The sequence below is a fragment of the Pseudonocardia alaniniphila genome (assembly GCF_022524485.1).
GTDB lineage: Bacteria > Actinomycetota > Actinomycetes > Mycobacteriales > Pseudonocardiaceae > Pseudonocardia > Pseudonocardia alaniniphila.
This window is the reverse complement of record NZ_JAKXMK010000008.1, coordinates 57,672-115,342: the sequence shown is the minus strand read 5'-3', so window position 1 is coordinate 115,342 and position 57,671 is coordinate 57,672. Positions and strand designations below refer to the sequence as shown.

General features: G+C 70.7%; 39 protein-coding genes (2 of these 39 cut by a window edge). 23 read left to right on the top strand and 16 right to left on the bottom strand.

The window, feature by feature from the left end; genetic code table 11:
• Positions 1–134: the beginning of a sensor histidine kinase gene (locus tag MMF94_RS10430; protein WP_241036134.1), read on the bottom strand. It extends 1,153 nt beyond the left edge of the window; 134 of the gene's 1,287 nt are visible here — the first part of the coding sequence; it begins with the start codon at positions 132–134; its stop codon lies beyond the left edge, outside the window.
• Entirely contained in the window at positions 131–805 is a 675-nt protein-coding gene (locus MMF94_RS10425) for a response regulator transcription factor (RefSeq protein ID WP_241036133.1), read from the bottom strand. Before MMF94_RS10425 ends, MMF94_RS10430 begins: the two co-directional genes overlap by 4 nt.
• Before the next feature lie 121 nt (positions 806–926).
• On the opposite strand from MMF94_RS10425, the gene MMF94_RS10420 reads away from it, so the two are divergent.
• Positions 927–1,292 carry a hypothetical protein gene (locus MMF94_RS10420; RefSeq protein ID WP_241036132.1) on the top strand — a complete coding sequence of 122 codons (366 nt, stop codon included), beginning with the start codon at positions 927–929 and terminating at the stop codon, positions 1,290–1,292.
• 46 nt (positions 1,293–1,338) lie between these two features.
• Here MMF94_RS10420 and MMF94_RS10415 read toward each other — a convergent pair whose 3' ends face one another.
• Positions 1,339–2,520 carry a coiled-coil domain-containing protein gene (locus MMF94_RS10415; protein ID WP_241036131.1) on the bottom strand — a complete coding sequence of 394 codons (1,182 nt, stop codon included), beginning with the start codon at positions 2,518–2,520 and terminating at the stop codon, positions 1,339–1,341.
• Positions 2,521–3,222: 702 nt separating this feature from the next.
• Here MMF94_RS10415 and MMF94_RS10410 point away from each other — a divergent pair.
• A complete protein-coding gene (locus MMF94_RS10410; protein WP_241036130.1) occupies positions 3,223–3,981 on the top strand; it encodes a M23 family metallopeptidase in 759 nt (252 codons plus the stop codon).
• Between the two features lie 3 nt (positions 3,982–3,984).
• Here the strand turns inward: MMF94_RS10410 and sthA are convergent, their stop codons facing one another.
• The gene (gene sthA / locus MMF94_RS10405) at positions 3,985–5,394 is read right to left on the bottom strand and encodes a Si-specific NAD(P)(+) transhydrogenase (RefSeq protein WP_241036129.1); all 1,410 of its coding nucleotides are present in this window, start codon (positions 5,392–5,394) and stop codon (positions 3,985–3,987) included.
• Positions 5,395–5,650: 256 nt separating this feature from the next.
• Here sthA and MMF94_RS10400 point away from each other — a divergent pair, with 256 nt between their 5' ends.
• Positions 5,651–6,721 (top strand): DUF4192 domain-containing protein, encoded by a 1,071-nt coding sequence (locus tag MMF94_RS10400; protein ID WP_241036128.1) that lies wholly within the window; start codon positions 5,651–5,653, stop codon positions 6,719–6,721.
• Between the two features lie 17 nt (positions 6,722–6,738).
• On the opposite strand, the gene galE is transcribed toward MMF94_RS10400, so the two are convergent.
• Positions 6,739–7,701: a UDP-glucose 4-epimerase GalE gene (galE, locus tag MMF94_RS10395; protein ID WP_241036127.1), complete on the bottom strand. Its 963-nt coding sequence runs from the start codon at positions 7,699–7,701 to the stop codon at positions 6,739–6,741.
• Between the two features lie 126 nt (positions 7,702–7,827).
• Positions 7,828–8,547, bottom strand: a complete 720-nt coding sequence (locus MMF94_RS10390; RefSeq protein WP_241036126.1) for an iron-dependent transcriptional repressor DtxR — start codon at positions 8,545–8,547, stop codon at positions 7,828–7,830.
• Positions 8,548–8,765: 218 nt separating this feature from the next.
• Between MMF94_RS10390 and MMF94_RS10385 the strand changes: the two genes are divergently transcribed.
• Both MMF94_RS10385 and MMF94_RS10380 read left to right on the top strand, forming a co-directional pair.
• Positions 8,766–9,935 (top strand): acetoin utilization protein AcuC, encoded by a 1,170-nt coding sequence (locus MMF94_RS10385; protein WP_241036125.1) that lies wholly within the window; start codon positions 8,766–8,768, stop codon positions 9,933–9,935.
• Positions 9,928–12,654 (top strand): bifunctional acetate--CoA ligase family protein/GNAT family N-acetyltransferase, encoded by a 2,727-nt coding sequence (locus MMF94_RS10380; RefSeq protein ID WP_241036124.1) that lies wholly within the window; start codon positions 9,928–9,930, stop codon positions 12,652–12,654. Before MMF94_RS10385 ends, MMF94_RS10380 begins: the two co-directional genes overlap by 8 nt.
• 34 nt (positions 12,655–12,688) lie before the next feature.
• On the opposite strand, the gene MMF94_RS10375 is transcribed toward MMF94_RS10380, so the two are convergent.
• Entirely contained in the window at positions 12,689–14,338 is a 1,650-nt protein-coding gene (locus MMF94_RS10375) for a fumarate hydratase (RefSeq protein ID WP_241036123.1), read from the bottom strand.
• A 201-nt stretch (positions 14,339–14,539) separates the two neighbouring features.
• Here MMF94_RS10375 and MMF94_RS10370 point away from each other — a divergent pair, with 201 nt between their 5' ends.
• The 4 genes from MMF94_RS10370 to MMF94_RS10355 all read left to right on the top strand — a co-directional run bounded on the left by MMF94_RS10370 (position 14,540) and on the right by MMF94_RS10355 (position 19,870).
• Complete coding sequence (locus MMF94_RS10370) at positions 14,540–16,915, top strand: xanthine dehydrogenase family protein molybdopterin-binding subunit (RefSeq protein ID WP_241036122.1); 2,376 nt, start codon at positions 14,540–14,542, stop codon at positions 16,913–16,915.
• A 116-nt stretch (positions 16,916–17,031) separates the two neighbouring features.
• Positions 17,032–18,201, top strand: coding sequence for a serine hydrolase domain-containing protein (locus tag MMF94_RS10365; protein WP_241036121.1), 1,170 nt, complete (start codon positions 17,032–17,034; stop codon positions 18,199–18,201).
• A 101-nt stretch (positions 18,202–18,302) separates the two neighbouring features.
• Complete coding sequence (locus MMF94_RS10360) at positions 18,303–19,133, top strand: fumarylacetoacetate hydrolase family protein (protein WP_241036120.1); 831 nt, start codon at positions 18,303–18,305, stop codon at positions 19,131–19,133.
• Positions 19,130–19,870, top strand: coding sequence for a maleylpyruvate isomerase family mycothiol-dependent enzyme (locus MMF94_RS10355; protein WP_241036119.1), 741 nt, complete (start codon positions 19,130–19,132; stop codon positions 19,868–19,870). The genes MMF94_RS10360 and MMF94_RS10355 overlap by 4 nt, the downstream gene beginning before the upstream one ends.
• An 87-nt stretch (positions 19,871–19,957) precedes the next feature.
• On the opposite strand, the gene MMF94_RS10350 is transcribed toward MMF94_RS10355, so the two are convergent.
• Entirely contained in the window at positions 19,958–20,521 is a 564-nt protein-coding gene (locus MMF94_RS10350) for a nitroreductase family protein (protein ID WP_241036118.1), read from the bottom strand.
• Positions 20,522–20,604: 83 nt separating this feature from the next.
• Here MMF94_RS10350 and MMF94_RS10345 point away from each other — a divergent pair, with 83 nt between their 5' ends.
• On the top strand, positions 20,605–21,705 hold the full coding sequence (locus MMF94_RS10345) for a glutamate-cysteine ligase family protein (RefSeq protein WP_241036117.1): 1,101 nt from the start codon (positions 20,605–20,607) through the stop codon (positions 21,703–21,705).
• A 292-nt stretch (positions 21,706–21,997) separates the two neighbouring features.
• Here MMF94_RS10345 and panB read toward each other — a convergent pair whose 3' ends face one another.
• On the bottom strand, positions 21,998–22,894 hold the full coding sequence (gene panB / locus MMF94_RS10340; RefSeq protein ID WP_241036116.1) for a 3-methyl-2-oxobutanoate hydroxymethyltransferase: 897 nt from the start codon (positions 22,892–22,894) through the stop codon (positions 21,998–22,000).
• 184 nt (positions 22,895–23,078) lie between these two features.
• On the opposite strand from panB, the gene MMF94_RS10335 reads away from it, so the two are divergent.
• The 6 genes from MMF94_RS10335 to MMF94_RS10310 all read left to right on the top strand — a co-directional run bounded on the left by MMF94_RS10335 (position 23,079) and on the right by MMF94_RS10310 (position 33,867).
• A complete protein-coding gene (locus MMF94_RS10335) occupies positions 23,079–24,653 on the top strand; it encodes an alpha/beta hydrolase (RefSeq protein ID WP_241036115.1) in 1,575 nt (524 codons plus the stop codon).
• Between the two features lie 225 nt (positions 24,654–24,878).
• Positions 24,879–27,845, top strand: coding sequence for a BTAD domain-containing putative transcriptional regulator (locus MMF94_RS10330; protein WP_241036114.1), 2,967 nt, complete (start codon positions 24,879–24,881; stop codon positions 27,843–27,845).
• An 11-nt stretch (positions 27,846–27,856) separates the two neighbouring features.
• Positions 27,857–29,200 carry a type I glutamate--ammonia ligase gene (glnA, locus tag MMF94_RS10325; RefSeq protein WP_241036113.1) on the top strand — a complete coding sequence of 448 codons (1,344 nt, stop codon included), beginning with the start codon at positions 27,857–27,859 and terminating at the stop codon, positions 29,198–29,200.
• 49 nt (positions 29,201–29,249) lie between these two features.
• A complete protein-coding gene (locus tag MMF94_RS10320) occupies positions 29,250–30,089 on the top strand; it encodes a GNAT family N-acetyltransferase (protein ID WP_241036112.1) in 840 nt (279 codons plus the stop codon).
• Positions 30,090–30,171: 82 nt separating this feature from the next.
• Positions 30,172–33,171 (top strand): bifunctional [glutamine synthetase] adenylyltransferase/[glutamine synthetase]-adenylyl-L-tyrosine phosphorylase, encoded by a 3,000-nt coding sequence (locus MMF94_RS10315; protein ID WP_241036111.1) that lies wholly within the window; start codon positions 30,172–30,174, stop codon positions 33,169–33,171.
• 60 nt (positions 33,172–33,231) lie between these two features.
• Entirely contained in the window at positions 33,232–33,867 is a 636-nt protein-coding gene (locus MMF94_RS10310) for a LysE family translocator (protein WP_241036110.1), read from the top strand.
• A 60-nt stretch (positions 33,868–33,927) separates the two neighbouring features.
• Here MMF94_RS10310 and MMF94_RS10305 read toward each other — a convergent pair whose 3' ends face one another.
• The gene (locus MMF94_RS10305; protein WP_241036109.1) at positions 33,928–34,833 is read right to left on the bottom strand and encodes a helix-turn-helix domain-containing protein; all 906 of its coding nucleotides are present in this window, start codon (positions 34,831–34,833) and stop codon (positions 33,928–33,930) included.
• A gap of 93 nt (positions 34,834–34,926) precedes the next feature.
• On the opposite strand from MMF94_RS10305, the gene MMF94_RS10300 reads away from it, so the two are divergent.
• From MMF94_RS10300 to MMF94_RS10285, 4 genes are read left to right on the top strand one after another with little or no spacing between them, the layout of a single operon-like run.
• A complete protein-coding gene (locus tag MMF94_RS10300; RefSeq protein ID WP_241036108.1) occupies positions 34,927–35,640 on the top strand; it encodes a M50 family metallopeptidase in 714 nt (237 codons plus the stop codon).
• A 20-nt stretch (positions 35,641–35,660) separates the two neighbouring features.
• Positions 35,661–36,080, top strand: coding sequence for a nitroreductase family deazaflavin-dependent oxidoreductase (locus tag MMF94_RS10295; protein ID WP_241036107.1), 420 nt, complete (start codon positions 35,661–35,663; stop codon positions 36,078–36,080).
• Positions 36,081–36,120: 40 nt separating this feature from the next.
• Positions 36,121–36,558, top strand: a complete 438-nt coding sequence (locus tag MMF94_RS10290) for a GlcG/HbpS family heme-binding protein (RefSeq protein WP_241036106.1) — start codon at positions 36,121–36,123, stop codon at positions 36,556–36,558.
• A gap of 29 nt (positions 36,559–36,587) precedes the next feature.
• A complete protein-coding gene (locus MMF94_RS10285; protein ID WP_241036105.1) occupies positions 36,588–37,517 on the top strand; it encodes an EamA family transporter in 930 nt (309 codons plus the stop codon).
• A gap of 3 nt (positions 37,518–37,520) precedes the next feature.
• On the opposite strand, the gene MMF94_RS10280 is transcribed toward MMF94_RS10285, so the two are convergent.
• Positions 37,521–37,997: a DnaJ family domain-containing protein gene (locus tag MMF94_RS10280; RefSeq protein ID WP_241036104.1), complete on the bottom strand. Its 477-nt coding sequence runs from the start codon at positions 37,995–37,997 to the stop codon at positions 37,521–37,523.
• A gap of 613 nt (positions 37,998–38,610) precedes the next feature.
• On the opposite strand from MMF94_RS10280, the gene MMF94_RS10275 reads away from it, so the two are divergent.
• The 3 genes from MMF94_RS10275 (at position 38,611) to trxA (ending at position 52,440) form a co-directional block, all read left to right on the top strand.
• Positions 38,611–45,003, top strand: a complete 6,393-nt coding sequence (locus MMF94_RS10275; RefSeq protein ID WP_241036103.1) for an eCIS core domain-containing protein — start codon at positions 38,611–38,613, stop codon at positions 45,001–45,003.
• A 466-nt stretch (positions 45,004–45,469) separates the two neighbouring features.
• On the top strand, positions 45,470–51,871 hold the full coding sequence (locus MMF94_RS10270; RefSeq protein WP_241036102.1) for an eCIS core domain-containing protein: 6,402 nt from the start codon (positions 45,470–45,472) through the stop codon (positions 51,869–51,871).
• Between the two features lie 122 nt (positions 51,872–51,993).
• Complete coding sequence (gene trxA / locus MMF94_RS10265) at positions 51,994–52,440, top strand: thioredoxin (protein WP_241036101.1); 447 nt, start codon at positions 51,994–51,996, stop codon at positions 52,438–52,440.
• Positions 52,441–52,449: 9 nt separating this feature from the next.
• On the opposite strand, the gene MMF94_RS10260 is transcribed toward trxA, so the two are convergent.
• The 5 genes in view from MMF94_RS10260 to MMF94_RS10240 are tightly spaced (at most 31 nt apart) and all read right to left on the bottom strand, a layout consistent with a single transcriptional unit that may run on beyond the window.
• A complete protein-coding gene (locus tag MMF94_RS10260) occupies positions 52,450–53,559 on the bottom strand; it encodes an NADase-type glycan-binding domain-containing protein (RefSeq protein WP_241036100.1) in 1,110 nt (369 codons plus the stop codon).
• Entirely contained in the window at positions 53,556–54,119 is a 564-nt protein-coding gene (locus MMF94_RS10255) for a phage tail protein (protein WP_241036099.1), read from the bottom strand. Before MMF94_RS10255 ends, MMF94_RS10260 begins: the two co-directional genes overlap by 4 nt.
• Complete coding sequence (locus MMF94_RS10250; RefSeq protein WP_241036098.1) at positions 54,116–56,068, bottom strand: putative baseplate assembly protein; 1,953 nt, start codon at positions 56,066–56,068, stop codon at positions 54,116–54,118. Before MMF94_RS10250 ends, MMF94_RS10255 begins: the two co-directional genes overlap by 4 nt.
• On the bottom strand, positions 56,068–56,478 hold the full coding sequence (locus tag MMF94_RS10245; protein ID WP_241036097.1) for a GPW/gp25 family protein: 411 nt from the start codon (positions 56,476–56,478) through the stop codon (positions 56,068–56,070). The genes MMF94_RS10250 and MMF94_RS10245 overlap by 1 nt, the downstream gene beginning before the upstream one ends.
• Before the next feature lie 31 nt (positions 56,479–56,509).
• Positions 56,510–57,671, bottom strand: the 3' portion of a protein-coding gene (locus tag MMF94_RS10240; RefSeq protein WP_241036096.1) for a VgrG-related protein. It continues 707 nt past the right edge of the window; the window shows 1,162 of its 1,869 coding nt (coding positions 708–1,869); its start codon lies off the right edge, out of view — the gene reads right to left on this strand; it ends in the stop codon at positions 56,510–56,512.

Here is a 57,671-nt window from a genome sequence, read left to right as displayed (position 1 = left end):
CTGTCCTGCAAGCTTCCGCGGAGCACGCTCACCAGCGCCACCGACACGACGCCGAGGGCGACGGCGACGATGGCGGTGGCAGCGAGAGTCGCCCGCAGGCGCACGGACAGCCGTGACGTGAACCGGCCGCTCACCCGGACGCCTCGAGCCGGTACCCGGCGCCTCGGACCGTGACGAGGGAGGTGCGCTCGAACGGCCTGTCGATCTTGCGACGGAGGGCGCTGATGTACACCTCGACGATGTTCGGGTCGCCGTCGAACGCGAAGTCCCAGGCCTGCGCGAGCAACTCTCGCTTGGAGACCACCTCGCCCGCTCTCCGGGCGAGGGTGTGCAGCACGGCGAACTCCTTCGGGGTCAGCGCGATCTCGACGCGCCCCCGCCGGCAGCGCAGCCCTGCCGGATCGAGGGTCAGGTCACCCACCGTGATCGACACCGGCCGGACGGGCCCGCCGCGGCGCACCAGCGCGCGCAGCCGGGCCAGCAGCACGACGTAGGAGAACGGCTTCGACAGGTAGTCGTCCGCACCGGTGTCGAGCGCCTCGGCCTCGTCGTGCACGCCGTCCTTCGCAGTGAGCATGAGGATCGGCGTCCAGATGTCGGCGGCGCGCAGCTTGCCGCACACGGTGTAGCCGTTCATCCGGGGAAGCATGACGTCGAGCACGATCACGTCGTACTCGTTCTCGCCGGCCATCCAGAGCCCGTCGGGGCCGTCGTGGGCGACGTCGACGGCGAAGCCTTCTTCGGCGAGACCGCCCGCGAGCACGTCGGTCAGTCGTTTCTCGTCCTCAACCAGGAGCAGGCGCACGCCCGTCAGTCTGGCCAGGGCGCCTGAGGTCAACCTGAAGACGTGTTCAGCGATGTTCAGTCCGGTTTCAGCAGTCCGGCGCGAGCCTGTGCTCGTTCGATCGACCGAGAGGAGAGCACCTGTGCGCATCCGTACGATCGCCGGTTCCGTGCTGGCAGCTGCGGGCCTGATGACCGTCCTGACCGGGGCTGCCAGTGCGAGCACACCCGACCCGGGTGAGCCGTCGGGGGAAGCAGTCGTCGTCACGTGCGAGGACGGCAACGCCACGTTCCGCCCGCTCACGGATGAGGAGCGGGCGAAGCTGAAGGCGGTGCGGGAAGGGGAGCGGGACGGCAAGGTCCGCTTCCACCGTGGTTCGCCCCCCGATGGGGACCATGCCGTTCCACACGGGAAGAAGATCAAGGTGATCTACACCGGCTCCGGGCCGGTGCCCGCGGAGAAGGCGCGACTCGCGTGTGGCGCGTCGGCTGAGCATCGGGACGAGTAGCACGTGCCGGCGGGCCCGTGCCGGTCTCGGGGGTCGGCACGGGCCGTCAGCGCCGTGGCGGAGTGCTCCGCGCCCGGGTGACCACCTCCTTGACCCGATCCCGGACGCCGCGCAGCTCCGTCAGGTAGAGCCAGTAGTCGGGGTGCGCGCCGGTGAGCCGCTCCTGGGCGTTCGCGAGTCGCACCGACTGCGCGTCGAGCACGGGGCCGAACTCGGCGACGAGCCCGCGGTCCACCACGAGCCGCTGGGCGTCGCGCACCACGAACCGGGCGTCGGCGGCCTGCTGCCCGGGATCGGCCCGGACACCGCGCAGCAGGGAGAGCCGATCCGTGACGAGGTCGTGGTGCTCCTCGGCACGTCCGAGCGCCGAACGGGCCGCCGCGATCTGGTCCGCGGCCTCGTCCCAGTCGCCGGCCTCGGCCAGTCGCCGGGTCTGCGTGATCGCCCGGTCGGCCTCGGCGATCGCTTCGTGGGCGAGCGCCTCGGCTCCGGTGAGGTCGCGGGAGCAGGGATCGGAGAACTCCCGGCGCAGGGCCGAGAGCGCGGGCTGGATGCGGTCGGTCTTGGTGGCCGCGGCCGACCGGCGGGTGGCGATGCTGCGGAGCGCGGTCCGGACGGCCTCGGCGGTGCCAGGGGCCTCGGCGGCGAGCGTCGCCGCCGACCGCGCCAGCTCGAGGGTGTGCTCGGCGACCTGCAGGCGTTCGCGCAGGTGGGCGCCGGGGCGCTCGAGCCGTCCGGCGGTCCGCTCGGCCTCGGCGAGCCGTTCCGCCGCACGGCGGGACCGGGTGCCGGCCGCCTCCGCCCGCTCCACGGCGGTGCGTGCCTCGATCAGCGCCGTGCGTGCCTGCTGGATCCTGCGGGGCACGCTGCTGCGCGTGTACGCCGCCTCGTCGAGCGGACGCGAGTGCGAGTCGCGAAACCGGCGGATCGTCTCGCGGGCCCGTTCGATCTCCCGCAGCGCCCGCTCGTCGGCTGCGCGGGCGACCGCGGCCGCGTGAGTACCGGTCGCCGACAGGTAGGCCTCCGTGGCTGCGTCCCCCATGGCCGCGACCTCGCGCCAGGCCTCCGCGAGTCCCGGCGCGATCTCGAGCTCCTCGGCGTCCCGCACCGCCTCGGCGACGGCCCGCTGCTCGTCGTCGAGCGCGAGGAAGGCCTGTGTCGCGGCGTTGCGCGCGGCCACCGCGCGTTCGTCGGCGGGCTCGTCCCTGGGGTCGGACCTGCGGAACAACGTGCTCCCCTCGCGCGCACCGGGCTGGTCGAACCGTACCCGGACAGGCGCTTTGCGTGTCCTGTCCCGATACGCATCGTGAAGCGCTCTTTGTTCGTGGATGACCAACACTCTGAAAGCTTTGCCGACCCTTGACGCTCGGAGACTCACGTGCTCTCGATCACGACGCGGCCCGTGTGCGGTGTTGATCGTGCGGCGACCGGCAACCCCGACTGCTCCGTTCGCTGGTACCGCTCCCGCCGTGTCCGCTCTGTGGTTACGACGGAGCGCCGACCGGCGGAGGACCGGGGCCGATTCTGCGCCGAACGGAGCCCTTCGAACGGCGTGTCGCGGCCGACATGCCTATTCCGCCACTCGTCGCCCGGTGCTGCTCAGCGACCTCAGTTCCGGTGCCGCGTGGGTCAAAGGCGGGTCATCGGCGTTTAACGTTTCCCCCGGATCGATCACGACCTGGTCACAGACCGGACACGGACCGCAACCCCGAGCGGTTCGCCCCGCACCCCCGAGCGGGACGTCCGGCCGGGTCGCTCAGATCCGGAAGGAATGGTTGTGGCACGGCACCGCTCCCCCTCGGGCCGGCGCGCACACCTTGGGCCCCCGCTGTCGCTCGCCATGGCGACAGCGGGGGCCGGTGGCGCACACCGGTCGACCCCAGCCCGGCAACTCACCCCCTCACTCTCGATTCGACTCGCCGCGACGGTCGTGGCAGGCGGCGCAGTCGCCGCCACAGGCCAGCATGTGCTCGCCACCGCTCTCCCCGCGGTCGCCGACGGCGCGAGCGCACTGAGCCTCGGTATCAACGGGCTCGTCGGCCCCGACATGGATTTCCGCGTGGCAGCGGACGCCGCCCCGCTGGTGGCTGATCCTCCCCCCGCCGCCGCAGTCGCGGGGGTCGATCCCGCACCCGTCATCGCCGATGCGGCCTCGCTCGTGAAGGTGGCCGACCTACAGCGCTCCGTCACCGACGCAGCCGCCCGTACCGCCGATCAGGCCGCGGCCAAGGCCGAGCAGGCCAAGGCGGAGGCCGCCCGCGCCGAGCAGGCCAAGAAGGCGGCGGCTCCCGTGGCGGACCTGGGCCGCGCGATCCAGATGGTCACCGGACGGGTCACGTCCGGCTTCGGGCTCCGCGCCGGCACGACACACCAGGGCCTGGACATCGCCGCCCCCATCGGCACCCCCATCCGCGTCCCGATCGCAGGCACCGTGATCAGTTCAGGGCCCGCCACCGGTTTCGGGCTCTGGGTGCGGGTCCGGCACGCCGACGGCACGATCACCGTCTACGGGCACATCAACCGCTCGCTCGTGAAGGTCGGCCAGAAGGTGGCGGCCGGCCAACAGATCGCCGAGGTCGGCAACCGCGGCCAGTCGACCGGACCGCACCTGCACATCGAGGTCATCACCCCGGCCGGCAAGAAGATCAACCCGCGCCCGTGGCTCGACCAGCACGGCATCCTCTACTAGCGGTTACTGGTCTCCGAACACGCTGAGCGCACGCATCTTGTTCGTGACGTCCAGCGCCGCCACCTTGTACGCCTCGGACAGCGTCGGGTAGTTCAGCACCGTGTCGACGAGGTAGTCGACGGTGCCGCCGCAGCCCATGATGGCCTGACCGATGTGTACGAGGTCGGTGGCGTTGGTGCCGAACACGTGCACGCCGAGCAGCTTGTGGTCCTCGGTGGAGACCAGAAGCTTGAGCATCCCGTAGGAGTCACCGACGATCGCCCCGCGTGCGAGCTCGCGGTAGCGCGACATCCCCACCTCGTACGGCACTGCCGACGACGTCAGCTCCGCCTCGGTCTTCCCGCAGTAGGAGATCTCGGGAACCGTGTAGATGCCGATGGGCTGCAGCTGCTGCAGCTCTCGCACCGGCTCCCCGAAGGCGTGGTTGGCGGCGAGGCGTCCCTGGTCCATGCTCGTGGCCGCGAGCGCGGGGAAGCCGATCACGTCGCCCACGGCGAAGATGTGGGGCACCGCGGTGCGGTACTGCCCGTCCACCGTGATCCGCCCGCGCTTGTCGGCGGCCAGGCCCGCCTTCTCCAGGGCGAGCTCGTCGGTGACGCCCTGGCGGCCTGCCGAGTACATCACCATGTCCGCGGCGATCCGCTTGCCGCTCGCGAGGCTCGTGACCGTGCCCTTCGGGGTGATCTCGACCTTCTCGACCTCCTCCCCGAACCGGAACGTGACGGCCTGGTCGCGCAGGTGGAACTTGAGCGACTCGACGACCTCGGGATCGCAGAAGTCGAGCATCGAGGGACGCCTCTCCACGACGGTGACGCGCGTGCCGAGTGCGGCGAACATCGATGCGTACTCGATGCCGATCACCCCGGCACCGACGACCACCAGCGAGCCGGGCACGCGCTGCAGCGTGAGGATGGCGTCGGAGTCGATCACGTGTTCCTCGTCGAACTCGACCGCAGGCGGCCGGGCCGGCTTCGTGCCGGTGGCGATGATGATGTTCTCCGCGGTGACGGTGTTGTGGTCGCCGCGCCCCTCGCCCTCGACGACGACGGTGTGCGGGTCCTCGAAGCGGGCGGTGCCGCCCAGGATGTCGATGTGGTTGCGCAGCAACTGGTTGCGCACCACCTCGACCTCGCGCCCGACGACGTGAGTGGTGCGGGCGAGCAGGTCGCCGATCGTGATCTCGGCCTTGACCCGGTAGCTGGCGCCGTACATGTCCCGCTGCGCGAACCCGGTGAGGTAGAGCACGGCCTCCCGCAGCGTCTTCGACGGGATCGTGCCTGTGTTCACACAGACACCGCCCATCATGTTGCGCCGTTCCGCGACGCACACCCGCTTGCCGAGCTTCGCGGCCGCGATCGCCGCCTTCTGACCGCCGGGTCCCGAGCCGATCACCAGCAGGTCGTAGTCGTACACGGGAACGTCCTCCCCCTCACTCGCTCGGCAGGCGCCCACCTGATCAGCGCCGGTGGCGGCCCAGCCACGCTGGCCAGCGTCGCGGGCGGAGGCACCCCGCGGCAAGCGCGGGAGGTTAACAGTCGACGACGACAATCCGGCGGCGTCGTCCACAAGGCGGCTTCGAGAGCCGATCTCGGGCGCTCGCGGCCCCGGTGGTCCACAGGTGCGCGGTCAACGGCGCCCGGACGGCTGCGGCGTCCCCGATGCTCGGCGCATGGCAACTTCCGACATCCCCCGCTCCGCCTCGCCCTGGCGATCACCGTCAGGTCCGGCGGTCCGGGTCCGCGAGCCGGGTGAGCTGGTGGCCGCCGTACCGGTGCTGCTCGGCTTCCATCCCCGCGAGTCCCTCGTGCTCGTGGCCACCGGCGGTGGGTCCGGCCGCAGGCTGGGGCTCACGCTGCGGGTCGACCTCCCCCCGCCCGAACACGTCCGCGACCACGCCGCCTGCGCCGCCGAGCACCTGCTCCTCGACACGCCCACCGGAGCCGCGGTCGTCGTGGTCGCCGCCGCCGCCGCGCCGCACGTGGAGCTGGTCGGGCATGTGATCCAGGCCTTGGAACGGCACCAGGTGCGTGCCCACACCGTGCTGTGGGCGGAGAGCACGAGCGAAGGTGCCCGCTGGTCCTGCTACGACACCTGCGAATGCACCGGCGTTGTGCCCGACTTCTCCACCACCACGTTCGCAGCGGCGGCTGTCACCGCGGGCCAGGTCGTGTGGGCCGATCGGCGTGAAATCGAGGCACTGGTCGCGCCGGCCGACCCGGAGCGGATCCGCAGGCGGGAGGCGTTGCTGATCCAGGCCACGGACGAAGCGCTGGCCCGGTCCGATCCCGGTGCCGTCGTCGATGCCGCGGTCGTCGACGCCGCCGTCGCCGACGCCGCAGCCGATCGGCTGGTGCTCGACGACGCCAGGGTCGTCGCGCTCGCCGGGGCGCTCGCTGTCCCGGCCATCCGTGATTCAGCCCTGCTGCAGTGCATCGGGCCGGCAGCGGCGGCAGCAGAACAACTCTGGACGGCGCTGGTCCGCGAGACCCCTGATCCCGAGGCCGCCGAACCCGCCGTGCTGCTGGCCGTGTCGGCCCTGATGCGCGGCGACGGGGCGCTCGCCAACATCGCACTCGACCGGGCCGAACACGCATGGCCCGGCCACCGGCTGGCCGCGATCGTGCGCTCGGGTCTGCTCGGAATGCGCCCCGAGCAGATCAGGGAGTTGCTGCGCGACTGCGAGGGGCATGTCGGTGGCGCCGTCCGTCGGGAGCGGCTGCCGCGCAGGGGCCGCTCGTGATCACGCCACGGCGCGGCTCAGACGGGCTGCCTGCTCTGGGTGAAGCGCCAGGCGTCGCCCACGATCCTGGTGATGTCCGTGAACTGTGGGCGCCAGCCGAGATCGGTCATCGCAGCCTCGCTGGAGGCGATGAGCACCGCCGGGTCGCCGTCCCGTCGCGGTGCGACGGTGGTAGGGATCGGATGGCCGGTCACGGTCCGGCAGGCATCGATCACCTCGCGCACGGAGAAGCCGGTGCCGCTACCCAGGTTGTAGATGGAGTGCGCGCCCGGCTGGGCGTACTCCAGCGCCAGCAGGTGAGCCGCGGCCAGGTCGTCGACGTGGATGTAGTCGCGCACGCACGTGCCGTCGGGGGTGGGCCAGTCGTCGCCGAACACCTGCACCATGTCGCGCGTGCCAGATGCCACCTGCAGCACGAGCGGGATGAGGTGCGTCTCCACCGTGTGCCGCTCGCCGAAGCGGCCGTGCGCGCCGGCCACGTTGAAGTAGCGCAGGCTCACCGCCGCCAGACCGTGCGCGATCGCGTACGACCTGATCGCGTGGTCGATGGCGAGCTTGCTGGAGCCGTAGGGGTTGGTGGGCCGGGTGGGGGCGTCCTCCCGGATCGGCACCTGCTCGGGCTCGCCGTAGGTGGCCGCGGTGGAGGAGAACACCAGCCGGGGCGTTCCGTGGTGGCGCATGGCCTCGAGCAGCCGGAACGTGGTCACGACGTTGCCCGACCAGTACAGCTCCGGCTGCTTCACCGACTCGCCCACGAGCGACTTGGCGGCGAAGTGCAGTACGCCGTCGAAGCCTTCGGCCAGCACGTCGTCCGCCGCCTCGGCCAGGTCGGCCCGCACGAAACGGGCGCCATCGGGCACCGCGTCCTGGTGCCCGGTGGAGAGGTCGTCGAGCACCGTCACGTCGTGGCCCGCGTCCACCAGGTGTGCGGCGCAGACACTGCCGACGTAGCCGGCTCCACCGGTGACGAGCAGCTTCACGAGGTTCCTCCTGGGACGGGCCGACTGCCGGGGCGTCACGCCGACCACCACCGCGATGCGGATCGGGTCGGCGGCGCACACCGTCTCATGCCGCTTCCGCCCACCGGACGAGGGGGAGGAGCGGGGTCAGCGCGCTCGCACGAGCACTGCGTGCGCGATGAGCGGTGCCACCGTGGCCTCCGCGCCTTCGGCCGCCACGGGCACCGCATCCCCGAAGCGGGAGATGGAACGCACCTGCACGTCGCCGCCCGGCACGATGCCCGCGCACTTGAGCTCGGCCATCAGGTCGGCGTCCACCTGCACGTGCTCGGCGATCCGCCGCACCTCCACCATGCCGCCACCGCGCCGGGCGAACTCGTCCAGCCGCTGCAGCCCCACCTCGAGCGTGGGTGGTGCGGAGACGGCCACCGACGCGGCGTCGGCGCGCTGCGAGAGCTCGTCCAGCCCGGGGATCGGGTTGCCGTAGGGGGAGATGGTGGGGTTGTCGAGCAACTGCACGAGCTTGCGCTCCACGGCGTCGCTCATCACGTGCTCCCACCGGCATGCCTCGGCGTGCACCAGCTCCCATTCGAGCCCGATCACGTCGGAGAGGAGCCGCTCGGCCAGCCTGTGCTTGCGCATCACCGACACGGCCCGGGCCCGACCGCTGTCGGTCAGCTCCAGATGCCGGTCGCCGGCCACCACCACGAGGCCGTCGCGCTCCATCCGGGCGACGGTTTGGCTTACCGTCGGGCCGCTCTGGCCGAGGCGCTCCGCGATCCGCGCCCGCAGGGGTACGACGCCCTCCTCCTCGAGTTCGTAGATCGTCCGGAGGTACATCTCGGTCGTGTCAATGAGCTCATTCACGCGCCCAGCCCCTTCGTCAATACCCCATCTTATCTGGGCAGTGGCTCGTCGAGGTCCGCCAACCCCGGCAGAATCGGCCAGGTGGCCACCCTATTGCCATCATTGGTCGCCTCGTCAGGCATGACACCCACTTCCCACGCCCCCATTCGCCATGCCCGGCGGCCACCAGGGCGGCGCCCTGAGGCGCGCTGGGCCTGCTGATCCCTTACGGTCGCGCCATGACTCCGCGAGCCGCGGTCGTGTGGACGCCCGAGTTCCTGCGGTATGACCTCGGCGGCGAACATCCGCTCGACCCGGTCCGTCTCGACCTGACAATGCGTCTCGCCACCGGGCTCGGCATTCTGGAAGGCGTCGAACCGCTGGTTCCCGAACAGGCGCCGGACGAGGAGATCCGGCGGGTCCACGTGCCCTCGTACCTCGCGGCGGTGAAGTCGGCTCCCGACGCCCCGTTCGGAGTGGGCCACGGGCTCGGCACGGAGGACAACCCGGTCTTCTTCGGCATGCACGAGGCCAGCGCGCTGGTGTGCGGCGGCTCCCTGCTGGCCGCCAGGGAGATCGCCGAGGGCCGGGCCGACCGCGCCGTCAACATCGCAGGCGGGCTCCACCACGCGATGGCCGACCACGCGTCCGGGTTCTGTGTCTACAACGACTGCGCCGTCGCGATCTCCTGGCTGCTCGACCACGGGTTCGACCGGATCGCCTACATCGACGTCGACGTCCACCACGGCGACGGCGTGCAGGCCGCGTTCTACAGCGACCCGAGGGTCCTCACCATCTCCCTGCACCAGCACCCGATGACGCTGTGGCCGGGCACGGGGTGGCCGGGTGAGTACGGCGAGGGCAAGGGCGCCGGATACGCGGTCAACCTGCCGTTGCCGCCCGGCACGGCCGACGGGGCCTGGCTGCGCGCGTTCCACGCGGTGGTGCCGTCGCTGATCACCGAGTTCCGCCCGCAGATCCTCGTCACCCAGTGCGGGGTGGACACCCACGTCGAGGATCCCTTGGCCAACCTCGGGCTGTCCGTCGACGGCCACCGGGCCATCTACCGGGAGCTGCGCCAGCTGGCCGAGCACGCCGCGGGCGGGAAGTGGCTGGCTCTCGGGGGCGGCGGGTACGGGCTGTTCCGTGTGGTGCCGCGGTCCTGGACACACCTCGTCTCCACGGTGCTCGATCGCGACGTCGAGCCGCACCGGCCGCTGCCTGCCGGGTGGGTGGCCCACGCCGCGGGGCTCACCGGGCAGCGACTGCCCACCGAGATGACCGACGGGCGCGAGATCGGTTACGAGCCCTGGACCGAGGGTTCCGACCGCGTCGACGCCGCGGTGCTCGAAACCAGGCGAGCGGTCTTCCCCCTCCACGGCCTCGACCCCGACGATCCGCGTGACTGAGGTCGACCCCGCGCCGGGCGCGGAGGCGCAGCCGGGCTATCCCCGCCATTGGGAGGCCGACGTCGTGGCCTCCGACGGCGGCATCGTGCACCTGCGCCCGATCCTGCCCAGCGACGCCGACGCGCTCGTGCGGTTCCACGCGAGCCTGTCGGAACGCACCCGCTACCTGCGGTTCTTCGGGCACTATCCGCGGATCTCGCCGCGCGACCTCGAGCGGTTCACCCGCGTCGACCACCGCACGCGGGTGGCGTTCATCTGCCTACTGGGCGACGAGATCATCGCTGTCGGGCGCTACGAGGGGCTTCCCGGTGAGGGCGGGCCTGGTGGCACCTCGGGCACGGAGGGCTCGGACTCGGCGGAAGTCGCGTTCGTCGTCCGCGACTCGCACCAGGGCCGCGGTCTCGGTTCGATCCTCTTGGAGCACCTGGCGGCTGCCGCCCGGGAGAACGGGCTTCGCCGGTTCGTCGCCGAGGTGCTGATCGAGAACCACCAGATGGTGCGGGTCTTCCGGGATGCCGGCTACCAGGTGAGCCGGACGTTCGACGAGGGCACGCTGCACCTCGAGTTCGACGTCGATCCCACCGAGCGCTCGCTCGCCGTCCGCGACTCCCGCGAGCAGCGGGCCGAGGCGCGCAGCGTGCGCAACCTCCTGCACCCCACCTCCGTCGCGGTGATCGGCGCGTCCACCGACCCCGCCAAGATCGGCCATGCCGCGCTGTCCAACCTGCTGCGGGCCAACTTCAGCGGGCCGGTCTACCCGGTCAACCCCGAGGCCCGCTCGGTCCGTGGCGTCCGTGCCTACGGCTCGGTCACCGACATCCCGGACGCCGTCGATCTCGCAGTGGTTGCCGTGCCCGCCGCGGGGATCGACACGGTGATGGACTCCTGCCTGGCCAAGGGCGTCAAGGCGCTGGTTCTGATGAGCGCGGGGTTCGCCGATGCGGGGGAGGGAGGCCTCGTCGCGGAGCGGCGGCTGGTCGCGGAGGCGCGCGCCCACGGGATGCGGGTGGTCGGCCCGAATGCGCTCGGGGTGGCCAACACCGACTCCGAGATCCGCCTCAACGCCACTCTCGCCCCTGATCTGCCCGGTCGTGGCCGGGTGGGGTTCTTCTCCCAGTCCGGTGCGCTCGGTATCGCGATCCTCGCCGCCGCCAAGGAGCGGGGGCTCGGCCTGTCCACGTTCGTCTCCGCTGGCAACCGGGCGGACCTCTCGGGCAACGACCTGCTGCAGTACTGGCAGACCGACCCGGCCACCGATGTTGTGCTGCTGTACCTGGAGACGTTCGGCAACCCGCGCAAGTTCGCCCGGCTCGCGCGCCGCCTTGCGCGTACCAAGCCGATCGTCGCGGTGAAGAGCGGCCGCCACTCCGCCGCCGTGCCGGCGTTCGCGGCGAGCGGGGTGCCGATCGACGAGGCGAGCGTCCAGGCCCTGTTCGAGCAGGCCGGCGTGATCCGCGTCGAGACGCTGTCGCAGCTGTTCGACACCGCGCTCCTGCTGGCCTACCAACCGTTGCCCGCCGGGCCGCGGGTGGCCGTCGTGGGCAACTCCACCGCGTTGGGGCTCCTCGTCGGCGACGCGCTGCTCGACGAGGGAATGGAGCTTGCCGGGCCACCGGTCGACGTCGGTGCGAGTGCCCCGCCCGAGGAGCTCGCCGCCGCCGTCGCCTGGGCCATCGGCGACGCCGGGGCGTCGGGCGAGGCCGCCGGCGCCGACGCACTCGTCGTGGTGTTCGTGCCCCCCATCGCCGTCCCGGGCGCGGCCTACGCACGGGCACTGCGTGAGGCCGTCGCGAGAGCGGACAAGCCCGTGGTCGCGGTCTTCCTCGCGGCGGAGGGGGTGCCGGCCGAGCTGGCCGTGCCCCGCGAGGACGGCGGACCGGGGCCGGGATCCGTGCCCAGCTACCCGAGTCCGGAGCGGGCGGCGGCCGCGCTCGCCCGGGTCAGCCGGTACGCCCGGTGGCGCTCGCGGCCCGTCGGGCAGTTCGTCTGCCCGCCGGGGCTCCACACGGACCAGGCCCGGGAGCTGGTGGAGCGGTTCGGTGGCGGGGAACGCACCGAGCTCAGCGACGAGCAGGCGGTCGAATTGCTTGCCTGCTTCGGCATCACGGTCGTCGACTTCCGCCGCGTCTCCGGAGCCGATGCCGCCGTCGCCGCGGCCGACGAGCTCGGCTACCCGGTGGTGCTGAAGGCGGTCGGCGACCGCTGGCGGCACCGCACCGATCTCGTCGGGGTGCACCTCGACGTCGGCACGAGCGGCGGCGTGCGCCGCGCTCACGAGGACATCGTCCGGCTGACCGGCAGCGGAGAGGTCTACGTGCAGCGGATGGCACCGAAGGGGGTCTCGTGCGTCCTGGAGGTCGTCGACGACCCGTCGTTCGGTTCGCTGCTGTCGTTCGGGCTCTCGGGGATGGCCACCGAGCTCCTCGGGGACCGCGCGTTCCGGGTGGTGCCGGTGTCGGACCAGGACGCCGCCGCGCTGGTGCGTGCACCGCGGGCGGCCCCGCTGCTGGCCGGCTACCGCGGCACCGAGCCGGTCCGGCTGGACGCGCTGGAGGAGCTGGTGCTGCGTGTCGGCCGGATCGCCGAGGACCTGCCGCAGGTGCGCTCGCTCGCCCTCGACCCGGTGCTCGCCTCGGCCGAGGGCGTGTTCGTCACCGGAGCGCGGATCGTGCTGGGGCCGCCCCCCACCCGGCAGGAGAGCGGCCCCCGCCGCATCTGAGAGGCAGCCCCCGACCGCTACGCGGTGCGGGTGGTCACCGCCGGAACGACACCTGCAGCGTCGGCTGGCTGACCCCGGCGAAGAAGTCGTTGCCCTTGTCGTCCACCACGACGAACGCCGGGAAGTCCTCCACCTCGATCTTCCACACCGCTTCCATGCCGAGCTCGGGGTACTCCAGGACGTCGACCTTGCGGATGCAGTCCTGGGCGAGCCGGGCGGCCGGGCCACCGATCGAGCCGAGGTAGAACCCGCCGTAGGTGGCGCAGGAGGTGGTGACCTGCTTCGACCGGTTGCCCTTCGCGAGCATCACCAGCGAGCCGCCTGCGGCCTGGAACTGCTCGACGTAGGAGTCCATACGGCCCGCGGTGGTGGGCCCGAACGAACCGGAGGCGTAGCCCTCGGGTGTCTTGGCAGGCCCGGCGTAGTAGACGGGGTGGTTCCGCAGATACTCGGGCATGGGCTCCCCGGCCTCCAGCCGTTCCGCGATCTTCGCGTGCGCGATGTCGCGCGCCACGACGAGCGGGCCGGTGAGCGAGACGCGTGTCTTCACCGGCAGCGACGAGAGCTGCGCGCGGATCTCGTCCATCGGCCGGTTCAGGTCGACGTGCACGACCTCTTCGGAGAGGTCCTCGGAGGTGGTCTCGGGGAGGTAGCTCGCGGGGTCGCGTTCGAGCTGCTCCAGGAACACACCCTCCGGCGTGATCTTGGCCTTGGCCTGCCGGTCGGCCGAGCACGACACCGCGATGCCGACCGGGAGCGACGCACCGTGGCGGGGCAACCGGATGACGCGCACGTCGTGGCAGAAGTACTTGCCGCCGAACTGGGCGCCGATGCCGAACTCGCGGGTGAGCTCGAGGACCTGCTGCTCGAGGTCGCGGTCGCGGAACGCGTGGCCGATGTCGGAACCGGCGTCGGGGAGCGTGTCGAGGTAGCGCGCGGAGGCGAGCTTGGCGACCTTGAGCGTGTACTCGGCGGACATCCCGCCGACGACGATCGCGAGGTGGTAGGGCGGGCAGGCCGAGGTGCCGAGCGAGCGCAGCTTCTCGTCGAGGAAGCCGGCGAGCTTCTTCGGGTTCAGCAGCGCCTTGGTCTCCTGGTAGAGGAACGTCTTGTTGGCCGAGCCGCCGCCCTTGGCCATCACCAGGAACTCGTACTTCGGCGCCTGGCCCGGAGCGCTGTAGAGCTCGACCTGGGCCGGGAGGTTGGTGCCGGTGTTCTTCTCGTCCCAGAACGACGTGGGTGCCATCTGCGAGTAGCGCAGGTTGAGCTCGTCGTAGGCCTCGAAGATGCCGCGCGAGACGGCCTCCTCGTCGTTGCCGCCGGTCAGCACCGTCTCGGTGCGCTTGCCGATGACGATCGCGGTGCCCGTGTCCTGGCACATCGGGAGCACGCCACCCGCCGAGACGCACGCGTTGCGCAACAGGTCGGTGGCCACGAACCGGTCGTTCGGCGACGCCTCGGGGTCGTCGACGATGGCGCGCAGCTGCGCGAGGTGCGACGGGCGCAGCATGTGCTGGATGTCGTGCACGGCCTCGCGCATGAGCGCCGTGATCGTGGTGGGGTCGATGTCCAGGAACGTGCGACCCGCGGCCTCGATGACCTGGCCCGGCGGCAGGTCGAGACGGCGGTATTCCGTGTCGTCGGGGCCGAGGGGGAGCACGTCGGTGTGGCGGAACTCGGGCACGCACCGAAAGTAACAGCGCGGCGGTGACCGGGTGAGGCGGGCGTGGGTCGGGAGGCCGGACCGGCCCCCGACCAGTCCGACCCCCCGGGGACGCGCGAACGGACGGGCCGACCGCGCAAGCACGCCCTGAGACCTTCTCCCGTACGGCCCGGAACGTCAACTTGTGGCCATGGCTAATCAGATATCCGTAGGGTCAGCGCCATGGCTGGATCGATTCTCGGCACCTCCGTCCGCCGAGTGGAAGACCTTCAACTGATCACCGGTGCGAGCACCTATGTCGGGAATCTCGCCCTCGATGGCGTCCTGCACGCCGCTTTCGTCCGTTCTCCGCTGGCCCATGCGCGGATCCTCGGGATCGACACCACCGAGGCGAAGGCCGCTCCCGGGGTCGTCGCGGTCTTCACCGCTGCCGATCTCGGCCTCCCCGCCCACCACGGGCTCATGGTCGTCAACCCCGACCTCCCGCGCCCGCCGCTCGCCACCGACCGTGTGCGCTTCGTCGGCGAGGCGGTGGCGGTCGTGATCGGCGAGACGAAGGCCGCCGCCGTCGACGCGGCCGAGCTCGTCGAGGTCGACTACGACCCGCTCCCTGCCGTGATCGACCTGGAGGCCGCGCTGGACCCCGCCTCCGAGCCGCAGTTCCCGGATCTGGGAAGCAACGTCGCGGCGGGTGCCCGCTCCGACAACGCCCCGCTCGCCGACGCCGAGGTGGTCGTCCGCGCTCGGATGGTCAACCAGCGGCTCGCGGTGATGCCCATGGAGGGCAACGCGATCGCCGTACTCCCGGGCCCGTGGGGCGAGGAGGGCGCGAACGACGAGCTGACGATCTGGGTGTCCACCCAGATGCCGCACGGCTTCCGCAACCAGACCTCCGCCGTCCTCGGCCTCGACGCCGACCGCGTGCGGGTGATCACCCCGCACGTGGGCGGTGGGTTCGGCGGCAAGGCCGGTCTCCTCGCCGAGCACACCGTCGTGATCGGTGCGGCGCGCGCCCTCGGCCGTCCGGTCACGTGGGTGGAGACCCGCTCGGAGAACCTCGTCTCGATGCCGCACGGCCGTGCGCAGGTGGGGTACTACGAGCTCGGGCTCACCCGCGAGGGCGTCATCACCGGCATGCGGGCCCGGGTGGTGGCCGACGCCGGCGCCTACGCCGGGTTCAACGGCGGCCTGGTGATGGGCCCGACGTACCTGATGAGCCAGGGCGTCTACCGGATGCCGAAGATCGGGTTCGACGCAGCCGCGGCGCTCACCAACACCACGCCGGTCGGTGCTTTCCGGGGAGCCGGGCGCCCGGAGGCCACGGCTTACCTCGAGCGGATGATGGATCTCGCGGCCGACGAGCTCGGCCTCGACCCGGTGGAGATCCGCCGGCGCAACTTCATCCAGCCGACCGAGTTCCCCTTCACGACGATCCCCGGTGCAAACTACGACATCGGCGACTACGACCTCCCGCTGCGGGAGGCGCTGCGGCTCGTCGACTACGAGAAGGTCCGCGAGGAGCAGGCCACCCGCCGGGAGGCGGGCGACCCGGTGATGCTCGGCATCGGCGTGAGCGTGTACGTCGAGATCACCGCGGGTGGCGGCGGCACCGAGTTCGGGTCGGTCACCGTGCACGCCGACGGCTCGGCCACGATCTCGGCGGGCACGTCCGGCCACGGCCAGGGCCACCCGACGGCGTTCGCCATGCTCGCCAGCGACCGCCTCGGCATCCCGATGGAGAAGATCCGCTTCGTGCAGTCCGACACCGCGGCCGTTCCGCGCGGTGGTGGGACGGGTGGTTCGAGGTCGCTTCAGATGGGCGGCAACGCCGTCCGTGCCGCGGCCGAGGACGTGCTGGAGCAGGCGAGGCGGCGCGCCGCGGCCATGCTCGAGGCGTCGGTCGACGACGTGCAGCTCACCGAGGACGGCGAGTTCGGTGTGGCCGGTGTGCCGTCGGTGACGCTCACCTGGGCGCAGGTGGCGGGCGCGGCGGAGAACGACGGGGCGCAGCTCGCGGCCGCGCTCGACTTCCGCCAGGAAGGTGCCACGTTCCCGTTCGGGGCTCACGTGTCGGTGGTCGAGGTCGACACCGAGACCGGCCGGGTGACGCCACGGCGGCACGTCGCGGTGGACGACTGCGGGCGCATCCTCAACCCGCTGCTCGTCAACGGGCAGCAGCACGGCGGACTCGCGCAGGGCATCGCGCAGGCGTTGTACGAGGAGATCGTGTACGACTCCGAGGGGCAGCCGCTCACCGGCACGCTGGCCGACTACCGGATGCCGAGCGCTGCCGATCTCTTCACGTTCGAGACCGCCAACACCGAGACGCCCACACCGATGAACCCGCTTGGCGCCAAGGGGATCGGCGAGTCCGCCACGGTCGGCGCCACGCCTGCCGTGCAGAACGCGGTGGTGGACGCGCTGCGCCCGCTCGGCGTGCGGCACGTCGACCTCCCGTGCACCCCGGAGCGGGTGTGGCGGGCGGTCCAGGACGCCCGTAGCGGGCACCCTGCCGATCTCTGGCGCGAGCCGCCGGCAGCCTTCGCCTCGCTGCCCGTCCGCCCGGGTGGCGAGGTCGTGGAGGGCGGCGAGATCTGAGTTTCGTCCGGCTCCTCCCCGTCTGGATAGGGCGCGGTGCGTTTGTGCGTGACCGCGTCGGCTGATCGCTCCACAGTGTGACCGGAGTGACACATCCGGACGGGGAGGAGCTGCCGGTGAGCTCGACCATCGATGCCTCGGCGATCGACGCGGTGCTGCGTGACGGGGTCGAGTCCGGGGCGATGCCCAACGCGGTGGCGATCGCGGCCGACCGCGACGGTGTGATCTACGAAGGGGCGGCAGGCCCCCGGGTGGCAGGCGGCACCGACCAGGTGTCGCCCGACACCCATTTCCGGATCATGTCGATGACCAAGATGGTGGCCACGGTGGCCGCGCTGCAGTTGGTGGAGCAGGGCGCCCTGGATCTGGACGCTCCCGTGGAGGCGTATCGCCCGGAGTTCGCCGAGCTACAGGTGCTGGAGGGCTTCGACGGGGACACTCCCCGGCTGCGGGCCCCGGCGAGCCGGGCCACGGTGCGGCATCTCGTCACGCACACCAGCGGCTTGAGCTACTGGTTCTGGAACGCCGGCATCGCCCGCTGGCAGGAGCTGACCGGCACTCCGACCGTCACCTCCGGCAAGGACATCGTGTTCACCGCGCCGCTGGTGGCCGACCCCGGCACGAAGTACGAGTACGGGATCAACACCGACTGGCTGGGCCGGGTCATCGAGGCGGCGTCCGGGACGACCCTGGACGTGGTGATCGCGCAGGGCATCACCGGCCCGCTCGGGATGCGGGAGACCTCGTTCGCGCCCACCGACGCGCAGCGGGCGAACACCGCCGCGGTGCACGTCAAGGGCGAGGACGGCCGCTGGACCGACATCGGGGAGATCCTCCCGGCCACACCGGACTTCTGGGCGGGCGGGCACGGGCTCTACTCGACCCCACGCGACTACCTGAAGTTCCAGCGGGCCCTGCTCGGCGGGGGCACGTTCGAGGGCGCCACGATCCTGAAGCCGGCCACGGTGGAGGCGGCGTTCACCAACCAGATCGGGGACCTGGACTTCCCGGCCTCGATCGACACCGCGGACCCCCGTTCGTCTCACGGGTTCCATCCGGGCCCTGGCTGCAAGTGGGGATACGGGCTGCTGCTCAACACCGCTGACGTGCCGGGGATGCGCCGAGCCGGCAGCGGCGCCTGGGCCGGGCTGATGAACACCCACTTCTGGGTCGACCGCACCACGGGGATCACGGCGGCGATCTACAGCCAGTCACTGCCGTTCATCCCCGAGGAAGCTCTCGCGGTGTACAGCGCCTTCGAAAGTACCCTTTACGCGCACCTCTGAAGCCGGATTCGGGTACGCCGAGTCGATGCACCGCCCCCCGAAAGTGTGGTCGCCGCGGCGCTCGGCGAGACTCGCACCGTGACGACAGGTGAGGAGACGCGATGAGGCTGGCGACGATCCGCACGGCGACCGGGAACCGCGCGGTCCGGGTGGATGCCACTGCAGCCGTCGAGACGGGCGAGGCCGATGTGCGGGCGCTGCTGGAGCGCCCCGACTGGGCTGCGCATGCGGCCAACGCGGCAGGCCCGTCGCACCCTCTGGAGGGCCTGGACTACGCGCCGCTGGTGCCGTCCCCCGAGAAGATCATCTGCGTCGGGCTGAACTACCGCGACCACGTGCGGGAGATGGGCCACGAGATGCCCGACTACCCCACCCTGTTCGCGAAGTACGCTCCGTCGCTGGTCGGTGCCTACGACGACATCGTGCTGCCGAGGGTGTCGGAGAAGATCGACTGGGAGGTCGAGTTCACCGTCGTGATCGGCCGTCCGGTCCGGCACGCGACGCCTGAGCAGGCCGAGGCGGCGATCGCGGGCTACACGGTGCTCAACGACGTGAGCGTGCGCGACTACCAGAGCCGCACCTCGCAGTTCCTGCAGGGCAAGACCTTCGAGAAGACCACGCCGCTGGGCCCCTGGCTGGTCACGCCCGACGAGGTGCCGGACGGCGGCCTGGAGGTCACCACCGTCGTCGACGGGGAGACGCTGCAGAGCTCCAGCACCGCCGAGCTCGTGTTCAACCCCGTGGATCTCGTGGTCTACCTGTCCACGATCATGACGCTGAACCCCGGCGACGTGATCGCCACCGGCACGCCCGGCGGTGTCGGCCACGCCCGCAAGCCTCCGCGCTACCTGACCGACGGTGCGAAGGTCGTCACCACGGTGGCCGGGGTCGGCGAGTGCCGCAACACGTGCCGCCTCGAGCCGATGCCATGACCAGTCCGGCCAACATCGGCACGAGCCCGCGGTCGCTGACCAACAGCCTCGCGTGGGCGGCCGACGGCGCAGCGCACCTACGTGGGCTGATGACGCGGATGGGCGACGACGCCTTCGCGGCGCCGTCGGCCCTGCCGGGTTGGAGCCGGGCGCATGTGCTGACGCACCTCGCCCGCAGCGCCGACGGCATGGTCAACCTGCTCACCTGGGCCCGCACCGGCGTGCGCACACCTGCCTACGCCAGCCTGGAGCAGCGCAGCGCCGACATCGAGGCAGGCGCAGCCCGTAAGCCCGCCGAGATCCGTGACGACGTCGTCACGTCGTCGGACCGGCTGGCCCAGGTCGTGCGGAAGATGCCGCGCGAGGCGTGGTCGGCGAGGGTCACGAACGTGCAGGGCCGGGAGATCCCGGCGTCCGAGATCCCCTGGATGCGGGCGCGCGAGATGTGGATCCACGCCGTCGACCTCGACGTCGGGGCGTCGTTCGCCGATCTGCCGGCGCCGATGCTCGCAGAACTGCTCACCGAGGTGGCGTCGATGATGGGGGAGAAGACCGACTGCCCCGGCCTGCGTCTGGTCGCCCCTGAGCGTTCCTGGAACACCCGCGACGTGCCCGATCCGGTGACCGTCACCGGGCCCGCTCCCGAGCTGGTGGCGTGGCTGCTCGGCCGCAGCACGGGCAGGCCGCTGTGCTGCATCGACGGCGGGAAGCTCCCGGCGCTGCCGCGCTGGCTCTGACAGGGCGAGGCCGTCACGGTCGCGGGGAGGATCCGTTCTCCCCGCGACCGGTCGCCGGTATGAACCGTTGCCGGCTGATGCGGGAGCTCAGCCGAGCCAGGTGACGGGCGGCTCGGCCGCCGGACGCGGCGCGGGCTCGGCGCCCGCCGGTGTGCCGAGATAGACCCAGCCCATCACCTCTTCGCCGTCGTCGATCCCGAGGTGGGCACGCACCTTCGGCGCGTCGCCGTACCACCCGGTGCGCCACATCGCCCCGACACCGCGGGCGTGGGCGGCGAGCACGACGCCGTACGCCACGCAGGCCGCTGAGGCGCGTTGCTCCCAGAAGGGGACCTTCGGGTGCTCCCGCGGTGCCGACACCACCACGACGATCAACGGGGCGCGCAGCGCCTTCGCGCGTGTGCGGCGCAGATCAGCGGCACCGGCATTCGGCTCGCGCTCGGCGTGGGCCGCGGCGAAGGCGTCGCCGAGGGCCTCCCGTGCCGTCTCCTCGACCACGATGAACCGCCACGGACGAAGGCGCGCGTGGTCGGGCGCGGAGCACGCGGCGACCAGAATCTCTTGTAGCGTCTCGCGAGGTGGGGCGGGCAAGGCCAGCGCAGCCCTCGATCGCCGATCACGCAGTACTGACAGCGGATCCGCACCGCTCACCGACACCTCCGACCGCGAGAGTTGCTGTAAGGCTAGCCTTATTTCTTCCGCTTGTGGACCACCCAGATCCTGGAGGCCGACCGGTGCAGTTCCGCTACGGAATCGAGCACGAGTGCGCGCTGCTCCACCTCGATGGCAGCTTCGCCGACTACACCGACACCTCGTTCGACGAGCTGCAGGCCGTCGTCGACGCACTCCCGGAGGACCCCTCCGACTATCCCGACCTGCGCATCGGGGACCAGGGGATCAAGCGCAAGCGTTGGTACGTGGAGGGCTACGAGCGGTTCGACACCGACGGGCAGCTGGTGCGGTGCGACCCCAAGGGCATCGAGATCCGCACCCGGATCCACCCCTCCGTCGACGCGGCGGTCAGCGCTGTCCAGAAGGACGTGGCCCGGCTCGACGACGCGCTCGCCGCCTCGCAACTGCGCAGCACGGTGATCGCGTGCAACCCCGTGCGCTCGGAGTACGTCATCGAGCCGCCGCTGAACGAGTGGGAGCGCCACCACCGGCTCGGCTCGCCGGAGGAGCGCACCGCCCACCTGCACATGTCGACCTACGGGCCCGACCTGAACCTCTCCTGCGCCGCGCTCGCCGCCGCCGCCCTCGTCGACGTCGGCCGCAAGCTGACCTACTACAGCCCGTGGCTCGTGCCGCTGTCGTTCTCGTCACCGTTCCGCGACGGGGGGCCCTGGGGCGGCCTCTCGGCACGCACGGCGATCCGAACCGGGGTGCGTCCGGCGGTGCTGGTGTTCCTCGGTGACGGCGACGAGCAGGTGGAGGCCGACCCGTCGCTCACCCAGCCGGCGCGGCTCGCGGCCGAGGTGGGGCGCATCGAGTTCAAGGCCTTCGACGCCTGTCCCGACCTCGAGCTGTACGGGGAGCTGCTGAGCTGGCTCACGGGGCTCGTGCTGGACGAGACGCTGCCCGGGCGCCGCACCACGCCGGACGCCGAGCTCCACCAGCACGTCGCGGTGGCCGGGCTGGGCGACGACGACGTGCACGCCGGCACGGGAGCCCTCCTCGACGCAGCAGCGGCGGCGCTCGCCGGCCGCGACGACGACCTGGCCCGGCTCGAGCGGCTGCGGGAGCGCTGGGCGGGCCGGGAAAGCCCCGCCGCCGAGATGCTCGCCCGGTACGAGGCCGGCGAGCGCGTCGCCGGCCTGCGCCGTCCCGGTGCGTGAACCACCCGACCCTGACCTGATCTGACGTGACCTGCGCGGAACTCCGCGAGTCGCCCGAAGTTCGTGCCTGAGTCGCCGGAGCATCCGGGCGACTCGCGCAACTCGTTCGGGCGACTCGCGCATTGGGTACGGATGCCCGCGGATCACCCCACCGAGACTCGCGAACCATCCTGGGTACGTGGGTTCAGACCCACGACGCCTCCGGAACTCATCGTGCTTTCGCGTTCTCGTCACCGCGGAATGGCTCACCGCACGGGCGCGGCCGCGGGGCCCCGCGCCCGTGCGGGAGGTCTCAGCTGTACGAGTGCGCAGCGTCGGGGTACTCCCCGCCGCGCACGTCGTCACCGAACCGCCTCGCGGCGTCCAGCAGGACTCCACCGAGGTCGGCGTACTGCTTGACGAACCGTGGCTTGCGCCCGCGGTTCATCCCGGCCATGTCCGACCAGACGAGCACCTGGGCGTCGGTGTCCGGGCCGGCGCCGATCCCGATCGTCGGGATCACGAGCTCGGCCGTCACCCGCTTGGCGACGTCCGCGGGCACCATCTCCAGCACCACCGAGAACGCCCCTGCCGCCTGCAGCGCCAGTGCGTCGTCCACCAGCCGCTCACCCGACTCGCCGCGACCCTGGATCCGGTACCCGCCGAGCGCGTGCTCGCTCTGGGGCGTGAACCCCAGGTGGGCCATCACCGGGATGCCGGCTCCCACCAGCGCCTCGACCTGCGGGGCGAACCGGGCGCCGCCCTCGAGCTTGACGGCGTGCGCGCCACCCTCCTTCAGGAAGCGGAAGCCGGTGGTGAGCGCCTGTTCCGGGCCGATCTGGTAGCTGCCGAACGGCAGGTCGGCCACCACGAGCGCGGAGTTTGCGCCGCGCACGACGGCCCGGACGAGCGGGATCAGCTCGTCGACGGTGACGGGGAGCGTGCTGTCGTAGCCGTAGACGTTGTTGGCGGCCGAGTCGCCGACGAGAAGAACGGGGATGCCTGCCTCGTCGAAGATCTCGGCGGAGTACATGTCGTAGGCGGTGAGCATCGGCCAGCGCTCGCCGCGCTCCTTCATCTCACGCAGGTGATGGACGCGGGTCCGCTTCGGCTTGCCGGTCGTGGCGGCCGGTCCCGAGCGGTAAGGCGGCTGTACCTCGCCAGAGGTGGCGGCGGTCGGAATCTGCGTGGTGGGCTGCTGCGACATCATCGTCCGTCCTCCCTCGAGGCCCGCTCGGGGTCCCCGGGTCGTCACGTGCTGGTGAACAAAGCGTGACATTGCGAAGCCCCGCCGCAGCGGCTCTGGGATGGAGTTCACACGCGGGTGGCGTGACGCCGGGTGAGGCTCGGGCGGGGGGAGATACAGGACGATCCGGCGCTGGCATGCTGGCGCGGTGTCAGACCGCATCAGATCGACCACATTCGTCGCAGCATTGTGTTGCGCCGCTCTGCTGTTGGTGGCGTGCACCCAGTCGACGACCGGCACGGCCGGTCCGGGCGGCCCCGACCAGCAGGCACAGCTGGCCCGCTTCTACGAGCAGCAGCTCTCCTGGGGACCATGCGCGGACTTCGCCGTGTCGGCGAGTGACCGGGAGGCCTTCGCCGACCCGAAGTTCGAGTGCGCCCGTCTGGAGGTGCCGCTCGACTACGCCGATCCGGGCGGCCGGACGGGGCAGATCGCGGTTCTGCGGCAACGGGCGACCGGGGAGCGGATCGGTTCGCTCGTCATCAACCCCGGCGGCCCCGGCGCGTCGGGGACGAGCGCAGCCGCGTCGCTGTCGAGCCGGGTCGCCCAGAGCCCGCTGAACCAGCGCTTCGACCTCGTCGGGTTCGACCCGCGTGGCGTGGGCGCGAGCCGGCCCGCCCTCGACTGCCTGAACGACGCGGAATGGGAGGCCGAACGGGCCGACCTGGACGTCGACCCGTCGCCCGCGGGGGTCGACCAGACCGAGGCCGAGAACCGGCAGTACGCGCAGCGGTGCAGCGAGCGGTCCGGCGGACCCGAGGTGCTGTCGAACGTCGGCACGCGTGACGTCGTCAAGGACCTCGACATCCTGCGCGCGGCGCTCGGCGACGAGAAGCTCACCTACCTCGGCTTCTCCTACGGCACGCGCATCGGATCCGCCTACGCGGAGGCGTTCCCGCAGAACGTGCGGGCGCTCGTGCTCGACGGCGCGCTGGACCCGACCGAGACCACGGTGGATCGCACCGTGAAGCAGAACGCGGGGTTCCAGCAGGCGTTCGACGCGTTCGCCGCCGACTGCGCGCGTCAGCCGAACTGCCCGCTCGGCACCGATCCCGCCCAGGCGACCACGGCGTTCCAGGCGCTGACCCGCCCGCTGATCGACAAGCCCGTGGGGGCCGAGAACGGCAGCCGCACGCTGTCCTACCCGGACGCGGTGACGGGCACGATCCAGGCCCTCTACCTCTCCCAGCTGTGGCCGGCGCTCTCGCGCGGCCTGTCGATGCTGGCGTCGGGCGACGGCACGATCCTGCTGCGGCTGGCCGACATCTACAACGGCCGCGACCCCGACGGCCGCTACGCCAACGACATCGAGGCGTTCATCTCCATCAGCTGCGTGGACGAGGAGCGGATCACCGACCGGGATCAGCAGGCCGAGCTGATCCGGAGGGCGAACGAGGCCGCTCCGTTCCGTAACGACGGGCGCGGCATCGTGCCGGCACTCGACCCGTGCGCTTTCTGGCCGAGCCCGCCCACGAGCCAGCCGCACGTGCCGCAGGTGCAGGGTCTCCCGGCGACGCTCGTGATCTCGACGACGGGGGATCCGGCCACGCCGTACCAGGCCGGGGTGGACCTCGCGAAGGCGCTGCACGGGAACCTGCTCACCTACGAGGGCACGCAGCACACGGTGGCCCTGCAGGGCGTGCCGTGCGTGGACGACGCCGTCTCGAAGTACCTGATCGACGGTGCGTTGCCTCCGGTGGACACGGTGTGCCGCGCTGGCTGACCGGGGCCGTACCTGCGTGCGGAACGGTGATTGACAACCCCCCACGACTGGCAATCACCGATCCGCCGCACCCGTGCGCCGTTCGTGGCGGACGCGGCTGACCGACCGTGACAGTCGCCGTCATCATCGCGTCCTTCCGCTGTCCTTCTAGCGGAATTCGGCGCAAACGGTGGTCGATCGGCTACTACCGGTAGCATCCCCCGCGCTGGACGTGCGGGGGGAAGCATGGCGTTGCAGTTCCGCGTGCTCGGAACACTCGAGGTCACCAACGACGGGGACAGAGTGGCGTTGCCGAGCACCAGACATCAGCGGGTGGTCGCGGCCTTGCTGCTGACGCCCAACTCGGTGGTGCCGCTGTCGAAACTGGTCGAGGCGGTCTGGGACGACGACCCGCCGGCAACCGCGGTCAAGCAGGTACAGAACTGCGTGTCGGTGTTGCGGGAGCGCCTGGGCGGCAGCGGTAAGGGTGGCGGGAACGTCATCGTCACCGAGGGGCCCGGATACCGGATCGCAGTCACCGAGGAGCAGCTGGACCTGCTGCGGTTCACCCGCGGTCTCTCCGACGCCCGGCAGCTCGCCGCGGAGGGCCGGCTCCCGGAGGCCGTTCGGGAGGCCCGCGGGGCTCTGGGGCTCTGGGGCGGCTCCGTGCTCGACGGCTTGTGCGTCTCCGTGCTGGCGAACCGCGTCACGTTGCTGAACGAGCAGCGGCTCGGTGCCATCGAGCAGTGCATCGAGTGGCAGCTCGCGCTGGGGCAGCACCAGGACGTCGCCGCCGAGCTGATGGAGCTGGTCGCGGAGCATCCGCTGCGCGAGAAGCTGCACGCACAGCTCATGCTCGCGTTGCACCGGGGCGGGCGCCAGGCGGACGCGCTGAACGTCTTCCATCAGCTGCGCACGCGCCTCGTCGACGAGCTCGGCATCGATCCCGGCAGCGAGGTTCTCCAGCTGCACGAACGCATCCTCGCCGGTGAGCCCCAACCGCCCCGGGAGCTCGAGCCGCCCCGGAGCGAGGCGGGCCCACCGGCGGCCGAGACGGTCGCTGCCGCGAGGGAGCCCTTCGCGGGCCCGCGCGACGACCGTCTCGACAGGGCGGTCGGCGAGCTGGCGTCGGCGATCTCCCGGCAGTGGACGGTCGAGGTCGAGATGCGGTCGCTGAACCGGCCCGAACCGGTTCCGGTGCGGTGGTCGGGCACGGGACGGCAGGTGGCGGCGGTCGCGTCCGCCGTGCTGGGTGACGGGCCGGACGGCGCCCGGCCCGATCGCCTGACCCTGTGCGGCGGCCTCGGCGACGTGGTCGCACAGTTCCGGCAGATCCCCGCGCGACAGCTGGTGGTGCTGGGGGAGCCCGGCGCCGGCAAGTCGGTGATGGCCATCCTGTTCACCCTGGGGCTGCTCGCCGATCCCCTTCCCGGCGAGCCGATCCCGGTGCTGCTGCCTCTGGCGTCGTGGAACCCCCACCGTGAGCACCTGCACCGATGGCTGGCCCGCAGGCTCGTCGAGGAGTACCCGGCTCTGGCGAACCGGTCCGCCTACGGCCCGGACGCCGCCACCCGGCTCGTTCTCGAGGGCCGGATCATCCCGGTGCTCGACGGCCTCGACGAGACACCTCCCGCGTTGCACGCCGCGGCGATCGACGCGCTCGACCGGGCGGTGGCGGGCGGGCGTCCACTGGTGGTGACGTGTCGCAGCACCGACTACGAGTTCGCCGTGAACCAGGCGGGATCGATGCTGGCCAGCGCGGCCGTCGTCGAGATCGAACCGGTGGTCGTCGAGGACGCCATCGCGTTCCTCACCGCCCGCAGGAGGCTCGGTGAGACCCGCTGGGAGCCCCTCGTGGACCACCTGCGCCGCAACCCGGACGGTCCGTCGGCACAGGCACTCCGCACCCCATTGATGGTGGACCTGGCGAGAACCGCCTACGCACATCCCGGTTCGAACCCCGCTGATCTCTGCGATCCCACCCGGTTCCCCGACCGGGGCGCGATCGAAGGCCACCTCCTGGACGCCTACCTGCCCGCCGTCTACCGGCAAGCGCCAGCTCCACCCGCGCAGCACCGAAGCCCGGCGTCCGGGCACAGCTACGACCCGCGGCAGGCCGAGCGGTGGCTCATGTTCCTCGCCCAGCACGTGCACCGGCTGCCTGCCCGCAACCTCGCGTGGTGGCTGCTCGACCGGTCGGTTCCGAGCCTGGTCAGCAGCCTGTTCCTCGGTCTGCCGCCTGCCCTGCTGTTCGCTCTCAGCGGCTGGCTCGCCGGCGGCCCCCTGGTCGGGACGATCTACGGCCTGTCGTTCGTACTGGCCGGCTGCCTGGCCCACGCCGTCGGACGACGGCCCGGCCCGATGCACGTCGAGTTCCGGATGCGGGGCACCGGCGCCAGGTTCCTGCGCAGGTTTCTGATCGGCGTCGTGATCGCGGTGTGCCTGGGGCTCGGCTATTCGTTGTCGCTCGCGGTGATCGGCCTGCTCGCCGTGGTCTTCGGGCTGTCCATCGGGGTGCACGTCTGGCTGGGCACCCCGGTCGACGTGCGGGCGGTGTCGAGCCCGGCCAGCGTGTTGCGGAACGACCGGGCGGCAGCCGCGTGGTTCGCGTTGTCCTTGACGGTGTCGCTCGGCCTCTTCTACGCGATGGCCTTCGCCTTCTCCCGCGAGACCCGGTATCTCGGGGTACTGGACGGCCGCTTCGACCTCGCACTCGTCCTCGCCGGTGGGGTGGCGGCCGCGCTGCTCGGCCACTTCCTGATGAGGATGGTCGGGACCGTGATCTACGGGCTCGCGGGTGCCGCGATCGGTGGTCTGGTCTTCCGGTCCGCACCGGACCTCGTCACGGCCTTCGTGGTCGGCCTCGTCTTCGGTCTCGGGGTCGGTCTCACGGTGTGCCTCGCCCGGGCCTGGGGTGCCTCCGTCGTCACCCGCGCCTGGCTGGCTGCGCGGGGCAGCACCCCGTTGCGACTCATGCGCTTCCTCGACGACGCCCACCGCCGTGGCGTGTTGCGGCAGGTGGGAGCCGTGTACCAGTTCCGCCACGCCCGTCTGGAGGAACGTCTTGCTGCACGGGCGTCGCAGAGCTCCGGGAAACGCGGCCCGCTCTCAGGGCGACGACGAGTGAACCGGCGGGCGCCGGCTGCTGATCGGGTACCGGACTTAGCAGGCCCTGAGCAGCGAGGAAACATGCCTGTAACGCGACGTTCCTAGGCTCGTCGCCCATGGACCGCCAGCAGGAGTTCGTGCTCCGCACACTCGAGGAACGCGACATCCGCTTCGTGCGCCTCTGGTTCACCGACGTGCTCGGCTATCTCAAGTCGGTGGCCGTGGCCCCGGCGGAGCTCGAGGGGGCGTTCGCGGAGGGAATCGGCTTCGACGGGTCCGCGATCGAGGGCTTCGCACGCGTGTACGAGTCGGACATGGTCGCGCGGCCCGACCCCTCCACGTTCCAGGTGCTGCCGTGGGAGAGCCAGTCCGGCGAGCACTACTCGGCCCGGATGTTCTGCGACATCGCGATGCCCGACGGCTCCCCGTCGTGGGCCGACCCGCGGCACGTGCTGCGGCGGGCCCTGAGCAAGGCGGGCGAGGCGGGCTTCACCTGCTACGTCCACCCCGAGATCGAGTTCTACCTGTTGCGTGACCTGCCCGACGACGGGTCGCCGCCCCAGCCCGCCGACTCCGGCGGCTACTTCGACCAGGCCAGCCACGACATCGCCCCGCACTTCCGGCGCAACGCCATCGAGACGCTGGAGTCGATGGGCATCTCCGTGGAGTTCAGCCACCACGAGGGTGGCCCCGGGCAGCAGGAGATCGACCTCCGCTACGCCGACGCGCTCACGATGGCCGACAACATCATGACGTTCCGGTACGTCGTGAAGGAGGTCGCGATCATGCAGGGCGTGCGGGCGTCCTTCATGCCCAAGCCCTTCTCCGCGCACGCAGGCTCGGCCATGCACACGCACTTCTCGCTCTTCGAGGGCGACCGCAACGCCTTCCACGACCCGAACAACCCGTTCGAGCTCTCCGAGACGGGCAACGCGTTCGTGGCGGGAGTGCTTCGGCACGCCCGGGAGATGAGCGCTGTCACCAACCAGTGGGTCAACTCCTACAAGCGCCTGATCACCGGCGGCGAGGCGCCCACTGCGGTGTCGTGGGGCCACGCCAACCGCTCCGCGCTGGTGCGGGTGCCGATGTACTCCCCGGGCAAGGCGTCCACGCGCCGCGTGGAGATCCGCACGCTCGACAGCGCCTGCAACCCTTACCTGTCATTCGCGGTGATCCTCGGCGCCGGGCTCACCGGCGTGCAGAAGGGTTACGAGCTCCCGCCGCCCACCGAGGACGACGTCTGGTCGCTCACCGAGACCGAGCGCCGGGCGATGGGCTACGAGTCGCTGCCGCAGAACCTCACCGAGGCGCTCGTGGCGATGGAGCACTCGGAGCTGGTCGCGGAGATCCTCGGCGAGCACGTGTTCGACTTCTTCCTGCGCAACAAGCGGGCGGAGTGGGACGGGTACCGGCGCCAGGTCACCCCGTACGAGCTGCGTACCTACCTGCCCGTCCTCTGACCACAAACCAGTCGCCAGGCGGGCTGCGGGCGAGGCAGGGTCTGCGCGCATGGATCTTGTCGTTCACAACGACGTGCAGGCGTTCGCCCGCCCGGCCCTTCCGCTGCTCTGGTCCGACCCGATGCGGCACACGATCGAGATCAGCGTGCTCGACGCGATGTGCCGCGGTCAGGAGCGTGCGGCGGCGCTGTTGACGGTGCACGACGCCGGTGAGGTCGTGGGTGCGGCGCTGCGCACCCCCGGCCGGCCCGTCCTCGTCTCGGCCCTGCAGCCGGGGCACGCGGCGGCCGTCGACGACGCGCTGGCCGCCGCCGACCAGGATCTGCCCGGAGTGAGCGGGCCCACCGGCGTGGCCGAGGCGTTCGCCGCTGCGCACGTCGCTCGCACGGGAGCGAGGGTGCTGGTGGAGCAGCGCACCCGGCTGTTCACCCTCGACGAGCTCGTGCCACCGACAGGGGTGCCCGGCGACGTCCGGAGCGCGAACGAGGGCGACCTCGACCTGCTGGCCGAGTGGCGTTTCGCCTTCGCCGAGGCCGACCGGGGCGCGTGGACGAGCGCGCTCTCGCCCCGGGAACTCGCGGCCCGCTCGCTGCGGCTGGGCACGGGCGAACTGCTCTGGGAGGTCGACGGTGTCCCCGTCGCGCAGGCGTCGGCGCGCGCGGTCACGGCGGGGATGTCGCGGATCGGGCCCGTGTACACCCCGCCCGAGCACCGCGGCCGCGGATATGCCGCGGCGGTGACGGCCGCAGCGTCCCGGTGGGCGCTTCACGAGGGCGCCGAGCACGTGCTGCTGTTCACCGACCTCGCCAACCCGACGACGAACCGGCTCTATCCGCGCATCGGCTATCGCCCGTTGCACGACGCACTGGAGCTTCGCTTCGAGCGATGATCGGGACGTGCAGGCACCGCCACCGAACCGGTGGCGAACTCGTCCTCCACTGCGGCCTCCGGCTACGGCAGGATCGTGCTCCGTGACGCGTACCGGTACCTCCCTCGCCCGGCTCGGGCTGACCGAGTCGTGGGCGGAGGCCACGCTCGACGAGCTCGGCTGGTGGGTCGGCGACAGGCCGGCCGACGGTGCCGAGGAGGTCATGTGGGCACTCGCCCGCAGCCCCGACCCCGATCTGGCCCTGCGTGCCGTGGAGCGGCTCGCGCACGCCGCGTCCGACCGCAACGAGTTCGACGCGGCACTGCGCTCCGACCCGGGCCTGCGCGGCAGGCTGTTCGCGCTCCTCGGCAGCTCCTCCGCACTCGGCGACCACCTCGTCACCCACCCCGACCGCTGGCACCGGCTGGTCACCGACGCGCCCGACCACGACGACGACGCGCGTGGTGCGATGCTCCGCGCCGTCGGGGCCGACCCGGCCGCCCCGCCTGCGGGCTCGCCGGGCGGGTCGGCAGCAACGCTCACCGGGTCGGAGGCGATCGCCGCCCTGCGTGTCGCCTACCGCGACGAGCTGCTCCTGCTGGCCGCCGCCGATCTCGCGGCCGTCGGGGAGCCCGACCTCCCGGTGCTCGCCCTGGAGGACGTCGCGGCCCGGCTCGCCGACCTCGCCGCCGCCGCCCTGCAGGCCGCGCTGGCCGTCGCCGTCGCGGAGGCGGGTGAGGAGCCGGGCCGGCTGGCGATCATCGCGATGGGCAAGACCGGCGGCCACGAGCTGAACTACGTGAGTGACGTCGACGTCGTGTTCGTGGCGGAGCCCGCCGACCAGGCGCAGACCAGGCTCGCGAGCCGGGTGATGCGGATCGCGGGGGAGGCCTGCTTCCAGGTCGACGCGAACCTGCGTCCCGAGGGCCGCCAGGGCGCGCTCGTCCGGACCCTCGACGGGCACGTGTCGTACTACAAGCGATGGGCCAAGACCTGGGAGTTCCAGGCGCTGCTGAAGGCGCGGCCCGTCGCGGGCGACCCCGAGCTCGGAGCGGCGTACGCCGAGGCGGTGGCGCCGATGGTGTGGAACGCCGCAGGCCGCGACGACTTCGTCGCCGATGTGCAGGCCATGCGCCGCCGCGTGGAGGAGCACATCCGCCCTGATCACGCGGAGCGTGAGCTCAAGCTGGGTCCCGGCGGCCTGCGCGACGTCGAGTTCGCGGTGCAGCTGCTGCAGCTCGTGCACGGCCGCACCGATGAGGCGCTGCGTTCCCCGTCCACGCTGGAGGCCCTGGCCGCCCTCGCCGACGGCGGATACGTCGGGCGCGACGACGGCGCGAACCTGGCGGCGTCCTACCGGTTCCTGCGCCTGCTCGAACACCGGCTGCAGCTGCAGCGGATGCGCCGCACCCACCTGCTCCCGTCCCAGAACGACACCCACGGCCTGCGCTGGCTGGCCCGCGCGGCGCGGCTGCGTCCGGACGGGCGCCATGACGTCGTCGGCGTGCTCGTGGCGGAGTGGACGCGCAACTCGCGGCGCGTCCGCAGACTCCACGAGAAGCTGTTCTACCGGCCACTGCTCACCGCGGTCTCCCGGCTCTCGCCCGACTCTGCGCGGCTGTCGGAGGCGGCGGCGGCGGCCCGGCTCGGCGCGCTGGGCTGGGCGTCGCCGGAGGGCGCGCTGGGCCACCTGAGGGCGCTGACGTCGGGTGTGTCGCGTGCTGCGTCCATCCAGCACACCCTGCTGCCGGTGCTGCTCGACGAGCTCGCGCGCAGCCCCGACCCGGACCGCGGTCTCCTGGCCTACCGCCGGGTGTCCGAGGCGCTCGCCACCACGCCGTGGTACCTGCGCCTCCTGCGCGACGAGGGGCTCGTGGCAGAACGGCTGATGCGGCTGCTCGGCACGTCCGCGCTGGTCCCGGACCTGCTGGTGCGCGCGCCCGAGGTGCTGCGCCTGCTCGCCGCGCCAACCACGGGACATGCCGACGAACTCGCCCGCGACCCGGCCGAGGTAGCCGGATCACTGCGCGCCACCGTCGCCCGGCAGCAGGATCCCGACAGCGCCGCGGCCACGGCGCGCTCGATGCGGCGGCACGAGATATTGCGCGTGGCATGCGGCGACCTGCTCGGCGTGCTCGATCTCGAGCAGGTGTGCACGGCGCTCACCTCCGTGTGGGTGGCCGTGCTGCAGGCCACGCTGGAGTCCGTGGAGCGGGCGATCGGCCACGAGCCGCCGCCTGCCCGCCTCGCGGTGATCGGGATGGGTCGGCTCGGTGGCGCGGAGCTGGGCTACGCGAGCGACGCCGACGTGATGTTCGTGTGCGAGCCCGTCGGCGGGGCGTCGGACCACGACGCGGTGCGCTACTCCACCACCGTGGCCGAGACGGTCCGCAGGCGCCTCGCTGCACCGAGCCCCGACCCCGCACTCGTGGTGGACGCCGACCTGCGCCCGGAGGGCCGTTCCGGACCGCTCGTGCGGACCATCGGGTCCTACCGTGAGTACTACTCCCGCTGGTCGCAGGCCTGGGAGGCGCAGGCCCTGCTCCGGGCCACCGTCGTGGCAGGCGATGCCGATCTGGGCAGGCGGTTCCTGCACATGGTCGACCCGATCCGGTACCCGGCTGTCGGGATCGACGCGGCCACCGTCACCGAGATCCGCCGGATCAAGGCACGCGTCGACGACGAGCGGCTCCCCCGTGGGGCCGACCGCAGCACGCACACGAAGCTCGGCCACGGCGGTCTCGCCGACGTCGAGTGGACCGTGCAGCTGCTGCAGATGCAGCACGCGGGCGACATCCCGGAGCTGCGGACGACCTCCACCCTGGAGGGCCTGCGGGAGGCGCGCGAGGCAGGGTTGCTCACCGCCGAGGACGCGTCGGAGCTCACCGCCGGCTGGACGATGGCGACCCGGGCACGCAACGCCGTGATGCTGGTCAAGGGCAAGCCGGGCGACCAACTGCCCCGGTCGGGACGGGAGCTGGCGGCCGTGGCCGCTGCCATGGGCTATCCGCCGGACGGCGACCCCGGTGTCTTCCTCGACGACTACCGGCGCACCACCCGGCGCGCCCGTGCCGTGGTGGAGCGTGTGTTCTACGGCTGGTAGATCGCCCGGTAGGACCGAAACACGGTGATCTAGGGGGTCCATCCGGGTTAGCGTGCGGCTGTGCCTTCCGTGGAGACCCTCATCACCTTCGCGCTCGCCGGAATCGTGCTGGTGGTGATCCCCGGCCCGAGCGTGCTCTTCATCGTCGGCCGCGCGCTCGCCCACGGTCGGCGGGCCGCGTTCACCAGCGTCGCGGGCAACACCGTCGGAGCCTCGCTCGTGGTCGTGGCGGTGGCTCTCGGGTTCGGGGCCCTCGCCACGGAGTCGGCCGAGGTGTTCACCGTGCTCAAGCTGATGGGCGCGGTCTATCTCGTGTACCTCGGCGTCCAGACGATCCGTTCCCGCGGCTCCCTCGCGGCTGCCCTCGATGGCGCCGCCGGTCCGGCCGACCGGCGGTTGTTCTGGCAGGGCGTCGTGGTCGGCGTGACGAACCCGAAGGTGCTGATCTTCTTCGCCGCCGTCCTGCCGCAGTTCGTCGACTCCGGCGCCGGCAGCCCGACCTCGCAGATGCTGGTGCTCGGCCTGCTGTTCGCATGCATCGCCGCCACGCTCGACAGCATGTGGGGGCTGGCCGCCGGCACGGCCCGCACCTGGTTCGCCACCTCACCCGCCCGCCTGCGCCGCGTCGGCGGCATCGGCGGCCTCATGATGATCGTGATGGGCGCCGGGCTGGCCCTGACGGGCCGCAAGGACTGACCCTCGCGAGTCACCCATCCCTCCCCGCGAGTAGCCGGCGGCTCGCGGGGAGGGTGGGCATCAGGGGTGGGCGCGGAGTGCGTCGATCAGCCACTCGAACGCCGGCACCGTCGGTGGCCGGGGCTCCCAGCCGTTGAGCGTTCCGAGCAGCCCCCAGTAGCGCTCCACCCGCCGGTCGGTGAAGGTGGCGGTCTTGTCGGCGAGATCGTCGCGGCCCGCCGCGTCGAGCTCCGGCGAGATGAGCCGGTGCAGGACGGCCTGGCCTTCCGCCGATCCGGGTGCGATGCCGGCCGAGACCGCCGCGCCTGCGTGCTCGATGACCGCCGCCGGATCGAGCAGCGGCTCGGCGGCGCCCGGCTCGGATCCCGCTGTGGCCATCTCCCGTACCCGCGCACGGAACGACGGGTCCGTGACGAGCTCGGCGAGCTCCACCCATGCCTCCACCTGCTCGGTGGACGGCTCGTCGGGTAGCTGTGCAGGCATGATGCGCATCGCACCGGCGATGCCCGCGCCCGGGGCTTCGGGGTCGGTGCCGGCGAACGCGCTGTCGACGAACTCGTCGATCAGCTGCTGGCGTTCGGCGGCGGACAGTCGGGCGAGGTCGTTCATCAGTGTCACCTTTCTTTCGGAGGAGTCCCCGCGGGCGAGCAGCGTGCAGACGGCACGTTGCGTCCGCAGGGTTCGGATCTGGCTGTCGATGGCCTGGACGTGCGCCGCGGCCACCTCCTCGACGCTGCGTCTGCGCTCGAGCACGAGCCGGACGTCGTCGAGGCCGAGGCCGAGCTCGCGCAGCGTGCGCACGAGGTCGAGCCGCGCGACTGCACGGGCGTCGTAGCGGCGGTAGTTGCCGGTCGAGCGTTCCGTCTCGGGCAACACGCCCTCGTCCGACCAGAACCGGATGGTGCGGACCGGTACGCCCGAACGGCGGGCGAGCTGTCCGATCGTCAGCAGCGTCGTCTCGGTCATGCGGCTCATCGTCGGGTCTCCACCGGCTGGAAGGTCAACGTCATTAACGGGCCGTCGCGGCGCCCGGTCCGTCACCGCTGCCAGACTCGAGGTGTGGGGGACAACGCGACCTCGGCGGTGCAGACCGTCATCGACACCGTCAGCACGCTCGTCACCGACCGGCCCGGAGTGCTGCTGGCGGCCGTCCTGGCGCTCATCGCGGTCTCGTGGTCAGTGCTGTGGCGGTTGACGCGCACCGTGGTCACCATCGCCCACGAGGGTGGCCACGCACTCACGGCCGTCGTCGCCGGACGCGGTTTGACCGGCATCCGGCTGCATCCCGACACCTCCGGCCTGACGGTCTCCACGGGCGCCCGGCGGGGTCCCGGCCTGGTGTTCACGTTCCTCGGCGGCTACCCCGCGCCGTCGCTACTGGGCGTCGGTGGCGCCGTGCTGGTGGCCGCCGACCAGGCCTCGCTGATGCTGTGGATCGCGCTCGGCCTGCTCGCCGCCACTCTGATCCATGTCCGGAACCTCTACGGGGCGGTCGCCGTGCTCGCCACCGGCGCTCTCGTGGCCGTGGTTGCCGGGTGGGGTGAACCCCGCCTGCAGGACGGGTTCGCGGCCGCGCTGTGCTGGTTCCTGGTGTTCGGTGGGCTCCGCGCGGTGCGGGAGTTGCAGCGTGGCCGGCGGCGCGGTTTGCACGGAAGCTCCGATGCCGACATGCTCGCCCGGCTTACGCCCTTTCCGGGCGGAATGTGGGCCGGATTGTTCTGGTTGCTCGCAGGTGGGGCCGTGGTCGTCACGGTCTGGGTACTGCTCTTCTGAGCTCGCCGCGAGGAGACACGTTGAGGGACTGGAACAGCTGGAATCAGGGCATCATCGACGAGTTCCGGGCGAACGAGGGCCGTGTGGGCGGCCCGTTCGACGGCGCACCGATGATCCTCATCCATCACATCGGCGCGAAGTCCGGCACGGAGCGGGTGGCGCCGCTGGTCTACTTCCCGCAGGACGACGGAACGCTGGTGATCATCGCGTCCAAGGGCGGGTCGCCGACCAACCCGGACTGGTACCACAACGTGAAGGCCAACCCGAAGTTCACCGTGGAGGTGGGCACCGAGTCGTTCCCGGTGCGCGCCGAGGAGGTCTCCGGGGCCGAGCGCGACGAGATCTGGTCGAAGGTCGTCGCCGAGCGTGCCGGCTTCGGGGAATACCAGGCGAAGACGACGCGGCTGATCCCCGTCCTGCGGCTGACCAGGGTGTCCTGAGGCAAGATCGGCCCTGACCGTCGTCGACCCGGAGGAAGCAGTGACCATCTCGCTCGAGCAGGCCCAGACCATCGTGCGCGCCGCGCTGGAGCACGGCACGGAACAGGGGTTCCAGCCGCTCACGGTGGCCGTTCTCGACAACGGGGGCGCGCTCGTCGCCCTCGGTCGCCAGGACGGTTCCGGATACCTTCGGCCGGACCTCGCCACCGCGAAGGCCTGGGGCATCCTCGGCATGGGGATCAACAACCGTGCGCTCGCCGCGCGCGCCGCGGACTCCCCGGACATCTACAACTCGCTCGTCGCGCTGGCAGGCGGCAAGATCGTCTCCGTGCCGGGTGGTGTCTTCATCCGTGACGCGCAGGGCACGCTGCTCGGCGCCGTGGGTGTCAGTGGCGACGCGTCGCTCAACGACGAGGCTGCTGCCCTCGCGGGTATCGCGGCGGCCGGCCTCGTGTCCGAGACCGGAGCGGAGGGCTGAGCACCGGTCTAGCCGTCGGCCGACGTCACGTGAGGGCGGGTCTCGCCCTCGCGCTGGTGTCGGCGGTCACCTTCGGTCTCTCGGGCCCGTTCGCCAAGGCGTTGACCGATGCGGGCTGGTCAGCCACCGGGGCGGCCTTCGTCCGGCTCGGCGGGGCGGCCGTCATCCTGCTCGTGATCCTCGCGGTCGTGCGGCCCGGTGTGATGGCCGCGGTGCGGGCCGACGGCGGCGCACTCGTGCTGTACGGGCTGCTGGCGATGGCCGGTGTGCAGGTCGCCTTCTTCAACGCGTTGCTGTACCTGCCCGTGACGGTCGCGCTGCTGCTGGAGTACACCGGCCCCGTCTTCGTGATCCTCTGGGTGTGGCTGGTGCGCGGGCAGCCGCCGGGCCCGCGCACGGTGCTGGGCGCGGCCGTCGCCCTGCTCGGACTGACACTGGTCGTGCAGGTCTGGAGTGGGATCGGACTTCGCTGGGAGGGGCTCGCCTGGGGTTTCGCTGCGGCGGTGTGCCAGGCGGCGTACTTCCTGCTGGCCGATCGCGCGGGCAACGAGACCCCACCGCTGGTGCTCGCCGGGGTGGGGATGACCGTGGGTGCGGTCGTGGTGGGACTGCTCGGGCTCGTCGGGGTGCTGCCCGTGGTGGTCGACATCGGGGCCACCGGCGTGCTGCTGGCCGGCGTCGACGTCGGGTGGCCGGTCGCCGCCGGGCTCCTCGTCGTCGTCTCCTCCGTGATCGCCTACCTCACCGGGGTGGCTGCGATCGCCAGGATCGGTGCTTCCCGCGGTGCGCTGGTGGCGTTGCTGGAAGTGGTGGCGTCGGCTGTCGCGTCCTGGCTGCTGCTCGGCCAGGTGCCGACCGCCTTGCAGGCGTTGGGCGGCGTGCTGATCCTGACGGGGGTGGCGATCACGAACACGGCACGGACCGTCGCGCTGGTCGAGCCGGAACCCGGCCTGGCGTAGCGATCAGCGGGGGAGCAGCCGCCGCCACCACGGCGCCGGCCGTGGAGGGGGAGCAGGAGCCACAGGATCGGCGGGACGAGCGCGGACGGGGCGTCCGGCGTGCCACTGGCGCACAGCGTCGTCCGCGTTCACCCGCCCGATCCGCACCCTGGGCCCTGACGGGGCGCGGAGGAACTCGACGATGCGCAGGTTGAGCTCCGCGACCGCATCCCGCACCTCCTTCTCGGACGGCAGAGCGCGAAGCGTCTCCGGCAGCCGGTCGAGCTCCTTGCGCAGCTGGATCGACGGCGGCAGCAGCATCTCGCTCGTCAACCCCTCCCGCCTCAGGTAGTTCTTCACCCACCAGAGCTCGTCGTGCGGATCACCGATACCGGCCAGCGGCTTGCCCTTCCCCGGCAGGTTGTCGAAGTCGCCTCGCTCCTGAGCGAGCCGAATCTGCTTGTCCACCACCGACTCGTGACGGTGCGCTCCGGGATCCACTACAGCGCCACCTCCCTCGGACAGGCTCGTCGCCGCCCGACCGTACCGCGGGAGAGCGGCCGACGACGTGCGTGAACCGCGCTGTCCGGACCGGTCCGTGGCCCGCTTCTTGTGCCGTCGGAATTTCGTTTCTCTAGGTCGTGCGCACGGTGTCACGACTGCGGTTAGTCGCAGTAACCCGGCGTTCGGCGTGGCCGCTATTCGGCGGGGCTCTCGTATGAGCCGTTGGGAATCCGGGTCCAGTAGCAGCGAATACTGTGCGGCCATTCGGATTTTCCGATCCGTACATCCTTGTGTTCCTGGGGCGCTGCCGATCGCAACGAAGATCGTCTCATTACGCAGTCGCTGTGTCACCGTGAGCAAGGGGATCTCAGTGCGAACAGGTCGCACCGGACACAAAAGCACCACAGCGACGAATCGGGATCAATCGGTTCGGCGAGTGGGAGCTCCGCGGGAGGTCGGCGCGGCTCCGGAGATGGTTCTGAGGCTGCAGCGGCTGGCGGGAAATGCCGGCGTCACCCGGGTAGTGGCTGGTGAGCAGCGAACGGTGAGCTCCGATCAGGGGGCCGCCACCAGCGGGCAGGACGTATCTGCTCCTGTGCAGCGTTCCGCTGTGCACGATGTGCTGGCCTCGCCGGGCCGGCCGCTCGATGCGGAGCAGCGCCGGGAGTTCGAGGGACCGTTGGGTGCCGATCTCTCGAGTGTCCGGGTGCACAGTGGCGATACCGCGAGCAGTTCGGCGGCGGCCGCGGTCGATGCGCAGGCCTTCACGGCGGGTGATCATGTTGTGTTCGGCGGTCCGGTCGACCGGCACACCTTGGCGCATGAGCTCGCCCATGTCGTTCAGCAGCGGCAGGGGCCGGTTACCGGCACCGACTACGGCGACGGGTTGCGGGTGAGTGATCCGGGTGATCGGTTCGAGCAGGAGGCCGAGGCCACCGCGGACGCCCTGGTGTCGCACGCGTCGCCGGTCCAGCGGGTCGCCGGCGGTGGTCCTGCGGCCGAGATGGGCTCCGCGGGCGGTGTCGCGGTGCAACGTGCAGCCTCTTCCGTCGAGTCCACGCGTGGGTCGGTCGAGGAGGCCGACATCACCGAGGCGGCGTCGGAGACCGAAACGGAGCGGCAAGCGAGGCTCTCCGCGTGGCGCAACGCGGTTGAGTCGCGTGACCCGCTCGGTCGGACGCTCGAACAGGTCGATGAGCAGCGACGGCGACGTGGCTGGCAGCGGCACCTTCTCCCTCCCGCCACGGCGTCCGCCTCGGCTGCGGAGACTCCGGAAGTGCCGATCGCCGAGGCGGAGCCTCCGGGGGCGATGTCGGAGTCGGGGCGCTCGTCGATCGACACCGTGCGCGGATCGATCGAGGAGGCCGATGCCGAGGCGGAAGCGGACCTGCTGGCGAGTATCTCGGTGTGGCGCAACGAGATCGAGCCGCGTGACCCGCTCGGTCGGACGCTGCAGGACGTCGAGGATCAGCGTCGGCGACTCGGCTGGCGGCGGCAGCTTCTCCCTCCCGTCGAGACGCCGGCCTCGGGCGGTGCGGGGACGGCGGAGCCGCCCTCTCCCGGGGAGACGTCGGAGTCGGGGCGCTCCTCGATCGAGGCCGTACGGGGGTCGGTCGACGAGGCCGATATCACCGAGGCAGCGGCGGGGTCCTCCTCGATCGAGGACGACGCCGCGCGACAGGCGAGGGTCTCGTCCTGGCGCGATGACGTCGAGCCGCGTGACCCGCTCGGTCGAACGGCGCAGGAGGTCGAGGATCAGCGTCGGCGACTCGGCCGGCGTCGGTACCTTTTCCCTCCCAGTGCGGCTCCGGCCTCGGGCGGTGCGGGCGCAGACGTGGCCACGCGTGACACCGCGCGCGTCGAGAATGCGGCACCCAGCGTTGGCGGCGGGGTGCCGAACGAGGCCGACGGGGGTGGCCGGCCCCGGCCGCTCCCGCCCATCCCGGAGGTTTCGCCGTCGGATGCCGAGCGCTTCCGGCCGAGCGAACCCGCGGGAGAGGGTTCGGCCGGAAGTGTCGCGCCGGAGCCCGCGAGCCCCGAGATCCGCGAGGTGCCGCGCTCGCGGCCGGCATCCATGGCGACGAAGGTGGCGACAGAGCCGAAAGCGGCGGTGAAGGAACAGGGGGTCCCCACCAAGGAGGTCCCGGCGCAGGCCGGTAGCACCCCGGCCCGGCCTCCGGCCCCGAGTCTGCCTGGGCGCATCGCCGAGGGCTGGTTGAGCGGTGGCGACCGGGTCATCACCATTCAAGGTGGTGAGGACGTGGTCATCGATCGCCTCCTCAGCGCTCTGCCTTTCACGTTGAGCGCCGGTGACATGGAGGAAGCCAAGGCGCAATGGGTGGACACCCTGGGCCTCGGTGCCCTGCAGCCGAGGCTTTCCGCGATGACGCGAGGCGACTCGGTGACCGTACCGATGGACGTCGGCGGCTGGTCCGGTCCGATCACGGTGTCCGCCCGCATCATGTCGGTCGCGCCGCTCGGACCGAAGACGGTCGAGTTCGAGGCGGGTGGTGACCGGTTCAGCTCGACAAGCGAGCTCTCGGAGTCGCGGGAGAGACTCCAGGGCCAATTCGGCGGCACCATCCCGATTATCGAGGGCGGGCCGACCCTGGGCGTGACCCCCACCGGACGAGTGTTGCAGGACAAATTCTCGAGTGGCACGACGGCGCGTACCGGCCGGGCTTTCGCTCGCACGAAGACCAAGGAAAAGGCCACAATTCTGGACGGCCGGATCCAGCTGAAGTTCGACTTCTCCGAGCTTCAGGGTCCGCGTTCGTTTTATGTGGTGGGCTCTCGACAGCGGGTGGCGAGCGGCAAAGAACAGTATGAGTCTAAGACGATCGACGCAATTTCCGCGGATCTCGCCACACCGGTTTCCGAGGGGGTCGGACCCGCAAGGCGCTTGCTCCCGCCGCAGCGGGTGCAGCAGACCCTCGCGCTGGGGGGCACGGACGTCGTCAACGACGTGCATGCGCTCACCGACAGGGGGACGTTCAGCAGCGCCGGGGTGCCGGGGTTGTTGCGCTCCATCGAGGACAACGGCCGGGCATTGTTCGGAACGGACTGGCCGGCGGTGCACAAGGGCATCCTGTCGTTCGTCAGCATCACGTCGCTGCAGCGGGATCTGAAAGCGATGATGGTGGGAGACGGTGTTGCGTTCCCGCTGCCGAAAGAGCTCGGCAGCATCCGGATCGGCGCCCAGATCGTCTCGATGTCACACCATCACACCACAAAGGAGACGGAGTTCAACGTCGGTACGGACACCAGTAGCTCCACGACGTCGAGCGAGGGCAGCAATGAGCGTGGGGAGTTCACTGCCCCCATTGGACTGTCCGGTCTGGGTGGCGGCGTGGCGACGGGATCCTTGACCTTCACTCCCCTCGCTGAGTACGGGTGGGACGGCAGGGAGAGCGCACAGGGCTCCGCGCGTTCCGGCGTCGGAATGAAGATGAAGGTTCCCGGCGCGGTTTTCGACGGTGTGGCGAAGCTGTCGTTCAAGGTCCGCAGACCCGGGCAGCCCGGACAGCCGACCCTGGGAGAGGCGAGGATCGGTTTCCAAGCGATCGTCGATGCTGCGGAGGCGATCGATCCGGGAAGCAAGGACCCGCAAGAGTTCGTGGCGAAGGGGCTCCGGCAACGCTTGACCGCGCCGACGTTCACACCTGAAGAGAAGATCCGGCGGGCGAGCACGGAGATCCTGGGCGGGGGCGGGCCGAGGAACGGAGGAGGGCTGCCTTCCACCGCGGTCATCCTCGACGTCCTTGCCGGAGAAGGCGGCGAACACAATCCGGTGGCCGACACGGCCGGCCGGTTCGGGGAAGAGCAGCTCGGCCGTTCGTGGGCGAACCTCGAGGCGACCGTTCTCGGCACGTTCAGCCGCGAGCGTCTGGCGTCGTCGATCGCGGCGATGTCGCGGGGAGTGCCGCTGCAGAGCCCGCCGTTGATTCTGCCGATTCCTCAGGTGCCCACCCCCCGGCAGCTGAACCCCCTCAAACCCCCGTACGGGGAGGCGTGGGTGTCGGCCACCGCGGCGCTGCAGGATCTGGAGTACGTACGGGAGCTCAGTCCGAAGGCCGAGCTCAACGTGCTCAATGACATCAGTACGAGCTCGGGCGACCGGCACAACTCCTACAAGGGTGTGGGGTTCGAGGTCGGAGGCGCCGCCACGATTCGAACGCCGACGCCGAACGTCACGGTGGACGCTCCCGCACCCACCGTCGGCGCCCGGAGGCGGTGGCAACGAGGAACCCGCGCGACACGGGCCTTCGGCAGCATCGCCAGCGGCAAGTTCGCGAGGCCCAACGCCCCGATGCACGTGTTCCTCGGCACGGCATCGGTGACGCTCATGCTCATCCACAGTGAAGACGCGCCGGTCGCCGGTCCGCAGACCCAGCTCCAGTTCCTGGTGGCCCTGCCCCACTCGCACACCGAGGAGCACGTGGTCGGTGCGGACAGCACTGCCGGGCGGTCCGAGGAGCCCGCGGTCTCGGCAACCGAGATCGCCGCGGCGCCGCCGGCCGCCCCGGCCGCCGGAGGTGGTGTGGGACCCCTGAGGGTGCGATCCAGCCACCAGATCGGGTTCTCGGACGTGGTGGTCCAGCTCGGCAACGACATGGCCGTGATCAACGCGGTCCGCGCAGCGATCGGCGACAGGTTCGGTGACCGTTGGGAGGTCGCCCAGGCGAAACTGCTCCCGGTGTTCGACCGGGCCGTCGTCCAGCCGCTGATCCCGGCGCTCACCCACGGACGGCGGTGGGGCACGTCGGTGCGCGTACCTGCTGCGGCGGCCGGGGCGCGCGACGTCACGGCGGATGTCGCCATCGTGGGCGCGCAGGCCACGATGACCAAGCACACGGACTCCGTGTCGAAGTTCGAGTTCGAGGTCGGCTCGGACTCGACGACCGGCGGAGGAACCCAGACGGTGCGCCGAAACCGATACATCGGTCAGAACCAGACGCTGAGCGTGGCCGCTCAACCCCAGGGCGCCGCCCTGACGGCCAACCCCCTCGGTTTCACCGTGAACATCGACGACACCTCTGGCAGCACCCTGGATGTCACCGGCGGCACGGTGAACAGGGCGAAGATCGTCGAACCGGCCCAGCTGTTCGAGGGCAGCGTCACCTTCACGATCGCGATAGAGATGGGCGGGTCTGCGGAGCCGATCGAGACGCACGCGGTGATGACGGGCGAGTTCGCCTTCCCGGCGCGCGACATGCCCCAGGAGGCCGGGCAAGAAGGGCCGTCGAAGCTCTTCAGCGTGCCCGACCGGATCAAGGACTCGCTTCGCCTCGGCGAGACCGACGTCGTCCTGGACCTTCTGTCGCATGGGCGGCCACCCGGCGGTGCGTCGGCGACGCAGACCGAAGCAGGAGCCGCGACACAGACCGAAGCAGCGCCGGCAGAACCGACGGCGCAGCTCTCAGCGGCGGGCATTCTGAAGCAGTTGGACGCACGCGCCGAGCGGATATTCGGGTCTGTCGAGAAGTGGAACGCCGCACGGGCGGCCCTGGAGATGGAGCTCGACATCGACGAGCTCAAACAGAGGTTCCGGTCGATGATGGCGGGCCGTGGCTGGGAGATCGACCTGGGTGAACACGGCGGCGTGACCATCACGGCCAGCGTGGAGGAGATGGCACACGCCACCCACATCGGGGAGCCCGTGGAGTTCAACACCGGGATCGCAGGCGGTCGTGTCCTCAGCGGTGGTGCGGACGGGCCTCTGGACGAGGACAGGCGCGTCTTCTACCGCGAGGCTTCCCAGCTGACCCGCACTGTGACCCAGCCGGGCGCCAGAATCGCCATCACGCCTGGCCAGACCTATACGTACGAGCGGGGGACGGACAGCGGGAGCGGGCAAACCCGCATACGTCAGACGGGTGTCGGTACCAAGTCGAAGGTCGCGGGCAGCGTGTATGACGGCGTGGCGCTACTCCACTTCGAGTTCGACCTGCCGAGTGGGAGCGCTGCGGCCACTCCGGCGCCGAGCGGGCCCTCCTCCGAGTACCTCAAGACCCGGCAGGAACGGTGGGACGAAATCGGCAAGGAGGTCCGTACGTTGGACGACAAAATGGCCACGCCTGGAATCTCTGACGACGAGAAGAGGCGAGCTGGAGCGGACCGTGCCGACAAAGTCGAGGATCTGAAAGATCTGATGGCGCAGGAGAACTGGACCGATCGACGCAGGGCCGAGGCCCAGCAGATTGCCGCGAGTGCATCCCGTACGCCAGAGGCGAGGGTGCGCTTCACCGCAATGGTCGAGACCGCGGATGCTCACTCGGTCGAGAACGCTGAGGACGCGCGCTTCTCCCGGTACGACAAGCGTGCCGGGAGGGCTGGTGCGGAGAATGAGGGCCGGAAGCCCGCCCAGGGGACGCTCGAGCACGATCACATAACCACGATGCCCGACTTCGGTTCCGTGGAGAAGATGCTCGACGTCTACGGCGACATGATCTACGGGCACTCGTGGAGCAAGTATCGTTCCACGATCCTGAGCGAGCTGAGTGCGGAACAGATCATGGTGAACCTGCCGGCGATGACCCAAGGTATCCCGCTGGAGACCACAGAGATCAACGGCCTCAGGCCCGGGCGGATCACGCTCACCGCCCAGGTGAAGGACGAGAACCGCTGGCTTCTCGACTTCCTCCGCGAGTCCAAGGCCGACGTCGCGCTCGTGGCCGAGAGTACGGATCGACTCCGAAGCCGGGAGCGCAGCTCGAACCTGCATGAGTCGAACAGCCAGCTCGGTATCGGTCCCGTGACGTTTTCCGGTGGCGGCTCGTGGCGCAACCGAAAAGGCGTGCAGGTGCAGATCGGTGGCCGGCTGGTCTCCAACTCCAAGGTGACCCAGCAGCAGGCGCGCTTCGAGGGCCACGCCATCTTCGCCATGACCTTCTATCCCGGGCTTCGGGACGGGCTGTGGGGGCGGGCGTCGTCCTCGACGATGAGCTTCGCCCTCCCGGTCACGGTCTCCATGTCCGCCGAGGACACGTACGTCCCCAGGTGAAGCCGCCACCGTTCCGGGGTCCACGCTCGCCCGGCCGGACTCCGGCGCACGGGTCAGACGTATCCGGATTTGTCGTCGTAAGCGGAGCGTACGAGTCGGCGTATCGAGGGTAGCGAGAGTTTCCTTTTCCATGGGGCTTGCCCAAGGGTGCGACGACTACGAGTAGTCATGGCACTCGCGCACGCCGCTTTCAGCAGCCGCGATGTCCAGATCATCCCCATTTATCGGGGAGAGCTGGTGAAAGGCTGTTCAAATCCTTCTCCAGCATGAGCGATCGGCATGCGGCCATGCGGATTTTTCGACCCGTACATCTTTGCGTTCCTGCGCCGCTGCCGGCTCCAACAAAGATCATGCCATTACGCAGTCGCTGCGCCACCGTGAGCAAGGGGAAACATCAGTGCGAACAGGCCGCACCGGGCGTAGAAGCACCACCGCGGCACGTCGTGGTGAATCGCCGGTGCAGCGCGTGGCGGGCCCCCGGGACGTCGGAGGGGCTCCGGGGTCGGTTCTGACGCTGCAGAGTCTGGCCGGGAATGCCGCCGTCACCCGCGCGCTCGCCGGTGAGAGCTCCGATCCGGCGGCCGCCACGAGCGGGCAGGACGTATCTGCTCCTGTGCAGCGTTCCGCTGTGCACGATGTGCTGGCCTCGCCGGGCCGGCCGCTCGATGCGGAGCAGCGCCGGGAGTTCGAGGGGCCGCTGGGTGCGGATCTCTCGGAGGTCAGGGTGCACACCGGCGGTGCCGCCAGTAGTTCCGCCGCGGCGATCGGTGCGCGTGCGTACACCTCCGGGAATGACGTGGTGTTCGGCGGCCCGGTCGACCGGCACACCTTGGCGCATGAGCTCGCCCATGTCGTTCAGCAGCGGCGAGGGCCGGTTGCCGGCACCGACAACGGTGCCGGGTTGCGGGTGAGTGATCCGGGTGATCGGTTCGAGCGGGAGGCCGAGGCCACCGCTGCGGCCCTGACGGCCCCGACGTCGCCGATCCAGCGGGCTGCCGACAGTGACCCCCCTGTCGAGGCGGGCCCGGACGGTATTGGCGTTGTGGTGCAGCGCGCGCCGACGCCGGCCGACGTCGCGGCGCGGCGTAAGCGATTGGGCTGGCGTCCGCGGCCTCAGGCGGACATCACCGACCCCGCGCCGACACCGGCGGCCGACATCGAGGCACGGCGTCGGCGACTGGGCTGGCGTCCGCGGCCTCAGGCGGACATCACCGACCAGATCCTCGGGTGGCGCAGGGACCGCCCCTCTGTGCCGCCCGGGTCCCGGCCCAGCGGGACCGGTGAGGTCGCGGAGGCGGAGGCAGACATTGCCGACCAGCCGATCGGGTGGGGGCCGCCCGCCACATTCTTCCCGGCCGGTTCCGGTTCGAGTGCCGCGGACGAGCGGGAGGACGAACCCGTCGCAGGCGCGGCGGCCCGGCCGCCGTCCGAGGTCTCCGGGAGAACTGCTCTCTCGCCGTTGGAGTGGCTGCGACCTGTTCGTACACGACCGGGTCTGCCGCTCGGGCCGCGGCTGCGTCCTGGTCGTCCTGGTCCTGCGAGGGTGGCCACCCCGGAGATCGAGGAAGTCCTCAGAGAGGATCCTCAGCCCCCCGCGGTGCCGGAGAAGGACGTTCCTCAGCCTCCCCCTGTGCCGGAGAAGGACGTTCCCACGCCTCCCGCCGTGCCGGAGAAAGAGGCGAAGACCGTCGCGGATCGGCTCACGCTGGGCGGCGACGATCAGATCCTCAAGATCGGCGAGCCTCGCGACCCTAGTACGAGCGACGGGGGCGTGGCCTTCGACGACAACGTCGTCATCGACTTTCTGTCGAACGCCCTGAAGAACGTTGTGAGCCCGCGTGATCTGCAGATCGCCGAGCAGAGGTGGGCTGCCACCCTGAGCGCTGCTGCCCTGCAGCCGATGCTGTCCTCGATGACCCGTGGCGACGTCCTGTCGGTGCCGCTGGACGTCGGCGGCTGGACGGGTCAGATCAAGGTGTCGGCCCGGGTCGTGCACCAAGCGAAGACGACAGGCACCGCCACGGTCGAGTTCGAGGCCGGTGGCGACAGGTTCGCCACGGGTGTCGGCCTGTCGGAGAATCGGGACCGGCGTGAGGGCCAGGGTCTCGGCACGGTCTCACCGAAAGGCGTGAGTGTCGGCCTCGGTGCGAGAGTGCTGCGGGACAACGTCACCGGTGAGACGGTCTCGAGTGGTGGCCGGAGCTTCGCCCGCACCAAGACCAAGGAAGACAAGGCGCAGCTCTTCTATACCGAGATTCAGATGCAGTTCGACTTCTCCGACGTCAAGGGGCCTCGTCGGCTGGGGGTGGGACCACGACGTCAGGTCCCGGAGACCGGGTCGAAACCCATCGGGGCGACGGTGGCCCGGCCACCGGCAGGGGACGCGGCAGCGGCAAGCTTCTGGCCGCCCGCTCGGGTGCAGGAAACGCGTGCGCTGGGCGGCATGGACGTCGTCACGGATGTGCGCGCGCTCGACAAGAGCCTGAAGCCGAGCGCTTCCGGAGTGTCGGCGCTGTTCGGCACGAAAGACGATCGGACGTCGCTGGAAGCCTGGGGCTCCGGACTCCCGGACTGGCCCACCGTCCGAAAGGACATCCTGGCGCACCTCTCCATGTCGTCACTGCAGCGGGATCTGAAGGCGATGATGGTGGGCAAGGGCATCGAGGTTCCTCTCTCGAAGAACCTGGGGAGTGTCTGGATCGGCGCCGAGGCCAACTGGATGTCATATCGGCGCCCCACCAAGGAGACGGAGTTCAACGTCGGATCCGACAGCAGCCGGGGCCGAGCCTCGTCCGAGGGCCGCAATACGCGCGGGGAGATAACGGTTCCCATCGGGATCTCGCCACTGGGGGAAACCGCGGTCACCGGGAGTCTCACCGTCACTCCCGCCGGCGAGTACGGCCGCGAGAATCGGGAGGGCGACCAGGCATCCGCCCGGACCGGCACCGCGCTCAAGATGAAGGTTCCCGGTGCGGTCTTCGACGGCAGGGCGATGCTGACGTTCCGCCACTCCGGCGTCGGCTCCCAGGCAACCGCCATGATCGGTTTTCGGGCCATCATCGATGCCGCGGAGTTGGAATCCAAGGGCGCCGAGGCTCCGCGAGCGTGGAGTGCGGGCGGAGGACCGCGTAAACACAGCATGGCCGCGCCGGTGTTCGCGCCGAACACGAAGATCAGAACAGCGGAAGACGGCTTGGTGGGCGGCGCAGATCAAGGCCGCGGGGGGACAGGACTGCCGGCCGACGTCGTCATTCTCGACGTCCTCGCCGGAGAGGAGGGCGAACACAACCTCGTCGCCGACGAAGTCGCCGACTGGGGGAAGGGGTACTTCGGCGCTTCCTGGGCGGACCTCAAGCCGGTCGTCCTCGGAACCTTCAGCCGCGAGCGGCTGGCGGCATCGATCCCGGCGATGACCCGGAAGGTGCCTTTGCAGAGCCCTCCGCTGATCCGCGCGCAGCACGACCCCGCATGGGTGTGGGGTACAGCGAAGCTCGAAGATCTGTCTTACGTACGGGAGCTGAGTTCCAAGGCCGAGCTCAACGTGCTCAATGACGTCTCCACGAGCGCGAACGCCCAAAGGAGCTCCTACTACGGAGGCGGCGGACAGATTCAGGGCGGCCCTCGGGTGCCGCTCCCGGCGGAGACGTCCTTTTCGCCCTCCTTCCTCGTCGGCGCACGGCAGCGGCAGCGAGGCGGAATGCGCCAGGCGGTGGCCATCGCGAACACCGCGAACGGCAAGTTCGAGAAGCCGATGGTCGTCTTCATCGGTGAGGCCACCGTGGACCTTCGGGTCACCGAGACCGGAAAAGTGCCTGGCCGCATCATGAAGGCCCCGGTCCGGTTCGTCGTCGCCCTGCCGAAGTCCTACACCAAGGAGTCGCTCGCCCCGGGATCGACGGAAGAAGAGCCCACGGCAGAGCAGGCGCAGGCCGACGCAGTGGGCGCCCGGAACAGCGGCGCGGCCGCCCCCGCCCCGGCACGCACACCCCTTGCGGTAGGTCCCCCCGCGCGGGTCACGAAGAACGGCCAGATCGGGGCGTCGGACGTGATCGTGCGGCTCGACAACGACCTGGCCGTGGTCAACGCGCTGAAGGCGGAACTCGAGAAAGACCTCGGTGTCAACTGGCACACGTTCGAGGCGAAGGTGCTTCCGATATTCGACCGGGCCGCAATCCAGCCGCTCGTCCCGGCGCTCACCCATGGACACCGGGTGGGCACTTCGGTGTCGACGAAGACCGCCGACGGGAGCGAGGTGGCGGCAACCGTCAGCATCGTCGGGGCCCGCGCGAACATGACCGAGCACGTGCAGAGCGTCAAGAAGTTCGAGTTTGAAGTCGGGTCGGATTCGACGGCCGGCAGCGGAACGTCGAGCGGGAGTCGAACGCGCTTCACCGGCCGAACTCAGCTTGCGGCGTCTGCGGGGGCCGGGCACGTGACGTCCACCGGGGCAGGCGGCGCAACCGTCGATATTTTCTCCGAAGGTAGCGTCGACTCTGCCGGCGGCCTCGTGGCGCGAACGAAGCTCGTCGAGCCGGCTGAGCTCTACAAGGGTGAGGTCCGGTTTCTGATCGACATGAATCTGGGTGGTCGGGCCACGACCATCGCAGCCTCCATGCCGGGCCAGTTCGCATTCCCGGCGCGGGACACGTCGAAGCCTGCGGCGTCCGAGAAGAAGGACGAGCCTGCCAAGAACGCCCCGGAGGCGCCTGCAAAGAAGGATTCGGAGCCTGCGAAGAAGCCGCCGAACTCCAGGGATGAGTCGGCCTACCGCCAGCCCGCCCGGATCACCAATTCACGCAGGCTCGGCTCGACAGATGTCGTGCTGGAACTCTTCCCCCAGAAAGCCGGAGCGGCGGCGTCGAGGCTGTCGCCCGTACGACGCCCCGAGCCGTCAGCGGCCCTGATCGTGGAGCAGCTGGCGCACGAGGGGAGCGAGATCTTCGGCTCGCCCGAGAACTGGGCCGCCGTACGGCCAGTCCTCGTCGACGGGCTCAACCCCATCACCCTCAAGCCGAGGCTGAAGTCGATGATGGCAGGGCAGGGCTTGCGCATCGACCTGGGGAAGCACGGCCGCGTGACCGTCACGGCCAGCGTCGAGGGCGAGATGTCGCACGTCGAGAACACGCGCGACCCCGCCGAGTTCAACAGCGGAGCCACCAGCGGCCTCGTCCTCGGCGGCACCGCCGACGGACGGCCCAGTGCCGAGACGCGCATCGCCTACCAGGCGATCGGCGGGATGACCGGCAACCCCTCCCCGTCAGCGTCCATCACGCCGGGCTTCACCACCACGCACGAGCGCGGGAAGGACCTGACGGCCGACTATCTCACCTCGCGCCAGAGGGGCGTCGGCACGAAGTCGAAGGTGCCGGGCAGCATCTTCACAGGCGTCGCCCTCCTTCATTTCCGGTTCGATCGGGCGCGCAGTCTGACGAGCACGATAAATCCGGAGTTCTCCGCCCAGTCCAAGCGGCAGGATCAGCGAATCGCCGAGCTCACGAAGGAGCAGTCCCGCGGCAGGCTCTCACGTGCTGGCCAGGAGGAACTGCGCGGCCTGTTGACGGAGCAGAGCGAGAACATCCGTCTCCGCATCGGAATGAGGCAGGACCCGGGGGCCTACACCGGAGAACAGTTCGCGCCGAAGAACATCGACAGGTCGATTCAGGGTGCCGAGAAGGCGCACGAACGTCTCCGCGGCACTCCCGGGGCCGACGAGGCCCAGGTCGGGCGGGCCCGGACGCAACTGGCGGAACTCGCCGCGGCGAAGGACGTGATGCTGCAGGATCGGGTACGCATCACCGGATCTCGGATGGGCCTCGCGCGGGTGCCCTTCACCGTGCTGATCGAGACCAAGGACGCGCTCAAGGTCGAGAACGGTCCGCAGGGCGAGGCAGGCGAACCTCCCACCCTGCGGCTGCCTGACGTGGAGAAGGGTCTCAGGCCGGATCACATCGTTCGCGATCTGCCCGATGTCCATTCGCTCTACGATCTGCTCGACGCCGTGGGGCCGCAGATCTACGGGTCGGCGTGGAAGACCCACGGCCCGATGGTCCACAAGGATTTCAGTCTGGAGAAGCTGAGGGCCGGCCTGGCGGGCATGACCATCGGCAGGCCGCTGACGAGCCACCAGTTCTCGGTCCGCCTCCGGCCCGCACGGATCGAGGCCACCGCCGAGGTGGTTGCGCAGGGCTTCGAGCGCGTGGAACCGAAAGCCGACGTCGCGTGGGTGGGGGAGAACACCAGCCGGTTCCGTGAGCGGGAGCGGGTGTCCAAGCTCAGCCAGTTCATCGGCCAGATCGGTGCGAGCCTGGGCCTCGGTGGCGTGCGGTTCGCCGGCGGCAGCTCCCACCGCACGCGGGTCGGCACGGAGGCGCAGACGGGCGGCCGGCTCATCACCAACGCGAAGGTGACGCAGTCGCAGACCCATCTGAGCGGGCACGTCAAGTTCAACTTCACCTTCTATCCCGGCCCTCTCGGAACGACATCGATCACGCACTCCGGCGTCGTGCCGTTCACGATTTCCGTGCCGACCACGGACACCAAGGAAGTTGCGAAGACCCAGCTGCCGGAGGAGGCCGAGTTGGAGTGGGACGGCCCGACTCCGAGGTATCCCAAGGCGGCGGACGCGCTCGTCGCGATCCAGAACGACCTGGCCCGCGGTCCCGAGGGCGCCGCGTGCATCGTGCAGGTCAGGCGCCCGGGGCAGGCCGAGGCCCGCCAGTACCGGGCCGTGAACGAGGTCGTGAACGAGCGGAGCCGGATCCTGTGGTACGAGACCCGGTCGAACGCTCCGACCTCGGCGCCGTGGAATGCGCGAACGATCAAGGCGTACTTCCTGCCGCCGCCGCCCCCTCCGAAGGACCGTGTCTGACTCGCCGGCACCACGACGACGCCGGTCTTTCCACCGCTTGTTGTCCGAATGGCGGGTGACCTGCTGTGCGCGCAGTGCCCGGCTGCAGGCACAGTGGGGTGTCGACACATTCGGGAGGTCGCATGGGCCCGTCCACCGCCACGGTCAAATGCCCGCACTGCGGGAAGACCAACCGTGTGCCGTCCGCAGCGAGCGGCCTGCCCCACTGCGGCAACTGCCACAATTCGCTGCCGTGGATCACCGCCGCCGGTGACGACGACTTTGGTGAGGTCGTCGAGCGCGCCGCAGTACCCGTGCTGGTCGACATGTGGGCCACCTGGTGCGGACCCTGCCGGATGGTGAGTCCGGCGCTGGAGCAGTTGGCCACCGAGCGCGCCGGGAGCATCAAGCTGGTCAAGGTCGATGTCGACGCGGCGCCTGCGCTGGCGCAGCGGTTCCGGGTGCAGGCGGTGCCGACGCTGATGGTCGTGCGTGGCGGCGAGGTGGTGGCCCGCCAGGCGGGGGCCCTCCCGCTGCCGGCCCTGCGCCAGTGGCTGGACGCCAGTGTCGGCAGCGGCGGGGAGGGCTGACCCGCCCGGTCAGCCGTTGCTCTGCGTTCCGAGGAACTCGATCTCGGCGATGGCCACCTGCTTGTTGTCAGGGCCCGGCGACCGGTAGGCGCTGCGCAGGGTGAGGGTGATCTGGCGGACGTTGTCCACCGGTGTCGAGATCTGCTGGACGACGTCGTCCTGCAGGTGCAGGCGGAACAGCGTTTCCCTCCCCTGGGCGTCCCGGACCGTCATGTCGATCTGTTCGGGTCGGTACTCGTTGTAGCGGTCCTGGGGGCGCGGGGAGACGCCGGGAGTGATGCGAACCGCTCGCAGGTTGATGCTCCGGTTGTAGTTCGCCTGCAGGTACTGGCCCGCGGAGTCACCGGTCTGGCCGGTTCCCCACCAGCTGTTCTGGTTTCCGTCGAAGGCCGAGGTCGGGGGATGGCTCGTGTCCGCGGCCGATGCAGCCACCGTCGTGGGCGGGAGCAGGGTTTCGGAGTTGAGCAGGCGCTGGGCCAGCAGGAAAGCCGGGTAGGCGAGGATCGCGAGCGCGAGGAGCGCCGCGAGACCGATCAGCTGTGCCCGGCTGAGCCGGGCGAACCACAGCCGGACGCGCTGCCAGAAGGAGCGTTTCCGGGGGGCCGCGGGAGGCGGACCCGCGCTGAGGTCGACGCCGCAGTTGCGGCAGAACTTGCGGTCGGCGCGGTTGCCGACACCGCAGTTCCAGCAGACGATGCCGCTTTCCTCGTTGGCCACGACGGGCCGCACTTCGGGCCGAGGCGGTTCGGGGCGCCCCGGCAGCACCGGCACCACCTCGTCCTCCTCCCGGCCCGAGAGCGGGACGAGGAGCCGGCGCGCACGTCGCCGCAGGTCCGACTTCTTCGACTCCGAGTCGGCGGGCGTGTCGTCGAAGCCGGCCGTGGTCGACACCGGTGGCGGCGCTGCTGCCGCCGCCGGAGCGGGTGCCGGGGCCGGTGCCGGTGGCGCAGGCGGCTCGGGCGCGGGCTTGGGCTTGGGCTGACGGGCAGCGCGCTCGGCACGGCTGACCTCGTCCCAGTCGACGAAGTCGCCGCACACCTCACAGAACGATTTCCCGCTCCTGGGCCCCTCGTTCCCACAGTTCGGGCAGCGGGGCGCGGGGTTGTTCTCGTCGCTCATACAGGCAACACGTCATTTCCGCCGGTGCCGATCACGTCGATGGCATACGGCATGTGTGCGGGGCTGGCCGCCGCGACCACGGCGTCGAGCCGGACGCGGTTGATGGTGCTCGGGTCCGGTACCCGGACGATGACCCGTAGGTCGGGTTCCCGGCTGCCGGGGAACGGGCCGAGTGGGCGGGCCGACCACGCCGATCCGCCGCTCTCGATGATCTCCGGGGTCACCCCGATCGCCAGCCGCACCGCGGTGGCGAGACCGAATGCGGTGCCACGCCTGCGGTGCATGGTCACGGCACTGGCAATGGCCTCCCGGCGGATCTCCAACGGCTCGTCTCCGTCGAGCTCCGCGCCGATCCACTGGCCCAGCCAGTCGAGGAAGTCCTCCGGCGCGAGCCAGGGGGAGAAATAGGCGTCGAGGCAGTCCAGCACGATCATCAGCGGCCCGAGAACCACGTCGAAGCCGCTCGCGAAACGCAGTCCGAACGAGTCCTCCTGGTAGACCGCGGGGAGCTGGTCTGCCAGCGGGTTCGGGCTGCGAGGGTCGTTGACGTTGGCTCTCATCGGTCCCCGATCACCCGCACCCGAAGGTCGTACGGGAAAAGCAGCGCCACGGGCGCGAGATCGATCCTGTCGGTCTGGTCGGCCCGCCGCCCCGTCAGCGGGTCGGACGGGAACAGCAGCACCTCGTCCACGAGCTCAACGCCCGGCACCCGTTGCAGCGCCGCGAAGAGCTCACCGGCCGCGAGCGGACGCCCGAAGGGCCATCCGTTCCCCTGGGGGCCACCGGTCAGCGGATCCAGGTACTCGTACAAGGCGTCCAACGCGCCGGCCCGCACCATCTGTGAGGAGACCCCGCGGTAGGAGTGCATCGTCGCCTGCACGGATACGCCCTGGTAGAAGGGCGGTCCGACGGACAGTCGCACGCCGAGCGGGCGCCGGTCCTCGAGATAGCGGGTGATGCGCGCAAGGAGCTCGTCGCCGGGGACGAGCTGCTCGAAGCGGAGCCGCCCGCCCACGTCCGGCACGGCCTGGGGGACCACCAGCACCCGCACCGCGTTCTCGTTGCCCGGCTCGCGCACGGTCGGGCAGGCGATCCGGGCGACTTCGGGCGCGGCCCGCTGCGTGAGCTCCTCGTAGTCCCGGGGGGTCACCGCCCGGTCCTGTGCGCGCAAGGTGATCGGTGCGCGGACCTTGGCCTCGTCGATCGTCTCGCCGTCGAGCCCGCCCCGGGCGCCCTCGCGGTTCTCCACGCGAGCGATCGAGGGGATGGAGCTGCTGAGGACCCGGACGGTGCCGCGCGAGACGTTGCCGTCGCGGCCACCACCCGACCGGTAACGGGTGGCGCGCACGACCGCGCCCTTGGGCGGCACCGCCCCGTACTGGCGCATGCTGCCGTCGGGCTCACGGACCGCGGGGCCGAACATGATCTCGCCGGTGGTCGCGTCGAGGCGAACGTGGGGCGAGCGGGAATTCGAGGCCGCGAAGTTGTCGACCACCTCCCAGCGCTGCCACCCCTCGTCGGCCGACACGTCCAGCACCAGGGACGGTTCGCCGATCACCACCGGGGGGTTCGCCAGCTGCATGCGCTGGCCCGGTACACCCTCGGACTCGCCGAGGATCTCGTTGTTGACGTCCTCGGCATGCACCGCGGGTGTCGTGCCGCCGATGGTGAACGCCATCGCGGAGCGCACGGTGGGCGACACCGAGTAGAACGGCTGTCCGACTTTCGGTTCGGTGACCTGACAGCGCAGCCACCCGGCCTCGTCCTGCCCCAGCCGGGAGCGGGTGTGCCCGTCCGGGACGTGCAGGATGACGCGCCCGTAGCGGTTCAGACCGCCGGTCTCGTCCTCGGCCACCTCACACGGCCGCCAGCCGCGCGAGGTGAGCGCCTCCCAGCGCAGCGGAGGCTGGCGCGGGTCGACGCCGACGCCATCGACCCGGCTGTCCAGTTCGAGCACCACCGCGCAGTTCGGAACCGCGACGGACAGCCCGAACAGCAGCATGTCGCCGGGGCGGGGCTCGGCGGAGAACGCGCTCACGTCACGCTCGCCCAGCACCTCTTGCGTCCGGTCTTCCGGAGCGCCGCCGGAGACCTGGCGCACCACCCGCTGCAGCTCGCACGGTGGGATGGGCAGCGCCTCCTCGGTGACGAAACCGATCGGAGCGTCGTTGTCGGAGCGATCCGTGCTGACCTCGGTGCCCGGGGGGATCACCACGGTCTCCGGCTGCGGGGCCGACAGCCAGAACGTCACGTCGACACGCGCCGCTGCGGGTGCGAAGAGGGTGATTCCCAGCAGGTCGAGGAAGGCCAGGTAGTTCTTGTCCGGTACGCGGTTCAGGCGGTACACGAGCTGGTCTGCCATGTAGGCGACGGCCTCGATCAGGGTCACCCCGGGGTCGGACACGTTGTGGTCGGACCATTCGGGGCAGCGCTGCTGAATGTAGCGCTTGGCGTCGTCCACGAACTGCTGGAAACGGCGGTCGTCGAGGTTCGGCGCGGGCAGGGGCATTAAAGGTCGCTCTCGTTGGGAGGTATGACGTAGTACGGGAAGACCAGGTTGCGAGGGTTGTTCGTGCCGCGGATCTCGTACTGGATCTCGATGAGGAGCGTCGCCGTGTCCTCCTCGTCGGCGGTGACGACAACGTCGAGCACCTCGATGCGCGGCTCCCAGCGGTCGAGTGCGGTCATGACCTCGAACCGCACGCGGCCGGCGGTGGTCGGGTTCATCGGGTCGAAGGCCAGGTCGTGCACACCACAGCCGAACTCCGGCCGCATGGGTCGCTCTCCCGGCGCGGTGGAGAGGATCAGCCTGATCGCTTCCTCGATCTCGCGCTCGCCCGTGGCGAGAGAGATGCCGCCGGAGGCCTTGGTGTGCATGGGGAACGCCCAGCCCGCACCGATGAATGCCTGGCTGGTCATGCTGGGACCGCCGCTGTCGCGTGTCCGCCGCTCATATGACCGGCACCCCGTTCGCGGTGACGATGCCGACAAGAGTGATGTCCGGGGCCCCGACCTGCACCGCACTCCCTGCGTCGATGGCGATCGGCCCGACCGATTTGATGGTCGTGATGCCCACCGACTCGGTGGTGAGCACGCCGGTGGCGTTCAGTCCGATCTCGGCTCCAGCGGTGATGTTGACCGCGCCACCGGCGCCGATCGTCACCGCGCCACCACCCTTGAGAGCGAGGTCGCCGCCCGCCTCGATGCTGACGTTCAGCGCCCCGGTGATGCTCACCGCACCCTTGCTGTCCACAGTGATCGTGGTCTTCGTCTGGTCGAGGTACATCGAGAGGAGACCGTCGCCGGTGCGCATCCGGATCCCCATCTTGCCTCTCGTCCGAGCGTCGAGAAGCTCGATCATGTGCTTCTCGCGGGAGGCGATGCTGCGCCAGTTCACCTTGCCGACCGTGTCCACCGGATCCATCCGATCGGGATCCTTGGTGGGCTCGTCCTTGCCGTTGTAGAGGCCGGCGATCACGTAGGGGTGCTCCAGCGAGCCGCGGTCGAATCCGACCAGCACTTCGTCGTCGGGCGCAGGCGTCATCAAACCTCCGCCGCCCACACCACCGAGCTGGGCCACCCGGCACCAATCGCTCTCGTACTTGTCTGACAGCCAGGGGAATTTCAGCTTGACCCGTCCTTTCTTGTCCGGGTCCTGCGTGTTGGTCACGGTCGCGTTGGCCAGCCCGGGGATCACCGGCGTGGTCGACGCCGCTCCCGAGGCGAGCCCGTAGAGGCTGCGGATCTGACGGCCGCTCACCTCCACCCATGTCAGGTACTGCTGCCCGGTCTCGAAGACGTGCCGGGCCGCGGTGACGGTGTATTGGCCCTCGAACGGTTCACCTGCGCCTTTGAGGGCCACCGGGACGCCGGGGCCGAGCTCCGGGGTGCCGGTGACCGCCACCTCCATCTCGGCGAAGGAACTGGAGACGTCGTCGGCGAGCCCCTTGGACGCGGTCGTGACCTCGGGCTGCGTGGTGTAGGGGATGTCCGTTCCGGTGATCGTGGCCTGTCCGAACTTCTTGATGACCTCGCCCGGTGTCACGCCGATCTTCGCGCCGTCGGTCGTCGTTGCGGGCGACTGCTTGGTGAGCGCGGTCTTGTTCTTCTCG

Bases quoted from the DNA above. Each gene is read 5' to 3' on its own strand.
- MMF94_RS10255 (WP_241036099.1), bottom strand. From the start codon at position 54,119: ATGAGAGCCAACGTCAACGACCCTCGCAGCCCGAACCCGCTGGCAGAC.
- MMF94_RS10385 (WP_241036125.1), top strand. From the start codon at position 8,766: ATGACTCCGCGAGCCGCGGTCGTGTGGACGCCCGAGTTCCTGCGGTAT.
- panB (WP_241036116.1), bottom strand. From the start codon at position 22,894: ATGATGTCGCAGCAGCCCACCACGCAGATTCCGACCGCCGCCACCTCT.
- MMF94_RS10245 (WP_241036097.1), bottom strand. From the start codon at position 56,478: ATGACCAGCCAGGCATTCATCGGTGCGGGCTGGGCGTTCCCCATGCAC.
- trxA (WP_241036101.1), top strand. From the start codon at position 51,994: ATGGGCCCGTCCACCGCCACGGTCAAATGCCCGCACTGCGGGAAGACC.
- glnA (WP_241036113.1), top strand. From the start codon at position 27,857: ATGGACCGCCAGCAGGAGTTCGTGCTCCGCACACTCGAGGAACGCGAC.
- MMF94_RS10250 (WP_241036098.1), bottom strand. From the start codon at position 56,068: ATGCCCCTGCCCGCGCCGAACCTCGACGACCGCCGTTTCCAGCAGTTC.
- MMF94_RS10370 (WP_241036122.1), top strand. From the start codon at position 14,540: ATGGCTGGATCGATTCTCGGCACCTCCGTCCGCCGAGTGGAAGACCTT.
- MMF94_RS10305 (WP_241036109.1), bottom strand. From the start codon at position 34,833: ATGACCGAGACGACGCTGCTGACGATCGGACAGCTCGCCCGCCGTTCG.
- MMF94_RS10360 (WP_241036120.1), top strand. From the start codon at position 18,303: ATGAGGCTGGCGACGATCCGCACGGCGACCGGGAACCGCGCGGTCCGG.
- MMF94_RS10330 (WP_241036114.1), top strand. From the start codon at position 24,879: ATGGCGTTGCAGTTCCGCGTGCTCGGAACACTCGAGGTCACCAACGAC.
- MMF94_RS10400 (WP_241036128.1), top strand. From the start codon at position 5,651: ATGGCAACTTCCGACATCCCCCGCTCCGCCTCGCCCTGGCGATCACCG.
- MMF94_RS10320 (WP_241036112.1), top strand. From the start codon at position 29,250: ATGGATCTTGTCGTTCACAACGACGTGCAGGCGTTCGCCCGCCCGGCC.
- MMF94_RS10260 (WP_241036100.1), bottom strand. From the start codon at position 53,559: ATGAGCGACGAGAACAACCCCGCGCCCCGCTGCCCGAACTGTGGGAAC.
- MMF94_RS10355 (WP_241036119.1), top strand. From the start codon at position 19,130: ATGACCAGTCCGGCCAACATCGGCACGAGCCCGCGGTCGCTGACCAAC.